This window comes from Corallococcus sp. EGB, assembly GCF_019968905.1.
In the GTDB taxonomy this organism is placed as follows: Bacteria; Myxococcota; Myxococcia; order Myxococcales; family Myxococcaceae; genus Corallococcus.
Genome location: NZ_CP079946.1, coordinates 852,940 through 909,057, shown reverse-complemented (window position 1 = coordinate 909,057; position 56,118 = coordinate 852,940). Strand labels below are relative to the sequence as shown.

The window sequence follows — 56,118 nt, the reverse complement described above, 5'->3', positions numbered from 1 at the left end:
CAGCAGCGCGAGCACGTGGCCCAACTGGCCCCGCGCCGCAACCAGAAGCGCTCCACGGGCGAGCTGTTCGTCACGTCCTCGAACAACAGCCTCATCACGTACCTGTGGCAGGACCCGGACACCACCGCCTGGCAGAACACGGACATGGTGTTGCCCACCCTGGCCAACGGGCAGGAGTTCGCCAGCTACACCACGGTGGTGCGCTTCACCAACGCGCAGGGCGCACCCCTGGTGGGCCAGCCCGTCCAGGTGAACGCCTCCGAGTGGTCCCGCGTGATGGTGAACGGCTACTGGACGGACCTGGACCCCAGCACCCGCGTGGAGGTGAAGACGGACGCCAGCGGCACGGTGACGCTCATCAACAAGGTGTCCGACGTGGGCACGCCCGTGTTCCGCTTCAGCGCGGCGTTCCTCGCCCAGGACGTGACGGCGGACCCCAGCGCGGAGCTGCGCGCGAACCTGGCCGCGAAGCTGAAGGGCCAGGACCTGTCCCAGTGGAAGAAGCCGGACGGAACGCCCGTGGTGCCCCCTGGCGCCGACCCTGACCTGGTGGCGCAGGTGCAGGCGTCGCTCCAGCAGCTGATGGACACCATGGACAGCCTGCCCGCGGACGGCTCGGCGGCGCCTCTGGAGCCGGCGACACCGACGATGGCGCCCACGGCGATGGCCAGGACCCAGACGTCCTTCAAGGTGCTGGGCACCGTGACGGACGCCATCGAGACGGCCGCGGGCGACGTGCTCCAGGCGCTCGAGAGCGCGGCGGGCGCCGTCTACGAATACATCATCCAGCCCATCGTCAGCGGCACGAAGACGCTGCTCCAGTTCTTCGTGAAGATTGGCGAGCAGGTGGTGACGTTCGTCGTGCGAACCATCAAGGAAGCCCTCCAGCTCATCAGCTGGCTGTTCCAGCAGCTGGCGGTGCTGATTGACGACATCATCGCGTTCCTGGGCTTCCTGTTCGCGTGGGACGACATCCTGGCCACCCAGCGCGCTTTGGAAGCGATGACCCAGGATGCGCTCCTGGCGCTCGCGAGCAAGCTGACGGGGTCGGAGGCCACCATCACCGCCTTCTTCGACGCGGTCATCGGCCAGTTCGACAGCCTCTGCGACTCCGCCCTGGGCCTCCAGGACGTGAGCACGCAGCAGGTGACGGCCCAGACGCAGGCCTCTGCGACACCCGAGCAGCAGTCCGCGCTCGACTGCCTCAACACCAGCCCGGGCGCGACCTTCTCCACCTACCAGATGTCCCACGGCGGCATCGGCCAGAGCACTTCGGACGCGCCGGACAACCCGGTGAGGGAGGCCATCAGCGACTTCGTCCAGACCGTGGAGGACATCCTGTCGGACGTCGCGACGAGCGTGAAGGAGCTGCTCCAGGGCGTCCAGACGCTCGCGCAGCAGGGCAACCTCAGCCTGCACGCCATCGTGAAGCTGATCGCCGGCGAGGCGGGCAAGGCGCTGCTGAGTGCCATGCGAGACCTGGTGCTGGGCCTCTGCGAAGTCGTGGAGGACCTGACCCAGGCCATCATCCAGGACGTGCTGCTGCGGCCATTCAACATCCCGGTCATCACGTGGCTCTACAAGAAGCTCACGGGTGAAGAGCAGCTGACCATGCTGAGCGCCCTCAGCCTGCTCACGGCCATCCCGCTGACGATTGTCTACAAGCTGCTCACGGGCGAGGCCCCCGTCTCCAGCCAGGTGGAGGCCCAGGGGAAGCAGAGCACGCTCCAGCCGGCACGGATGCCCTGGCGGGCGCAGCCGGCCCTGGAGCTGGCCGCGAAGACGACCGGCCTGGCCCCCAAGGCCTGCGCCTACACCATCCTGGGAGGTGGCGCGGCGGAGCTCGCCTCACTCCTCTATTCCCTCCTCCTAGAGGGCTCGGCGCTGCTCAGCATCGCGAAGATCGAAGGCCCGCTCGCGAAGGTCATCACCACCCTCCAGGCCGTCGCGACCGCGACGAGCGTCGCGGGCACCTTCCCCACCGACGACAGCCCCGCCCAGTGGACGGTGGACGTCATCCTCTGGTGCGTCACCGCCGTGGAGGCCATGACCTCCGGCTGCGTGGCCTACCTGGGCTGGCGGCCTCCGAGCGGAGAGGACACGAAGCTCGCCGCGAAGGTCCTGGAGGAGGTGGACGCGGGCCTGCTCGGGGTCATTGGCGTCGGTGGGCTCATCCTCTCCGTCGTGAGCTACGTGCTGGAGATGCTCGCCCTGGCGGGGGACGACCCGGTGTCCAACTCCCATGGTTTCGCCACGGACACGGAGAAGCTGGGGGCCAACATGCTGCGCTACTCGGGGACGGCGCTCGAGGGCCTGGGAGGCTTCACCCCCTCACCGGGCAAGGAGGAGATCCTCTTCACCGCCTTCATGTTCGAGTTCGGCGCAGTGGGCCTGGACGTCGTGCGGTGGGTGGAGGCCGTCGTCTACAACCGCGATGAGAACAACACCGACAGGAAGTGCTTCCATCCCCGCTGAGCCACACGCCCCCGCCCCCGGCACGCGTCCGGGGGACGGGAGGTGCTTCACGCGGATGGCTCAGCGCGCCTGGGCGGCGGTGGCCTGGGAGGTGGCCTCGTTCACGAGGGTGTAGCTGCCGGCGGAGCCCTTCACGTCGATGCCGGAGAAGTGGCGGTAGGGATAGGCGCCGTCGCCGATCTGCTCCACCAGCTCCAGGGTGTCACCGGTGAGCTGCTGGCCATCCACCACGTGTCTCACCCAGAGGTGAAACACCGCACGCGAGACCTCCGCCCCGCGAGCGGTGGCGGCCGTCCCCGCACCCTCCGAGCCAGCAACATGCGAAAACAAGTCTCCCGGATTCCGATGGAAGCCCTGCTGATGCGGCGAGCCGCTGTAGCCCCCGTGTCACACGCCTCCCGGGGCTTGTAGCGGGAGGCGTCACGGTGGGGCGTCCATCGAACGGGCTCGGATACACTCGCGCGCTCGGGGAGGTCCTTCGCGCCCCGTCCAGGAGCCGCCGCATGCACCCCGCCGCTTCCGACTCCGCGGTCCTTCCTCCCCGGCTTGCCGCGGGGCTGCCGTGGGTGGGCCTGGGGCTGGAGTACCGGAAGGATCCGCTGGGCTTCTTCCTGCGCTACGCGGACCAGGGCGCGGTGGTGCGGACCCGCTTCGTGGGGACGGACATCTACCTGCTCAACACGTCGGAGGGCATCGAGCACGTGTTGGTGAAGAACTTCCGCAACTACCCGAAGGACGCCTTCCAGAAGCGCGCCCTGGAGGCGGTGGTGGGCCGCGGCCTGTTCACCAGCCACGGTGACTTCTGGATGCGGCGGCGGCGGATGATGCAGCCTGCCTTCCACAAGAACCTGCTGGCCTCGCACGGGAGCGTGGCGGTGAGGGCCGCGAACACCTGGATGGCATCGCGACGGGAGGGAGAGCCCTTCGACGCCTATGCGGAGATGATGGCGTTGACCCTGGACGTGGTGGCGGAGACGCTCTTCGGCGCGAACCTCTCCGCGCGGGCGCGGGAGCTGGGACGGGCCATGGAGTCGGTGATGCTGCATGCCCAGTTCCTCTTCGACACCCCCATCCCGCTGCCCGCCTGGGTGCCCACGCCAGGACAGCGGCGGTTCCGCGCCGCCCTGCGCACCCTGCACGCCGTCGTGGACGACGTGGTGGAGCGCCGGAGGAGGCAGGGGAGCCCCGGCGAGGACCTGCTGGGCCTGCTGCTGGAGGCGCAGGCCGAGGACGGCGAGCACCTGACGGACGCGCAGCTGCGCGATGAATGTCTGACCTTGATGATCGCCGGGCACGAGACGACCGCCGTCGCGCTGACGCTCTGTCTGTGGTTGCTGGCGCGCCACCCGGAGGCGGAGGCCGCGCTGCGGCGGGAGCTGGCCACGGTGCTGGGAGGCCGCGAGCCCACGGTGGAGGACCTGCCGTCGCTGCCGTACTGCGAGCAGGTGGTGAAGGAGTCGCTGCGTTTGTATCCGCCCGCGTGGGGCATGAGCCGGGTGGCGGAGGCGGACGACCGCATGGACGGCATCCGCGTCCCCGCCGGGACGGTGGTCGCGTGGTCCCAGTGGGCGCTGCACCGGAACGCGCGCCACTTCCCGGAGCCGGAGGCCTTCCGTCCCGAGCGCTGGGCGGACGGGCTGGAGCGGCGCATCCCGCGCTTCGCTTACTGTCCCTTTGGAGGAGGGCCCCGGCTCTGCATCGGCGCGGGGTCGGCGATGATGGTGATCCGCCTGGTGCTGGCCTCGGTGCTCCAGCGCCTGCATTTCGACGCCGCGCCAGGACCGGCGCCGGAGGTCATCCCCGCCATCACCCTGCGTCCCAAGGGCGGCATCCGGCTCACGCCACGGAAGGCGTCCCTCCAGGAGTGAACACTGCATCCGCCCATGCTCCCAGGAGCGGAGGGTTCGCCGGCGCCGGACGCTTCCGGTTTCCCGGGAGGCGCCCCACCTTTGAGGTGAGGAGTCACACACCCCATGGACGCGGAAGGCACATCCGAGCTGGGAGCCGCGAAGGTTCCCCTCGTATCCACCGAACAGCAGCAGCGCACGCGGCGATCCCCCCGGAGGCTGAAACCCTCGCGGCTCCAGGCCGTGGACTTCCGCTCCGTGGAGGAGCGCATGGAGGCCGGCCGCGCCCTGCGCAAGCGCTGTCCCCGAAGCAGCCACGCCACGTGGAAGCCCTTCCGGGGACGCGACCCGCTCGCGCAGCTCCAGGAGTCCAACGCCACGCGGCTGCCGTGGCTGGTGCCCGTGCGCCATGAGCGCATGTCCGAGTCGCCGTTCGCCTTCCTGCGCGGCACGCCCTTCGCCATGGCGCGCGACCTGGCCCACACGCCCCACAGCGGCCTGCGCAGTCAGATTTGCGGCGACGCGCACCTGTCCAACTTCGGCCTGTTCGGCACGCCCGAGCGCAACCTCATCTTCGACCTCAACGACTTCGACGAGACGCTGCCCGGCCCCTTCGAATGGGACGTGAAGCGGCTGGCCGCGAGCTTCGTCGTGGCCGCGAAGCAGAACGGCCTGGGCGGGCGCTGCGGGAGGAAGGCCGCGCGCAAGGCCGTGGAGTCCTACCGGCTCACGATGCGCGAGTTGACGACCCGCGGCCTGCTGGAGGTCTGGTCGCTCCACGTGGACGCGCAGGAGCTGAAGAACTCCGAGTCCGTCGGCACCGCGAAGCTCGCCGCGGAGGCGGTGGAGAAGGCCAGGCGCCACACCAGCGCGCACGCGGTGGAGAAGCTCACCGTGGAGCGCAACGGCCAGCGGCACCTGGCCTACCAGCCGCCGCTGCTCTTCCCGCTCTCCGCGGTGAAGATGGACGTGTCACCGTCGGAGCTGGAGCGGCGCATCAAGCGGCTCACGGTGGGCTACCTCGCGTCGCTGGACGGCGCGGTGCGCGACCTGTGCCTGCGCTACCGGCGCAAGGAGTGGGGCTTCAAGGTCGTGGGCGTGGGCAGCGTGGGCCTGCAGGCCTACGTCGTGCTGTGCGAAGGCAACGGCGGGGAGGACCCGCTGGTGCTGCAGCTCAAGGAGGCGAAGGCCTCCGTGCTGGAGCCCTACCTGGGCCCCAGCGAGTTCCAGAGCGCGGGCGAGCGCGTCGTGGTGGGCCAGCGGCGCATGCAGGCCTTCTCCGACCTGTTCCTCGGGTGGACGGAAGTGGAGGGCATGGGCGCGTTCTACGTGCGCCAGCTGCGCGACATGAAGGGGGCGCTGGACGCGGAGAAGATGGATGGGCCGGTGTTCCTGGACTACGCGGACGCGTGCGGGGCCACGCTGGCCCGCGCCCATGCGCGCACGGGCGACGCCGCGCTCATCGCGGGATACCTGGGCAACAACAGCCACTTCGATGACGCCATCGCGGAGTTCGCCTGCGCGTACTCAGAGCAGGTGGACTCGGACTACGGGCAATTCATCGACGCGCAGGCGAAGGCGCTGGAGGCGCTGACGCACTGATTGGCACGGCGGACGTCAGCCCGCCATCCGCGCCCAGTCGTCCTCGCGGGTGAAGAGCCTCACGCCCAGGCGCTCGCACACGTCCGCGTGCGCCTGGGCGGCGGGCCCCCCCACCCAGAGGGGCAGGCCCCCGGGCAGCGCATCCTGGGTGCGCCTGAGGACGTCCTCGAACACCGCGGCGCCCCGGTTGGTCACCGCCGACAGGCCCACCACGTCTGGCCGTGACCGCGCCACCGTCTCGCCCAGCCCCTCCGCCGGCACGCGCTGCCCCAGCAGCGTCACGCGCAGGCCCGCGTACCGCAGCCGCAGCGCCGCGCCCAGCAGGCCGAGTTCGTGCTCCTCCTCCGGGAAGCACGCGAGCACCGCGTGCCTGCGTCCTCCCCGCGGCGAGCCGTGCAGCAGGCTCACCAGCCGCTCGCGCACCACCTGCGTCACCAGGTGCTCCTGCGCCACCGTGAGGGCCCCCGCGTGCCACCGCTCGCCCACCTCGCGCTGCACCGGCACCAGCACGTCCTCGAAGGCCCTCAAGGGCGGCAGCGAAGCCAGCACTTCATCCAGGACGCGCACGACGCGAGGCTGGTCATACGCCTCGGCCGCGGCCATCACCGCCGCGCGCCAGGCCTCCAGCTGCGACCCGGTCCGCGCCTCGGGGCTCTTGACGGTGGGCGGAGGCGCCACCTCCAGTTCGGCGCGCAGCTGGGGCAAGAGCTTCGCCGCCTCGCTGATGGACACGCCCTCGTCCGTGAGCGCCTTGAGCCGCTTGAGCAGGGCCACGTCGCGGTCGGTGTAGACGCGGTAGCCCGCGGGCGTGCGCTCCGGCGCGAGCACCCCGTAGCGGCGCTCCCAGGCCCGGATGAGCTCCACGCGGACCCCTGACAGCTCCGCGGCGATGTGGATGCGATAGGTGCGCTCAGCCATGGTGTGCGTGCTTCACGGTCGATTCTGCGCGTTTCGCGCCTGCTGCCAGACGGCGATGAGCTCCTCCGCGGACTCCGCGTACTGCGCGCCCAGGGTGAACAGCATCTTCAGGTGCTCCCGCGCCCCGGGCCCGCCTACCACCACTGGCGCGGGCGCGCACGCATGCATCGCGTCGGACAATACCGAGGCGAAGTCCTCCGCATCCCGGCGGCGGATGAACGACAGCGCCACCACGTCCGGCCGCACCTGCCGGCAGGCCCCCTGCAACGCCTCCGCGGGCGTGTCCGCGCCCAGCAACGTCACCCGCCAGCCCCGCGCCTTGAGGTGCACGCCCAGCGCGAGCAGCCCACCCTCGTGGTGGTCCCGCTCCGGACACGCCAGGAGCCCCCGGGGCCCCTCCTCCACGCGCTCCATCCCCGCCAGCAGCATGCGCAGCCGATGCCGCACCAACGCGGACGCCATGTGCTCGCGCGCCACGTCCAGGCGCGAGGCCATGTCCCGCAGCAATGGAACGAGGACGGTGTCGCAGCAGGTGATGGCGTCCAGGCCCACCTGGGCCTCGGACAGCGCCGCGTCCGCCCCCTCCGAGTCCAGCACCATCACCGCCGCCCAGAAGCGCTCCAGGTGCCGCGCCTCCGGCGGGACGGACGTCCGGGGCTCGTCGCGCATCTGGGCGACAGCCTCGCTCACCGAGAGGCCCTCTTCCACCAGCTTCGCCACGCGGCGGACGGCCTCCAGCTCGTCGCGTGAATAGACGCGGTAGTTGTTCTCGCTGCGCTCCGGGCGGGGAAAGCCATAGCGGCGCTCCCAGGCGCGCAGCGTGGCCTCGCGGATGCCGGTGAGCCGGGCGATGGTACGGATGCGCAGGCTCATGGGCCCAGGCCTCTCGCGCGGTCCCAGCGCTCCGCCACGCCGCGCGCCCCCGCGACCTTCCGCGTGAAGCCCTCCAGGCGGGTGGCTTCGGACACGCGCCGCACCACCGTCTCCAGCCCGCCCTGGAAGCGCGCCAGCGGTCCGGCCTCATGGACCGCGCCCACCTCCAGCAACACGTCCGGCCGCTCGTGCTCGAAGAAGGCATAGCGGATGGCGATGGGGACGCACTCCGCCTTCGCCGCGCGGGCCAGCAGCTCCACGCCGCGCTCCAGCTTGAGCGGCAGGACGCCGAAGGGCCGGTGTTCACCCTCTGGAAAGACACACACGGCCGCGTTCGGCTTGCGCAGCAACTCCTTCGCGTACCGCAGCGAGGACAGGGACGACATCGCGTCCTGCCTGCGGATGCTGAAGGCGCCCATCTTCGCGTGGAAGGGATAGCGGCGCAGGTTGTCCTCGTCCATGAGGCAGTAGCCGTCCCAGCCCGCCACCTGGCAGAGCTGGTGCAGCACGAAGCCGTCCCACCAGTTGGTGTGGTTCAGATAGACGATCCGCCCCACGCCGTCAGCGGGCAGCTCGCCGCGCACCCACAGGCCGCGGAACGTCGAGCGGACCTTCCACCCGATGTACCGGTCCACCGCCCACCCGAAGGGCCCACCCTTGGCCGCGCGAATCAAGACGCCCGGGCCTCCTTGCGCCGCAGGAGCGCCGTGAACAGCGCGAGCCCCAGCGACACCAGCACGCTCGTGATGAGGAAGAAGAGGATCTCCTCCAGCGGCACGGCGCCCACGTACACGCCGATGTGGCGGCCCTCGCCGAAGTTCCAGATGCCGGTGGAGATGGCCAGGTGGTCCGCGACGGACAGGTACACGCCGATGACGAACGCCGGGGGCAGCACCGCGCGCAGCACCTCGCCCGAGCGGCCCTTGTAGTGAATCACGAGCGCCACCAGTTGAATGGCAATCACCGGCAGCGTCCAGGCCAGCAGGTGGATGAGGTACGCCCAGCGCGTCTCCATCATGGCGACACCTCGGAAGGCTCCAGGGCCCGCTCCGCGCGGACGGGCTCCTGTTCCGGCGGCACGGCGCATGGCTTCTTCGCCAGCACGCGCTCCAGCCGGTCGCGAGCCCACAGGCCCACGAGCAGCGTCTGGAGGCCGAAGAAGAGGTACTCCTCCAGCGGCAGGTAGCCCAGCTTCACGCCCCAGATGCGCTCCGGGTCGAAGCCCCACAGGCCCCACTTCACGGCCATGTTGTCCCACGGAGACGTGGACGCGTAGACGATGATGAGCAGCAGGCCCATGGGGGCAAGGCCGCGCCATGACAGCGTGCGGCGGTAGCGCACGAGCAGGAGCAGGATGGGCAGGACGACGAAGAGTCCCAGGAAGCGCGCGTAGGTCATCCCGGCCCTCCACTCCACCGCGGTGTCACGCGCACCATGCGTCCCCCAGCCTCCAGCGCGTAGGTATGGCCGCGCCAGGTCACCCGTCCCTGCCGCGTCAGCGAGGCCGTGAAGGCCGCGAGCAGCAGCAGCTCCCCCTGCACCCAGTCCGTCAGCGCATGGGCCGTGTCCACGACGTCGGGCACGCGGCTGAGCGCGGCAAGGCGCAGCGACAGCAGCGTGCGCACGGCGACGAGCGCCCCCACCGCGAGCCATACGGCGGGCTCATGGAGCCACGCGGCCAGCAGCAGCAGCGGCACGGTGGGAGTGAAGAGCAGCGGCACGGTGGGGTACAGGCCGGGGCGGTGGCTCGCGAGCACCTGCATCCAGCGCGTGAAGCGCTCCAGTGGCACACGCCAGGGCAGCGCGTGTGTCACAGGCACCCATGCGGGCGCGGGGCTCAGCGCCACGTCCAGGCCGTGCGCGTGCAGCCGCTTCGCCAGCTCCAGGTCCTCGCCGATGTGGTCCGACAGTCCGACCAGCTCCTCCGCCGCACGCGGCGACAACCCGAGCGCCTTGCCGCACACGGCCTGAGCGCCCGCGCTCATCGCATGCAGCGCGCGGAAGCTGTGGTGCGTGTAGCGAAGCAGCCCGGCCATGGCGCGACCGGCCACGTCCACCGCCCCCACCGGCGTGGGAGCGGCGGTGCTCAAGGCGGCACCGGCCGCGAGCGGAGCAGCCAGCCCCTCCACCAGCGCGCCCGTCACCGCCACGTCCGCGTCCACCGCGAGCACCGCCCGTCCGCGCACATCCAGCGTGCCCAGCGCGTAGAGCAGGTGGCCCACCTTTCGGTTGGGGCACACCGGGTCGCTCGGAAGCCAGCGCACCCCCGCGGCCAGGCGCGGACGGTAGGGAGACAGCACCACCTGCTCCAGAGGTCCCGCATAGTCGATGGGGCGTGCGAGATTCTCCAGCTCCAGCGGCGTGGGCGCGTCCACGGGGCGCAGGAGCAGCACGGAGGGCAGCGGGCCTCCGGCCGTCACGGGCGCACGGCGATACAGCCGCGCCAGCGCCACCGCGCTGAAGCCCCCGGCCAGTGCGGTCCACCCGAGCGTCAAGAGGCCGAGCGCGCTCATGGCGCCCTTCCCATGCGCGTGCGGAAGTGCGCCATCCAGCGGATGAACGGGGAATGGAAGCGGCGGAAGTCCGCCACCTCGCCCATCGTGTCCAGCGTGTCCCGCCGGGACTCCAGGCGCGCGTAGAAGGGCGACGACTCCAACAGGCTCGGCGTGCCCACCACCTCGTCGCCCGTGTGCAGCATCGAAGGGACGCGCAGTCCCCAACCCGTCAGGGTCGTGGGACGCGCCTCGGGATTCGGGCCTCGCTCGCACACCACGCCCGAGGGCCCCGCCATCATGCGCACCGGCGCCACGCCGTCTGGCAGGTGGTAGTCCACCACCGTGTGGTTCGCATGGTGCGTGCGCGCCCAATGCCACCCCGTCAGCCGCGCGCCCAGCAGCTCCTGGCCGTGGTTCGTGTCGTGGTAGCCCAGCCCCTCCGCCGTCACGCCCGACGTGGACACCTCCAGCCGGGCCTCCGACCGGGGCGCCAGGGCCTGCCAGTAATGCGGCAGGCCCGGCATGAGCCGCACCTCCACGCCCCGCCCCGTCAGGGGCCACAGCGTCAGGCTCGCGCGCACCGGACGCCCCCACGGCGCCGTCCGGTCCTCCACCTCCATGCGCACCGAGCCATCCACCGCGTGCGTCAACGTGGAGCGGCCAATGCGCAGCCGCCCCGGGCCCTGCAATTCCACGCGCGGGTACTCGCTCAGCACCCACAACTTGCGCACACCCTGGTGGTAGAGCGCGAAGTTCACCGCGCTGTACGCCAGCGGATGCCCTCCGCGCCGCGCCGCCACCGAGTAGCGCGGCGAGAACAACGACCCGAGCATGAAGATGCACACCGCGCTGTACGGCCCGGCGCTCACGTCCGCGTAGAACCAGCGGTACGCCCCCGCCGCGTCCGGAAGCGCGGGCAACGCGCACGACTCCGCGGCCGCGGACAGGACGCTCTGGGCGAGGACGGACTTCATGAGACCTCCCGCAGGTGCGCGGACGCCATCTGGGCCGCGAACCGGCCCGACAGCATCACCAGCGGAACCCCGCCGCCTGGATGCGTCCCCCCGCCCGCGAAGAACAGCCCCGGCGTACCGCCCCGGATGCGCGGCCTGCGGAACGGCCCGAAGCGGCCATGCGGCAGGAAGCCATAGATGGAGCCACCCGGCGCCCCGCGCGCCGCCAGGTCCACCGGCGAGCGCTGCCCCACCACGCGCACGCGCCCCTTCAACGCCGGATGGTGCCGCAGGAGCTTCTCGAACATCTGCTCGCGCACGCGCCCCGCGCGGGACTCCCACTCGCGCCGGGCCTGCTCCGCCCGCCCCTCCTCCAACGGCATGGCCGGCGCGTTCACCATCACGAACAACCCCGTGCGCCCGAGCGGCGCCATGCTCGGATCCGTGGCGGACGGGTTGCAGACATACACCGTGGGGTCCGCCGCGAGCTGTCCCGCGAAGAGCTCATCGAACTCCTTCTGGTAGTCCCCGCCGAACATCACCGCGTGATGCGGGACCGGCGTGCGCCCCTCCACCTCCAGGAGCAGGACGAAGCCGGACAGCGACAGCGGCTCCGACTCCCGGCGCAGCGACGCCAGCGGATCCGCGTTCACCACCACGCTGTCGAACACCTCCGAGACGGGCTCCACGCGGTAGCCGCCCGGGACGCGCTCGAAGCGGGCGCGCGTGTCCAGGTGCACCGTCACGCCCAGCCGCCGCACCGCCTGCCCCAGCGCCTCCACCAACGCGCCGATACCGCCGCGCACATGGTGCACGCCATACGCATGCTCGATGTGCGGGATGAGCGCGAACGCCGCGCTGGACGCGTACGGAGACCCTCCCGCGTAGGTGGCGAAGCGCCCCACGTACTGCCGCAGGTGGTGCGTCTGGAAGTGCTTCGCCGCCAGCGCGTGCAGCGTGTCCAGCTTCATCCCCGCCAGCATCGCGCCGATGCCCCGGCGGGCCACGCGCGCCATGAAGCCGGCCATGCCCTCGAAGGGAGCCTCCAGGTAGGGCTCCCCCGCCGCGCGCCAGATGGCCGCGGCCTCCGCGTAGAAGGAGTGCACGCCCTTGCGCTCGATGGGGCGCAGCTCCGCGGCGCTGTCCGCCATGCGCTCCAGGTCCTTGTACGCCGTGAAGCCGCACCCGTCCGCGAAGTGGTAGGTGCACTGCGGCTCCAGCTCCGTGAACGGCGGCAGCAGGTCCAGCGCGCCCAGTTGTTCGAAGGTGTCACGCACCAGCGCCGGCAACGTGAGCAGCGTGGGCCCCGTGTCCAACGTGAGCCCCTCCACCGTCACCGCCTGCGCCTTGCCGCCCAGCGACGGGCCGCCCTCGAACAGCGTCACCGCGTGCCCTTCCCTCGCCAGCAGGCCCGCGGCCGTCAGCCCGCCAATGCCGCCGCCAATCACCGCCACGCGCGAGGCCTTCATCGCGGACCTCCCGTGCCCGTGGGCAACAGCGGCACCGGCGCGGAGGGCAACGCCAGGGGCGCCTCCGGCAGCGCGGCCCGGGGCCGCAGGAATACCTTCGCCGTCAGCTCCAGCTTGCGCCCCGTGGTCGTGTGCGCGCGGCCGCTGAACACGTCGCAGTCCCGTGCCTCGATGTCGCGCAGGATGTCGCCATAGATGGCGCCCATCAGCCGCACCATGCGCTGACTGCCAAAGCCGGTGAGGTAGCGCACGCCCGCCGCCGCCCGCGCGTAGTACGCCCGCGCGCGCTGGATTTGAAAGCGCATGAAGTCGCGCCACTTCGCGTCCACCCGCCCCGCGCGCAAGGCGTCCTCGGTGATGCCAAAGGCGCGCAACTCCTCCGAGGGCAGGTACACCCGGCCGCGCTCCAGGTCCTCGCGCACGTCGCGCAGGATGTTGGTGAGCTGCATCGCGCGGCCCAGGTCCGCCGCCGGCTCCACCGCGCGAGCGTCCTCACAGCCCAGCACCGGCGTGAGCATCAACCCGACCACGCCCGCGACGCGGTAGCAGTACAGGTCCAACTCCTCCCACGTGTCGTAGCGAAGCTTCGTCAGGTCCATCTCCATGCCGGAGATGAGGTCCTGGAAGGGCTGCTCGGGGATCCGGTAGTGGTGGATGGTGTGGCGCAGCGCCGCGAACTCGCTCGGGTCCCACGGCGACGGCGCGTCCACCGAGGGCTGGCGCGAAGACACCGGGCCCAGCTCCTTCGAGGCCAGCTCCGGCAGCGGCAGGTACACCTCCGCCACGCGCTCGCGCGCCCGGGCCAGGCGCGTCGCCAGGTCCAGGGCCGCTTCGCCCGGCAGCGCGCTCTCGCCCGCGTCCACCAGGTCGTCCAGCCGGCGGCAGAAGGCATACAGCGCGAAGGCCGCCTTCCGCCGCTGTCCGAAGAGGAGGTACGACGCGAAGAAGAAGCTCTTCGCATGGTGGCGCGTGACCGCCTTCGCGCGCCGGTATCCCTGCGCGATGAGCGCCGGAGAGGCCGTCATGCCGCCACCTCCACCGGGCGGGCGCCTTCACGCGGCGACAGCGCCACGCCCTGCTTGCGGGCCCACGCCGTCAGCCGCTCGGTGACGAGCCGCGCGGAGATGAGCACCGTGGGCAGGCCCGTGCCCGGCTGCGTGGAGGCCCCCACGAAGAAGAGGTTCTTCACGCGCGGATCCACGTTGGCCGGACGGAAGGGGCCAATCTGGAAGAAGTTCTGCGCCAGCCCGAACGCGCTGCCGCGCGCCAGGTTGTACGTGCCCGCCCAGTCATCCGGGGTGAAGACGCGCTCCACCTCGATGTCCGCCTCCAGGTCCGGGGAGCCCAGCTCCGCCAGACGCTGGAACACCTTCGCGCGCACCTTCGGGCCCTCCACCTTCCAGTCCAGCCCGGGGTGCTGATGCGGCACCGGCACCAGCACGTAGAGCGAGTCCTTCCCCTCCGGCGCCAGCGATGGATCCGTGCGCGTGGGCACGTTGATGTAGAAGCTGGGGTCCTCCGGCACGCGGAAGCGCTGGAAGATGTCGTCGAACGAGCCCGCATAGTCCCGGCCGAACATCACGTTGTGATGCAACAGGCCCGGCACCCGCTTCTTCATGCCCAGGTAGAGCATGTAGCCGCTGGACGTGTAACGGAGCTTCTCCCCCCGCTTGAACGGCGCGTCCTTCGGGTCCAGCAGCTTCTCGTAGGCGTAGGGCAGGTCCGCGTTGCACAGCACCGCGTCCGCGGAGACCCCTTCGCCGTCCGCGAGCCGCACGCCCGTGGTGCGCCCGCCCTCCGTGAGGATGCGCTCCACCGGGCGGCCGTAGTGCAGCGTCACGCCCTCCTCGCGCGCCAGCCGCTCCAGCGCGAGGGGAATGGCATACAGGCCCCCCTTCGGAAACCAGATGCCCACGCCCAGCTCGGTGAAGGGCAACAGGCCATACACCGCGGGCGACTCGAAGGGAGACACGCCCAGGTACATGGTCTGGAACGTCATCGCCGCGCGCAGCCGGTCGTCCCGGAAGAAGCGGCTGACGTCCGCGTACATGCGGCGGTGCGCGCGCGCCTTGAAGATCTTCGCCAGCACCCCGGGGGAGAAGTAGTCGCTCACGCCCTCGAAGTTGCGGCCCACGAAGTGGTCCAGGCTGATGCGGTACTGCTCGCGGCCCTGCGCCATGAAGGCCAGGTAGCGCTGGAAGCAGCCCGGCTCCACTCGCTCCAGCTCACGCCCCATGGCGCACAGCTCGGATGTGAAGGTGATGTCCGAGCCGTCCCGGAAGTGCACCCGGTAGTTCGGGTCGCACCGCAGCAGCGTGAGGTAGTCCTCGATGCGGCGGCCCAGCGCGCGGAAGGTCTCCTCGAACACCTCCGGCATGAGCACGATGGTGGGGCCCACGTCCCAGGTGAAGCCATCCACCTGGAGCTGGTTGCACCGGCCACCGGGCCCGTGCGTCTTCTCGAAGACCTGGACGTCAAAGCCCTGCCGCGCGAGCCTCGCCGCGGCGGCCAGTCCTCCCACCCCCGCGCCCACCACCACCACCCGTCTGCCCTGTGCGCTCATGACGGTGTCCTCAGGCCGCGCGATGCGACAGCCGGGCGATGAGGGCGTCCAGCAGGTCCCTCAAGCCATGGGGGTTGGGCAATGCCTGCAGGCAGCGCCGGGCCGAGCGAGAAGCCCGCTCCACCGCGCGCTCACACGCCGCACGGCCGCCGAAGTCCGCCACCAGCTCCCGCGCTCGGGCGAGCGCCGCGTCGTCCTTGCACTCCACCGGCAGCGCCCACAGCCGCTCCAATTCCTCCCGGCCAGCGGGCGAGGCGCGCACGTAAGCGGCCACCACGGGGAAGGTGCGCTTGGCCTGCATGAAGTCGCCGTCGGACGCCTTGCCCGCCACGGCCGTGTCGCCGAACAGGCCGATGAGGTCATCGCGCAGCTGGTACGCGAGCCCCACCGCGCGCCCCACCCGCTCCAGTCCCTGCTGGAGCTCCACGTCCGCGCCGCCCAGCATGGCGCCGCACACCAGCGGGGCGCTGAAGCCGTAGCGCGCCGTCTTGAGGTGCGCCACGCGCAGCGTCTGGAAGAGCGACACCTCCGCCAACGGCACGCGCGCCAGGTCCAGGTCCAGGTACTGCCCGGCGGCCGTGTGCCTGCACACGCCCAGGTAGTAGCGCGCCACGCGCGAGGCGCCCGGCAGCCCCGACTCCAGCATCGCCTCCAGCGAGCGAGCGAAGAGGTGGTCGCCCATCACCACCGCCAGGTCCTCGCCCGGACGCCCCGGAGCGAGCATCCGGTGCAGCACCGGCCCGCCCCGGCGCAGCTCCGCCTGATCCGCCACGTCGTCGTGGATGAGCAGGAACGTATGCAGCAGCTCCAGCCCCGCGGCGAAGCGCCACAGCCCTGGCGGCACCACGGTGCTCCCACGCGCCAGCCCGTGCCCCGCCAGCACCAGCGCCGGCCTCAGCCGCTTCGCCGGCCGCAGCGCATAGGCCCGCGCCTGCCCCACCGCCTGTGTCCAACGTGCGTCCAGGGCCTGCTCGTCCGGCAGCTCGAACAACTGGACCAGCGCTGCCTCCACCTGCGCCTGCACGAGCTGCAGCCAGGCGTGTTCAGGGTACGCGGCTCCGGCGGAGCTCTGCTGCACGTTGGGAAGCAGGGTGGCCATGAAGCGGATCTCCGAAGTCGGGAGCACGGCAGCAGCCTTTTCACCTAGAGGTAGCGTTTGCGTCCAGAGTTTGTCAAGACTATGTCCAATGTTTACCGGAAACCTTGGACACGGAGACTCCCGATGAAGGCATGGCTCACAGGTGCGTTGACGGTGACCCTGGCGGCGGGGAGCGCGCATGGCGGCGCCCCGGATCCGGAGCCGGTGGACGCGACGTTAAGCACCTCCAGCGGAGAGCGGATCCAACTGGCGCGCTGGCGTGGGAAACCCGTCATCCTCTTCTACGAGGACAAGGACTCCACGACACTCAACGCCGCGTTGAAGGCGGAGTTGTTCGCTCGGGGACGCGAGCGGGGACTCTTGAAGAGTGCGTTCGTCGTCGCCGTGGCCAATCTGGAGAAATACGACTTCTTTCCCGCGCGGGAGATCGCCCTGTCGTACGTGCGTGACGAAGAGAAGAAGGCTGGCGTGCCCATCCTGGTGGACCTGAAGGGCACCCTGGGCCAGCCGCCATTGAAGCTGCCCACGAAGACGTCCACGGTGATGCTGCTGGACGCGGACGGCTCGCCCCTCTACCGCTACTCCGGCCGCATGAAGCCGGAGGAGCAGGAGCGCTTCTTCACCGTGCTCGGGGAGCTGGTGGGCCAGGACCTGACCCCGGCGCCCACCGGGGAGGCCCAACCGTGAGGGTGACGTGCACGGGCGCCACCGGCTTCCTCGGTCCAGGCCTTGTTCAAGGTTTGTTGGAGGCCGGCCACACCGTGCACGTGCTCAGCCGGAACGTGGAACACGCGCTCGGCCGCCTGCCTTCTGGGGTGACGGGGTCCTTCTTCGACGGGAGCACGCCGCTGTCGCCGGACGCGCTCGCGGGGGCGGAGGGCGTGGTGCACCTGGCGGGCGCGCCGGTGGATCAACGTTGGACGCACGAGGCGAAGCAGCACATCCACCGCAGCCGCGTGGAGGGCACGCACGTGCTGGTGGAGGCCATGAAGCAGGCCGGCACCGTGCGGAACTTCGTCTGCGCGTCGGCGGTGGGCTACTACGGCGGCCACCGGGCGGCGCGGACGCTGACGGAGGAGGACCCGCCCGGCGACGACTTCCTTTCCCACGTGTGTCAGGACTGGGAGGCGCAGGCCCTGCGCGCGGAGGAGGCGGGCATCCGCACGGTGCGCCTGCGCATCGGCGTGGTGCTGCACCCGGCGGGCGGCGTGCTGCACCGGATGCTGCCGGTGTTCCGCATGGGCGCGGGCGCGAAGGTGGGCAGCGGCCAGCAGTACGTCAGCTGGGTGCACCGCGAGGACCTCTTCCAGTTGATGCGCTTCGTGCTGGAGCACCCCACCCTGTCCGGCCCGGTGAACGCCACGTCGCCGGAGCCCGTCACCAACGCGGCCTTCGCGCACACGCTGGGCGCGGTGCTGGAGCGGCCCGCGGCGCTGACGGTGCCGGGGCTGGTGCTCAAGGCCCGCTTCGGGGAGATGGCGCGCGTGGCGCTGGAGGGCCAGCGGGTGATGCCCCGCCGCGCGCTGGAGGTGGGCTTCCAGTTCCGCTACCCCGACCTGGCCGGAGCGCTGCGCGACCTGCTGTCCCCACCCTGAGGTGCACGCCCCATGGATGACCCCCGGACGCTGGAAGCCCGCGCGCGCCAGGAGCGCACGCCGCTCATCGACGGAGACACCGCCACCTTCGTGTGGAAGGGCCCCCGCCCCGTCTTCCTCCAGGGGGACTTCCAGGACTGGCGCGGCGCGCCCCTGCCGCTGGAGCGCGTGGGCAAGGGACTGTGGACGCGCTCGCTGGCGCTGCCCGAGGACGCCTATGTGGAGTACGCGCTCCAGGACGCGAAGGGCCGCCGCCTGCGCGACGCGTTCAACCCGCGCCGCTCCGACAACGGCTTCGGCGACTTCAACCACTGCTTCTGGATGCCGAAGGGCGAGGCCACGGCGCTGGGCAGGCGCGTGCGCGGCGTGCCGAAGGGCCGCGTGACGCGCCACCAGGTGGAGACGCACGAGTGGGCCATGGGCAGCAAGCGCGCGGTGGCCCTCTACGCGCCGCCCGTGCGCGGCCCCGTGCCGCTCATGGTGGTGCTGGACGGCGACGACTACTTGAAGCGGGTCCAGCTGCCCACGATGGTGGACAACCTGATCGCCGCGGGCCGCATGCGCCCGGTGGCCATGGCCTTCGTGTCCAACGGCGGCCCGGCCCGCACCCTCGAATACACGTGCAGCGAGGCCACCGTGGGCTTCCTCGAGCAGCACGTGCTGTCGCTGGCCCGCGAGCACCTGTCGCTGGTGGATGAGCGGCGCACGCCCGGCGCGCACGCGGTGCTGGGCTCGTCGCTGGGCGGCCTGATGGCGCTCTTCGTGGCCCAGCGCCTGCCGGGCGTCTTCGGCCGCGTGCTGTCCCAGTCCGGCGCCTTCTCCATCGACGGCAATGACCTGGTCGTCTTCGACCTGGCCCGGCGCACCGGCCAGCCGCCCCTGCATGTCTGGATGGACTGCGGCCGCTTCGAGGGACTCCAGGACGGCAACCAGCGCCTCCGGCCCATCCTCGACGCCGCCGGGCACCGCGTGAGCTACCGGCCCTACAGCGGAGGCCATAATTACCCCGCCTGGCAGACCAGCCTGCCCGCCGGTCTGGAAGAAATCTTCTCGCCCGCCGGCTGACGCGACGCGGCGAAGGGCTGGATTTCCGCCTGGAACGAAAGCCCCCGGGAATCAAGGGGTTGGCGCGGACGGAAGGCGGCCAAGGCTGGATGATCCCGGATTGGGAGGGGCTCCTGACGCGGCAGGCGGGCGGACGGGCGGGGCTTGTGGACCCGGGGGTTACGCAACCTGGGGGAAGGACAGACCGATAACGGATGTAGGTGCGCAACCCGGCGCGAGTACCGCGACGGGCCTTCCCCCGCGCCTGGAGTCCCCTCATGTCTCGCGTCGATGGTGGCAACCGCCCGTCTCTTCCCTCGAAGCGCTCGGAGTTCGAGCGGTCCGAGCGGAGCGACGTCACGCGCGACAGCAAGCAGGGAGCCGCCCAGGGCCGGACGCCCGCCAACGCCAACGTGCGCTCGTTCCAGGGCCGCAGCGACTTCGAGCCCGCGCGCGCCGCTCCGTCCCGCCCCACGCCCACGCAGACGCAGGCCGTGAAGGCGCCGCCCTCGCCCGCGGACGCGGAGTCCATCGCCCAGGCGGACATGGAGCTGGGGCTGTTGGAGGAGTTCCCGGACGCGGACGCGCAGAGCGGCATTGCCTCCGCGATGCTGCACGCGCACTCGGACGCGCCCGTGTCCCAGAACCGCATCGTGGAGCGGCTGAAGCAGGACGGCCGCCTGGAGACGCTCTTTGGCGAGGTCTTCCGCGAGAACAACCCGTACGTCGAGCAGCCGCACAAGAACGCCATCGTGAAGGCGCTCGACACGGCGCTCTCCCGCGGCACGGTGACCGGCGACGAACTGCGCGCCTTCTCCCGCGGCACCTATGCCCAGGAGTGGCAGCAGATTGGCGCCGCGCTGGGCACCCGCCAGAAGTAGCCGGCCACCCGCCTCCCGGGTCGAGGCCCCCGACGCTTCACGCTTCTTCACGCGCATGCCGGTTGCGCCGTGGCGCGCGCGCGCGAGGATGGGCCTCCCATGGTGGAAAGCCCGTTGCGCATCATCCTCTTCATCCTCCTCGTCAGCGTCGCGTCGGTCTACGTCCACATCTACCTGTACCGGCGACTCTTCCGGGACACGTCCACGAACCCCACCTGGCGCACCGCCGGCAAGGTGCTGCTGACGGCGCTGTGCCTGCCGCTCCTGCTGTCCTGGGTGGTGACGCGCGTGGTGCCCTCCGCGTTCATCGTCGCCGTGGCCGCGTGGACGTGGATGGGCGTCGCCGTCTACCTGCTCCTGTCCCTGGCGCTGCTGGGCGCGGTGCGCTGGCTGGTGGCGCGCACGCGGGGCCACCGGGGTGTCGCCGCGCCGCTCGCCACGCCCGCGCCGGACCCTGCCCCACCGCCGTCGCTGACGGAGCTGTCCGTCACCGTGCCGCCCCAGGCTCCCGCGGCGCCGCCGGTGGATGAAGCGCGCCGGCTGTTCCTCGCGCGGGCCACCGCCGGGAGCGCGGTGCTCGCGGCGGGTGGCCTCACCGGCTACGGCATGTGGAGCGCGTTCCATCCGCCCGTGGTCAACGAAGTCGCGGTGCGGCTGCCCGGCCTGCCCAAGACGCTGGAGGGCTTCTCCATCGTCCACATGAGCGACATCCACGTGGGCCCCATCATCGAGCGGCGCTTCATGGACGAGTTGGTGCGGCGGGCCAACGCGCTCAAGCCGGACCTCGTCGTCATCACCGGCGACCTGGTGGACGGCACGGTGAAGGACCTGCGCCACTCCGTCGCGGCGCTCCAGAACCTCCAGGCGCGCACGGGCACCCACTTCATCACCGGCAATCACGAGTACTACTGGAACGCGAGCAGCTGGGCGGACGCGCTCACCGGCCTGGGCCTCACCGTGTTACGCAATCGTCACGTCACCCTTGGCGACGCGGGCGGCGCGTTCGACCTGGTGGGCGTGGACGACTGGTCCATGCGCAACGGCCCCCAGGGCTACAACCTGGACGCCGCCATTGAAGGCCGCGACCGCGACCGCGCCGCCGTGCTGCTCGCGCACCAACCATCCAATTGGGATGTCGCCGCGAAGGCGGGCATGGGGCTGCAGCTGTCCGGGCACACCCACGGCGGGCAGTTCTTCCCCTTCACGCTCGCGGTCTCCGCCATCTGGAAGCACGACGCCGGCCTCTTCCAGGACGGCGACAGCCACCTCTACGTCAGCCGGGGCACCGGCTTCTGGGGCCCGCCCCTGCGCGTCGCCGCCCCCTCTGAAATCGTTAAGGTGACGCTCCTGGCGGCGTGAGGTGTAGATTTACCTGGAAATGAGCAAGGAACCTGCGAAGCGCGAAATCAAACAGGAGCGGGCCGCGCGAACGCGGATCGAAATCCTGGAGGCCGCCATCACGTTGTTCGCCCGGCGGGGGTACTTGTCGACGACGATGTCGGACCTGGCGAAGGCCATCCGGATGACACCGGGCGCGCTTTACTGGCACTTCCCCACCAAGGAAGACCTGCTGCTGGCGGCCATCGAGGAGCTGCACCAGCGCTACCTGGCGGAGTTCGCGCCGCTGCTCGCCGAGCGCCGCATCCTGTCCGGCCGGGAGCAGCTGGTGTTCGTGGTGTCGCGCACGTCGCAGTTCCTGCGCTACCACCGCGAATACGGCATCTTCTTCGGGATGCTGTCCGCCGAGTCCGCGGAGTCCAACGACCGCGTGGCGGAGGCGCTGCGGGAGAAGATCTCCCTCTACGTGGCGGTGCTGGCGGGGATGATCCGCTACGGCCAGAAGCGCAATGAGTTCCGCCCGGAGGTGGACCCCGTGCACATGGCCCACACGATGTTTGGCGGCTACCTGGGCATCCTCCTGCACCACAACCTGTACCGGGGCACGGTGAACTACGACCCGCTGATGGCGTCGTTGGATCAAATCCTCTCCGGCGGGCTCCACGTGCGAGGCCCCCTGGGCTGAGGCGCTGCACCCACCGGGCCGGTTGGCCTGGAAAGACAGACGCCCGGTCCCCCACGCGAGGGACCGGGCGTTTTCATTTCAGGGAGGCTTTCCATCCCCGCTCCCCCAGGTGAGGGGAGCGGGGCGGGAGGCCGGGACTACGGCATCTCGATGGGGCTCGACGAGTTCTGCGGCTGGCGCTCGGTGCGGGGCACGAAGTCCGACGCGTTGTTGTCGGAGTCGTAGCCGTTGCCCGCGAATTCATCCTCGCCGCCCACCGCCATGGTGGCGGAGGTGGAGGTCGCCCGGGCCTTGCGCTCCAGGCTGCCGCCGGACGCCGGGTGCGCCGGAGCGGCGTGGCCCGCGCCACCTTCAGGGGCCGCCGCCGTGCCGTAGCCCAGCATGTCGATGGTGTTCACGTCGTAGTCCGCGTCACCGATGGCGGACGTGCCCAGGCGGACGTGGCCGCCAGCCGTCGGGCTGGCGGAGGTGTTAAACCCATAGGTCGCGTCCTCCTTCACGGTGGCGCTCTGGGAGTAGGCAGTGCCGACCAGCAGGTAGTAGCCGTGCGCCTTGATGCGCGCGCCCGCAGGCAGGGTGAACGACTGCCCGTACTTCGAGGTCGCGCCCGCCGCGCGGTACTGGAGCTTCCAGCCGGTCATGTCGACGTCCACGTCCGTGGGGTTGTAGAGCTCCACGAACTCGTCCGACGCGTTGGCGGTGGTGCCGCCGCAGAACTCACTGATGACGACGTGGCCCTGCGCCGCGGCCACGGTGACGGCCGCCTGCTGCGTCACGCCCTGGTAGGACGCGGTGAGCTGGCCGGAGCCCGGGGTCTGCGTAGCGGTGAAGACGACCGTGGCAGACGTCTGGCCTTCCGGCACCGTCACCGTCGAGGCCGACAGCGAGCCCTGCGCCGAGGGCGTGAACGCCACGTCCACGACCGCGCCGCCCACGGGGGCCTTGCGGTCCAGGTTGACGGTGAACGTCTGCGTCTTGCCCACCGTCACGGACGCCGCGCCCGGCGTGACGCTCGCGAGCTTCGCGGGCGGAGGCAGCACGGTCAGCGACGCCGAGCGCGTGAGGCCGTTGAGCGAGGCGGACACCGAGCCCGCCCCCTCCCCGTCCGCGGCGGCGGTGAACGTCACCGTCGCCGTCGTCTGGCCCGCGCCCACCGTCACCGACGTGGCGGACAGCGCGCCAAAGGGCGTGGCCGGCGAGGTCAGCGCCAGCAGCACCTGCACGTCCTGCGCCGGAGCGGACTCCAGCGACACCGTGAACACCTGCGACTGTCCCGCGTTCACCGTGGCGGTGGACGGGGTGAGCGAGGAGAGCCGCGGCACGTCCGTGATGACGTTCACCGTGGCGCTCATGCCCCCCAGCGTCACCGTGCCGGAGCCGGTGCTGGCCCCGCCCACGGTCACGTCGAAGGTGGCCGTCAGCGCGTCCGCCGTCACGGCCTGGGCGCTGACGGCGCCGAAGCCCGCGGGCGTCACGCTCACGTCCAGCGTCGTGCCCGCCGCCACCGGCCGGTCGAACGTCACGGTGAAGCGCGCGGTGCCGCCCGGCGCCACCTGCTGCGTCGCCGGGGTGAGGTCCGTGGCGGTGGCCGCCTCGTTGGCGCCCAGCACGCGCAGCGTGGCCGTCCGGGAGGACGTGCCCAGCGTCGCGGTGAGGGTCACCGCCGCGGCCGGCGCGTTCGCCGCCAGCGCCACCGTGGCGCTGGTCTGGCCGGCGGGAATCACCACCTGCCCGCCCGCCGCGGCCAGGGACGCCGCGTTGGAGGAGCCGATGGTCACGGTGACGTCCACCGGGTAGGTGTTCGCCATCGTCACGGTGAGGGGCTGGGGAATGGCCTGGGTGCCGCCCACGCGCGCGAAGCCGCCGGACGTGAAGGCCGTCAGCGCCGGCAGGGGCGGCAGGGGGATGGCCATGTCCGCCGCGCTCCGGGGCATCAGCTTGTGGTCGCTGAAGGTGAACGTGAGCACGCCGCGCAGCGCGGTGTACTCCGTGCCCAGCACCTGCGTGGGGTAGTTGAAGGCCTGGTCACCCACCATCAGGCCCGAGGACGCCGGGTTGCCGGCCTTGTTCTCGTCCACGATGAACTCGCGCTTGGTGTTCTCCAGGCGGGTGTTGAAGACGTTGCGCACCTCCACCAGCGCGCCCTCCAGCGCCTTCGCCTGCGGGCCGTTGGTGCGGATGGCCTCCGTGCGCACCACCACCGGAGCCGGCAGCGGGTTGGCCACGCTGTTCTTCGTCACCTTGGCGTCCGTCACCTCCAGGAGCCCGAAGTAGTCCTTCAGCAAGCCCTCCACGCGGATGTTGTCACCCACCGCGACCGCGGACTTGGCGCTGTAGATGAAGAGGCCGGAGTTCTCCGCCCCCTTGCCCGCCGGGTAGTGCGCCACCTGCACCCAGTAGCCGTTGTCCACCTTCGCATCCAGCGCGGTCACGACCACGTCGTCCACCGCCACCTTGGTGCCCACCAGCGACTGGTTGCCGAAGCGGGGCGTCGTCTTCACGTCGTAGACGGTGGTGACGCACGCGGTGCCGGCGGCGTTGGCCACCGGGCACGGGTCGCACGCGTCGCCCACGCCGTCACCGTCGGAGTCCTTCTGGTCCGGGTTGGCGACCAGCGGGCAGTTGTCAGCCGGGGTCAGCACGCCGTCGTAGTCGAAGTCCGTCGGGTCCGCGACCGAGCACGCGTTCGCGTCGTTCGGGCAGCCGTCGCACACGTCGCCCTTGCCGTCGCCGTCCGTGTCCTTCTGGTCCGCGTTGGCCACGAAGGGGCAGTTGTCCTTCCAGGTGGGCACGCCGTCGTGGTCGTCGTCGTCGCCGCGGAAGGCCTGGCACGCGGTGGTGCCCGCCTCCAGGGGGCACGGGTCGCACGCGTCACCCACGCCGTCGCCGTCCGTGTCCAGCTGCCGCCCGTTGTCCATGGGGCGCACCGGGTTGAAGATGGTGGGGCAGTTGTCGACGGAGTCCGCGATGCCGTCCGCGTCCGCGTCCGCCGCGCTCGCCACGCCCGTGTAGACGGTGGAGCCGTTGACGGCGGCCACCGGGAAGCTGGTGTTCACCGCGCTGCGCGAAGGCTCGCAGGTGGGCTCGTTGTCCGGGGTGCCGCACGCGAACAGCGGGTAGAGGCCCTGGGTGTCCGTGGAGTTCTTGAACTCCGTCAGCGTCTTGCCAATCTCCGACTTCACGCACGCGGCCTTCTGGGTGCCGCACACGGCCAGGGCGTCGCAGGTGTCCGTGCCCTTGAGGCCGTCCACCAGCGCCTGGTCACCGTAGAGCGGCTTGCCGCCGCGCATCGTCAGCACCACGTCCGCCGGCTCCGCGGCGATGACCGCGCGGAACGGCGAGGCCGCGTTCGCGCCCAGGCGGAAGATGGCCAGGTCCGCCACCTTGCCCGGGGCGATGCGGCCCACGCGCGCGTAGACGTCCACCAGGTCCGCGGCGTTGCCCGTCACCATGCGCCACAGGTCCTCGTCCGTGAAGGTCTTCGCGTAGCGCGTGGTGTTGAGGTGATCCGCGCAGCGCAGCTCGCGCAGCAGGTTCATGGAGCCGGAGCGGATCCAGTCCGTGCCCAGGGCGATGGACGCGCCCATCCGCTTGTACGCCGTCACCATCGCGGTGTCGCCGTACAGCGAGATGTTGGAGCGCGGCGACCAGATGAGGCCCGTGCCGTGCGCCACCATCTCCGAGATGTCCTGGGCGGTGAGGCCCACGCCGTGGATGATGGCCGTGCGCGGGAACAGCACGTTGCCGGCGCCCGCGGACAGGCAGCGGAACTCGTTGCGCGCCGTGGCCGCGATGCCCTCCGCGATGTGCGGCATATACGCGGACGTGCGGCTGGTGAGCGTCGCCGAGGACGGGAACGAGCTGTACGAGCAGGTGTCCGTCAGCGTGGTGCCGCTGCTGTCGCCCAGCGGGAAGGTGTCCGAGTCCGCGAACGGCACGGCCAGCCCCTCCTGCTGCGCGGTGGCGGACACGTCCAGGTTGCGCAGGAACCCCGCCTGCCCGCCCGCGCCCGCGATGGAGGTGGTGCCCGCCATCACCTGGCGCAGCTCCGACCAGCGGATCGCGTCCGCCTTGGAGTTGGACGGGTTGCTCAGCCGGGTGTGCCTGTTGTTGCCCGTGCGCCAGTCGTGGCGGTGCTCGTAGCGCTCCACGCTGGTGCTCGCCAGCGGCGAGCCCGGGTACGTGATGTGGTCATGCGGGTTGATGAGGCCCGGCGAGATGACGCCCGTGGGGCACGTCACCACCGTGGCGTTCGCGGCGCCGGCCGCCTGCGAGCAGTCGCACGCGGCGCAGGTGATGACGCCCTGGGCGTCCACCAGCACCTGGCCGCCCGCCAGCGTCTCGCCGTCCTTGAGCACGATGCCGATGAAGAGCTTGCCCGCCGTGCCCGTCTTCGTCACCGCGCAGGTGGCGCCGTCCGGCAGCGGCGCGGGAGCCTTGTCCCAGCACTGCGCCGCCTGGGTGGGCGTGAGCGTGCAGTCCGCCTCGCACCCGTCGCCGCCAGTGGTGTTGCCGTCGTCGCACTCCTCGGCGCCTTCCTTCTTGCCGTCGCCACACTTCGCAACGGGGAGGGTGCAGTCCGCTTCGCACCCGTCGCCGCCAATGGTGTTGCCGTCGTCGCACTCCTCGGCGCCTTCCTTCTTGCCGTCGCCACACTTCGCAACGGGGAGGGGGAGGGTGCAGTCCGCTTCGCACCCGTCGCCGCCGATGGTGTTGCCGTCATCGCACTGCTCGGCGCCTTCCTTTTTTCCGTCGCCGCAGACCACCTGGTGGGGGACTTCTGGTTCATCCGAACTACAGGCACTGCCCAACAAAAGGACCGCGCCCAGAGTGGCCAGCAATAAACGGGAGCTGCGCATGAAGCCTCCTGCCCGAAGGCAGTGCTTGAAAAAGGAATCGGTGCGACGGGGATGCCGTTCGTGCCTCGCATGCGGCGTGAGGCAGGACTGCAACATTTCAGCGATACCTGACCCCTGAAGTCCACTTCATGGAGCCCCCAAGGTCTACCCAGCGGCGGGAGGTATGGTAGGAGCGCACCCAACGTGTGGGGGGGCAGGCAGATGACGCGGCCTGCCACGTTCTAAAGTAGGGGGGACATGATTACCCGGAATCCATCGAGCACCGTGTCGCGCTTCCTGGATGCTCACCTGCGCCGGGACGCGCAGGCGCGTGAGCTGTCCGTGGCGCGCTTCATGAGCATCCTGTCCGCCATCTGCGTGGTGGTGGCCGCGGCGCTGGGACCCGCGATGGGCTGGGACCTGACGTTCGCGCTGATGGGGCTGGCCACGGTGCTGTCGGGCTACTACGGCTGCATGTGGTGGGTGCTGCGCTCCGGCGCGTTCCACCCGGCCATCCCATGGCTGAACGTCTTCATCGAGGTGAGCATCCCGGCGGTGGTGCTCACGTTCGACCTGCGCTACCAGGGTCCGGTCTACGCGCTCACCGCGCCCACGCTGGTCATCTGGGGCACGCTGGTGACGCTGGCGGGCCTGCGCAGCAACCCGCGCCTGGGGCTGGCCGCGGGCGCGCTGGTGGCGGCGGAGTACCTGGCGCTCTACTTCGGCTTCGTTCGGCCGCTGTTGCCGGAGAAGCCGCTCGTCACCCTGGCGCCGCTGTTCATCTGCGTGCGCGCGTTCTTCTTCGTGGCCACGGGCGCGCTGACGGCGACGCTGGCGCGGCACTTCCTGGAGCGCACGCGGAGCGCGCTCGCGGCGCTGCGTGAGCAGGAGGTCATGGGCAAGTACGTGCTGCACGAGCGGCTGGGCGCCGGCGGCATGGCGGAGGTGTACCGGGCCACGTACTCGCCGGAGGGCGGCTTCGAGAAGCAGGTGGCCTTGAAGCGCATCCTGCCGTCGTACGCGGACGACGCGGCCTTCGTGACGATGTTCCGGCGCGAGGCGGAGCTGTGCTCGTCGCTCTACCACCCCAACATCGTCCAGGTGTTCGACCTGGGCCGCCACGGCGGCACCTACTTCCTGGCCATGGAGTACGTGGACGGACTGCCCCTGAGCGCCCTGCTCAACCCGCGGAACCGCCGGCCGCTGCCCGTGGCCGCCGCGACGTTCCTGGCCGCGGAGCTGGCGTCCGCGCTGGACTACCTGCACCGGCGCACCAGCGCGGACGGCGTGCCGTTGCGGCTGGTGCACCGCGACCTGAACCCACCCAACATCCTGGTGTCGCGCATTGGCGAGGTGAAGCTGTCGGACTTCGGCATCGCGCGCGACGCGGTCCGCGCGAACCTCACGGTGGCCGGCAGCGTGCGCGGCAAGCTGGGCTACATGGCGCCGGAGCAGGCCATGGGCAGGGACATCGACGGCAGGGCGGACCTCTTCGCCCTGGGGCTCACGCTGCACGAGGCCCTCACCGGCCGGCGCGCGCTGAGCGGCCACTCGGAGGAGATGCTCCTGCGCGCGGCGGTGGATCAGGAGGTCGTCCCGCCCTCGCAGCTCAACCCCGCGGTGCCGCTGGCGTTGGACCTCATCGTCATGCAGCTGCTCCAGAAGGACCCGGCGAAGCGCACGCCCCATGGCGCGGCGCTGCGGCAACAGCTGCTGGCGCTGGAGGGCCCCGCGGCCCCCTTCCCGCACGGCCAGGCGGAGCTGGGGCGGGTGGCGCGCGAGGCGAAGGCGCTGGCGGAGCAGCTGACGCAGGAGACCGTGGAGACGGGGGCCGTGGGCGGGCCGCCCCTGGCGCGCCCGGCCTGACACCGGGGGCGACGCTGCGCGGAGCCCGGGAGCGCGTTAGAACGCGGCGCGTTTCCTCACCGGGAGCTCTTGCACCTTGGACATCGCCGTCATCACCTACGCTGGCCTGCCGCAGATGAACCCGCTGGACGCGCCGCTGGTGCCCGCGCTCCAAGCGCTGGGCCTGGACGCACAACCGGTCATCTGGGACGACCCCACGGTGGACTGGAGCCGCGTGCGCGCGGCGGTGGTGCGCAACGCCTGGGACAGCCACCTGCGCCGCGAGGAGTTCGTCGCCTGGGCGGACCGCGTGGCCGGCGTCACGCGGCTGTTCAACCCGGCGGACGTGCTCCGGTGGAACACGCACAAGGGCTACCTGAAGACGCTGGAGGCGCGCGGCCTGCCGCTGACGCCCACCGTCTGGGTGCCGCCCGGCGGAACGCTGGACGTGGCGGCCACGGCGCGCGAGCGCGGCTGGGACGCGGTGGTGCTCAAGCCCGCGGTGGCCGCGGGCGGGCTCAAGGTCTTCATCTTCCGGCGCGAGCAGTGGGACGACGCGAGCGCACGGGTGGCACTCCTGGCGAAGGAGGGCGACGTGATGGTGCAGCCCTACCTGCGCGCCTTCGAGACGGAGGGCGAGCGCTCCTACATCTTCTTCAACGGCGTCTTCAGCCACGCGGTGCGCCGCCCGCCCACGCTGTCCACCGCGCCGCGGGGCTTCACGGAGCCGCACGGCTTCACGCCGGAGGATCCGGTGGAGCGCCAGCTGGCACACGAGGTGATGGAGGCGTCCGGAGGCGCGCGGCTGCTGTACGCGCGCGTGGACGTGGCCACGGACAACGCGGGGCGCACCCGGCTGCAGGAGGTGGAGGTGACGGAGCCGTGCCTCTTCCTGCCCATGGCCTCCGGCGCGGCGGAGCGGATGGCCAAGGCCGTGGTGGCGCGGTTGTAGGATGGGCGCGCGGTCCATTCGCCCAATCGTGGACACCTGGGTAGCCGTCAGGGCGACACGGAAGCGGCGGATGGGGTTATGACTGAGGCATGCGAGCCCTGTTGCTCTCGCTGCTCATCCGGCAGCACATGGCACTCCAGGAGAAGTTCAACGCCAAGTACCCGCACGCGTGGCTGGTGTGGGAGGCGGGCGCGTGGAACGTCCCCGAGGAGCAGAACGTGGCGGCCACGCGGCTGCCCATGATGGACCTGCGCGACTGCCTGCCCGCGGGCGACGCGCTGTGCTTCGAGCTGATGGGGGTGGCGGAGCGCGGCCCCCTGAAGCTGGGGCGCGCGTCGCACAACACCTTCGTGGTGAATGACGCCACGGTGTCGCGCGACCAGCTGGCGCTGCACCCGACACCGGACGGCGGCTGGAAGGTGGAGCGGCTGGCGCAGTCCCGGCCGGTGACGGTGAACGGCGAGGCGCTGGAGGCCGAACAGCCGCGCCTGCTGACGACAGGCGACGAGCTGAAGGTAGGCGACGTGCGCCTCACCTTCCACGACGCCCCGTCGTTCCACGCCCGCATCGGCCGCATCGCCGCGCAGGTGCTGGCCCAGGCTTCCGCGCCACCGCCGCAGCGCTGACAGCCCGGGCCCCCCGGCGGCGGGAGAAGCCGCCTACCGCCCCACGGTGCCGAGCGTCGTGCCCCGCGGGTTCGGCGCCGTGGCGAGCCACACCGCGCCCCCCGCGAGCACCGCCACCGCGCCCGCGCCCGCCCAGACGTACCAGCGGCGCGTCCACGGCTTGGAGGCTGAAGCCTCCGCCTTCACGGACGCGTCCGGCACCTGCATGGCCAGGGCGTCGGAGGCCCCGTTCTTCTCCGGCGCGGGGGCCGCCGGGGTCGCGGCGAGCCTCGCCTCGTTGGCGCGCGCCTCCGCCAGCGCGGCCTGCTCCCGCGCCTTCTGCAGCTCGCGGTCCCGGGTGAAGCGCTCGCGCTCCCGGCGCTGCTCCTCCTGCACGCGCGCCTTCGTGTCCATCTCCGCGGTGAGCTCGCGCACCGTGTCCGCGTTGGCCGGCTCCCCCTCCGACAGCGCCAGGTAGCGCCGGTAGAAGAAGGCCGCGCGCGACGGGTTGTTCAGCTGCCGGTGGCACTGCGCGATGTTGAAGAGGAACGCGGGCAGCGGCTTGAGGCGGTACGCCTCGCTGAAGGCCTTGAGCGCCCGGTCGAACTCGCCCAGGTCGTACGCCAGGTTGCCCTCGGAGAACTTCTCCCGCGCCTGCGTCTCCGAGGCGCTGACCGTCGCGTCCGCCGCCACCCCCGGGAACGGCGTCCCCAGGGCGAGCGCGAGCACCAGGCCCAGGGCCTTGCGCTCACTGCGACGCGAATGGGTCGATGACCGCATCCCGACTTCCTCCCTTGCGCCCCGGCGTGCGTGCGGGGGCGCGGCGGGGGCCCGCGCTCGCCTTCACGAGCGGCACGGTCAGCTCCGCGGCGGCGGCATCCTGCGCGAGCTCCACCTTGCGCTCCAGCGGAACGTAGCCGGCCAGCTCCACCCGCAGTTGCGGCGGCACCGCCTTGCGGCTCAGCGCCTTCGTCAGCGGCGTGGTGCCCAGCTCCTCGCCGGTGTCCATGCGCACCACCTTCGCGCCCGGCGGCGACGACTGCACCGTGAGCGTCACCGCGTCCGCCGAGCCCTCGACCACCGGAGCGTCCGCGAGCGGCGCCCCCGCGGTGACCACGGCGGCCGGCGCCTCCGCCGTCCGCGACGCGCGCATCGAGCGCAGCCCCGTCCACGTGGTGATGCCCGACACCAGCGCGAGCGCCACCACCCCCGCGGACACCTGGAGCCGCCGATCGCGCAGGAGGCCCGGCACCTTCATGCGCAGGGTGGGCCGCTCCGCCTCCTCCACCCCCAGCGCCTCCGCGCGCGCGGGCGCGACCGGCGCGGTGGGCAGCAGGAGGAGCGCCGTGGTGACCTCCGCCAGCTGCTGGGGCCGTGCTTCCGGCTCCTTCGCCAGACAGCGCATCACCAGGTCCGCCAGCTCCGGCGGCACCCGCTCGCCCGAGGGCAGGTGCGTGGGCAGGGGCGGCGGCGGCTGGGTGATGATCTGCACCACCAGCTGCCCGAAGGCCGGCGCCTGGAAGGGCGGGTGGCCGGAGAGCATCTCGTAGAGGATGTTGCCCACCGCGTAGATGTCCGCGCGCGCATCCACCGGCAGCCCCGCGGCCTGCTCCGGCGCCATGTACGCCGGCGTGCCGATGATGGTCCCGTCCAGCGTGCCGGTGAGGCTCACGCCCGTCTGCGTGGTGATGAGCTTCGCCACGCCGAAGTCCAACACCTTCACGAAGTCCTGCTGCCCGGAGCGCTGCGTGATGAAGAGGTTGTCCGGCTTGATGTCCCGGTGCACCACGCCCACCTGGTGGGCCGCGCCCAGCGCCGCGCACACCTGCACGCCCATGCGCTGCACGCGCTCCAGCGTCAGGCCCTCCTCCTTCAGGAGCGCCGCCAGGCTCTGCCCGCGCAAGAGCTCCATCACGCAGTAGACGTGCCCGTCGGGCGACTCGTCCACGAAGTCGAAGACCTCCACGATGTGCTCGTGGTTGATCTGATTGACGGTGCGCGCCTCCTGGAAGAAGCGCTGCACGAACGAGCTGTCCCGCGCGTGCTCCGGCTTGAGCACCTTGAGCGCCACCTGGCGCCCCAGCCGCACGTGCCGCGCCTGGAAGACCCGGCCCATGGACCCTTCGCCCAGCAGCTTCTCCAGCTGGTAGTTGCCCAGCACCGTCCCTTCCTGGGCCTCCTGTCCGGCCGGCGACATCACGACCGGAGCCCCGCCCCCGTCGGTCACGGCGTCACCCGATTCGGACAGGACTGTGAGCGCAAGCAGGTCGTCAGTGCCCATGGCGCGATCAAGTTTCCACGGCCGGGCCACCCTGCAACCCAGGGGAGGGCATCTGTCGCGCGTGAGGCAGAAAAACTTTCGCCACGTGACGATTCACCTGCCGTATGCCGCGTGGACAGGGGGCATGTGCGGCGACCGCGCACCTGAATCCGACGGACATTGAAATACGTCTCCATACAACCCACTCCCGTCCAAATCCCCCGCGCGCGATGGTCGCCGCTTGGATGCGGCGGGTCAACGTGGGCGGAGGTCGCAAGGCCCCGGGGGCACGCGGAGTGTTCCCCGCCGGGAGGGGAGCGGCGGCCGGGCCGCCTGGCCTCCGCGCGACGGGGAGTCGGCTCGCTGGGGGAAGCTTGCCGGGACCCGTGGGGGTCCGCATCCCTCAAGAGACAAGGAGGCGTGAAGATGGCGGACAAGAGGCTCTGGATCCTGGTGGCCAACGCGAGTCGGGCCCGGCTCTTCGCCACGGATGCGAAGGCGGAGAAGTGGGACCTCATCGAGCAGTTCCAACATGACGAGAGCCGAGCCAGGGCCGCCGACCTGCTCAACCAGGCGGACAACCCCAACGCGGGCACGCTGCACGGCCCGGTGCCGGAGAACGAGCCGGACGGCCGTCGCCAGCTGGAGCACGAGCGCTTCGCCCGCGAGCTGTCCGCGCGCCTGGACAAGGGGGTGGACACGCACGCGTTCGACCAGGTGGTCATCGCGGCGCCGCCGGGGTTCCTGGGGCTGCTCCGGGGGCTGCTCAGCACGCGCGTGAAGCAGCGGGTGCGGCTGGACCTGGACGCGGACTACTCCAACCTGCCCGCGCGGGAGCTGCCTGAACGGGTGCCCGTGCTGTAGGCGGCCAGTCGGCCAGGGGGTTCGGGGCCCGGGTTCTGGTATAGGGATCCGGGTCCTCTTCTTCGCGCCGGCGTGCCATGCCTTCTTCAATCCTGCCGTCCCTGACGCTGCGTGGGCGGCTGTTGCTGTACATGACCCTCGTCTCGTGCGTGCCGCTCCTGGCGCTCACCGGCCTGCAGGACCGGCTGATGCGCCAGCAGACGGAGGCGCAGATCGACGCCGCGCTGCGCATGGAGGCCGAGGGGTTCAAGGACCTGCTGGAGTCCACCCTGGCGGAGCGCGAGGCGAGCGCGCACAGCTGGGCGGAGGACCCGCTCCTGCGCCAGGCGCTGCGCACGAAGAACCCCACAGAGAGCGACGCCATGCTGTCGCTCTTGCAGCGGCGCTACCTCACCCTCAACGGCATCGTGCTCTTCAGCGACGACGGCGTGGCGGTCTCCGCCAGCACGCCCGCGCTGCGCGAGGCGTACGCCGGGGGCGCGGAGGCCGTGCGCCAGTCGCCGTGGTTCAAGAAGGCGCAGGCCGGCACCACCACCGCGGAGGGCGTGGAGGTGGAGGACCCCATCTACAGCGTGCACGTGCTGCCCCTGGCGGTGCCGGTGCTGGACGAGCGCGGCCAGCGGCTGGGCGTGCTGCTCGCCGCGTTCGACTGGGGCCAGGTGGGAGAGCTGGTGAAGCCCGCGCTCGCCCGCGCCCAGCGCCGCGGCCACTCGAGCTTCTCCCTGGAGCTGCGGGGCGCGGACGGCCGGACGCTGTTCGACACGCGACCGGGCGGGCACGACGACGCGGGCCGCGTGGAGGCGGTCGCGGTGAACGGCTCGGAGGTGCGCGACGTGGGAGACGGGTGGAGGTTCATCGCCCAGGTGGACCTCGATGAGGCCTACGCGCCGCTCAACCGGATGCGCCAGCTGGTGCTGGGCCTGGCCGCCCTCTTCGTGGCGGCGGTGGGGCTGGGCTCGTGGGTGCTGGCGCGCGGCATCACCCAGCCGCTGCGCGCGCTCAGTGAGGTGGTCCGCCGCGTCGTGAAGGAGGGCGACCTTACGCAGGTGATGGAGGTGAAGGCAGGACGGGACGAGGTGGGCGAGCTCACCCAGGCCTTCGGGCAGATGATGAAGAACCTGCGCGAGACGGCCACCAGCCTCCAGGAGGGCACGCACGTCCTCAGCGAGACCGTGGCGGAGTTGAACCTCGCCTCCGAGGTCCAGGAGCGCAACGTGGCCCGCCAGGCCGCCGCGCTCCAGGAGACGCAGGTGACGGCGCAGGAGATCAAGCAGACGTCGCTGCTGGCCGCGGAGAAGGCGGAGACGGTGCTGGGCGTGGCGGCGCGCGCGGAGGAGGTGGGCCGCGCGGGAGAGATCGCCATCCGCGACAGCCTGGGCGGCTTCCAGGGGCTGCACGAGCAGTCCGGGGAGATGGCCATGCGCATCGTGCAGCTCAACGAGCGCACGCAGCAGATTGGCGGCATCACCCAGACGGTGAAGGACCTGGCGGACCAGTCCAACATGCTCGCGCTCAACGCCGCCATCGAAGCGGTGCGCTCCGGCGAGCACGGCAAGGGCTTCAGCGTGGTGGCGCGGGAGATCCGCAACCTGGCGGATCAGTCCATCCAGGCCACGGAGAAGGTGCGCGACATCCTGGGAGACCTGGGCCACGCCATCATCTCCACGGCGAAGATGACGGAGCAGAGCCACTCCAGCGTCGCGGAGGGCCTGGAGCAGGTGCGCACGAGCGGCGACCACCTGAAGGAGCTGGCCACCATCGTCCAGGACAACGCCGCGGCGGCGCGGCAGATCGCCGGGGCGGTGAACCAGCAGAACGCGGGCATCGCGCAGATCTTCAGCGCGGTGACGGACCTGTCCTCCATGATGACGGAGACGCAGGCCAGCCTGAAGTCCACCACCGGCGCGGCGAAGCGGCTGCAGGACGTCGCCAGCCAGATGGAAGGCGTCGCGCGCGCCTACCGCATCTAGAACCGGGAGCCTCCTCGTGTCCGCCGTCCCCGCCGTGAAGGCCGTGCTGCTGGACCTGGGCAACGTGCTGGTGTTCCACGACAACGCGCTGCTCTTCGCCAGGCTGGCGGCGCGGGCGGGGATGGAGCCGCGAGAGGCCGCGCGCAGGCTCACCGGCGCGGGGTGGACGGCGGCGAACCGGGGCCTCCTGGACGCGGAGGGCATCCGGAGGGACGTGTGCGGCGCGCTGGGCGTGGACCTGCCCATGGAGGAGTTCGCGCCCCTGTGGAGCAGCCACTTCACGGTGCACGACGCGGTGCTGCCGCGCGTGGAGGGGCTCGCGGGGCGGGTGAAGCGGGTGCTGGTGTCCAACACCAACGCGCTGCACGTGGCGTGGCTCAAGCCCCGCCTGCCGCTGCTTCAGCGCTTCGACGCGCTGGTGATGAGCTGCGAGGTGGGGCACGTGAAGCCGGAGCCGGCCATCTACCGGCTGGCGCTCCAGGAGGCCGGCTGCGAGCCGCAGGAGGCCGCCTTCTTCGACGACCTGCCGGAGTTCGTGGACGCGGCCCGCGCGCTGGGGCTGCGCGGGTACGTCTTCACGGACGCGCCCACGTTCGACGCGCAGCTGAAGTCGCTGGGGCTGTGAGCTACCGGTAGCGCGCGAGCTCGGGCTCGCCGCGGGCGGCCTCGGTCCACTTGAGCATCGCGGGCAGGCCCAGCACCGCGTCGCGGTACGCGATGTTCTGCGGGCGGAACGGGACGCCGTAGGTGACGAAGCGGGTGACGACGGGCGCGAAGAACGCGTCCGCGATGGTGAAGGCGCCGAAGAGGAAGGGCCCGCCCTTGCCGTAGCGCTCGCGGCAGCCCTCCCACAGCGCCTGGATGCGCGCGATGTCCGCGTGCACGCCCGGCGCGTCCACCCCCGGCACCGTCTTGCGCGCGGTGATGTTCATGGGGAGGTTCGTGCGCAGCGCCTGGAAGCCCGAGTGCATCTCCGACGTCACCGAGCGCGCCATCGCGCGCGCCGCGCGGTCCGTGGGCCACAGCTTCGCTTCCGGGAAGGCCTCCGCCAGGTACTCGCAGATGGACAGCGAGTCCCACACCAGCGTGTCACCGTGCTTGAGCACCGGCACCCGCCCGCTGGGCGAGTGCAGGGCGATGAGTGCCGCCGTCTCCGGCGTGTCCAGCGGCACCAGCACCTCCTGGAACGGCTGGCCGGTGTGGGCCAGGGCCAGGTAGGGACGCAGCGACCACGAGGAGTAGTTCTTGGAACCAACGACCAGGGTGAGCTCGGACATGGCGCGGCACCTTATCGCCGCGCGGCCGACTCCCCACGCTCAACCGTTCGCGGGCGCGCGCTTACGGCCCAGCAGTGAACGCACGCGAGACAGGAGCGCGCGCTCATCGCGGCCCTCCGCCGGAGAGTCGATGCGGAACACCGCCACCGGCAGCCGGATGTTCTTCAACTCGTTGCGGCCCAGCTTCACCGGGGGCGCCTTCAGCCGGCCCTCCAGCTGCGCGGCCACCGTCTCGCTGACGTAGACGGTGCCCGGGCGCGCCAGGGACTCGATGCGGGCCGCCAGGTTGACGCCCTCGCCGAACACGTCGCCGTCACGGTGCACCACCATGCCCAGGTGCGCGCCCGCTCGGACGGACATGCGCTGCTCGGAAGGCACGGCGCGGTTGCGCGCGTCCACGGCGGCGCGCCACTCCAGCGCGAACGCCACCGCGGGCGGGCCGGACTCGAACTCCAGCAGGAAGCCGCCCTCCTCCATGCGCTTCACCTCGCGGCCGCCGTGGCGCGCGAGCAGCCCGCGCACCAGCTGGCCGTGCTCCTCGTGCAGCGCTTGTTGTAGCGACTCATCCCGCCAGCGTTGACCTGCGGGGGCCTCCATGTCCGTGAACATGATGGCCGACATCTTCCGGGGCTCCGGAGCCTCCACCACCATCGTGCATCCTCCCTCCCCCCGGCGTGAGACGAGCAAGATGCTACCGCACGACGGGCACCGGCTCCCAACCACCCCGGGAAGGCGCCCGGACGGATGCGTTCCGGGGAACACAACCGTGCGAAGACAGAGATGGATTCAACCCCGCGTCATCAACGTAGCGCCTTGCTGACGCGACGCACCAATCACCCGGGAGGTTCTGTCTCACGGTTGTTTTGCACCCGACGTGCTGCGGTGGGGGACGTCCAGTGCGCGTCAGGTGATGGGTGCGCGCCACGTCCGCGGCGGCCACGGAGGGCCCGCGGGCGATGATCCACTCAGACGAGAAGGTCCGGCAGATGGCGCGCTCGCTGCTGCCGGCGAAGAACCGGGAGCACGCTCGCTGGAATCGCGCCCGCGTGCACCGCGCGGCTCGCAGCGAGGCCCGGCGCGAGTTGGCGGCGTGGATGCGGAACAGCGCTTGGGAGGAAGACGTTCCGCCCTGCGCTCCGTGGGAGGACATCGAGATCCGCCAGGCCATGAACTTGCGGCGCTGGGGCGACAAGGTGAACCCCTTCATTCGCTGGGCCACCGCCCGCACGCGGAACCTGCCTCATGAAGCCCGAGCGGGCCACGTGCGCGGCATCCTGCCCAGGGGGGTCATCGGTGAGCATGCGTGGTTCCATCTGAAGGACACGCCCGCGTTCGAGGACCCCGTCGAAGCCTCGCGGCGTCAGCATCGCAGGCGGTGCGCACAGCGACGCGAGCGGCAGCGCCGCAAGGGAGCGCTGCTGGATCGAGGTGAGCAGGTGCAGCTCCTGCGCGCGCTCCTCCAGGAACACGACGGGCACCGCCTCTTCAACCGCTTCCTTCGCGAACGCTACGCATGGACGCGGACGTTGAACGACCAGGCCCCCGCGAATCGCAAGCTCCAGGTGCTGCCGCCGCACCGTCCGCTGCTCGGCGTGCACGACCTGAATCCCTTCCTGGACTCGCTCCAGCCCGATGCCCGGGGCGGCTACTTCCACACCTGGGGCACGCTGACGCCCACGCTGCACTGGGTGCGGCTGTTCCTCCAGCGCTTCAAGGCACACCGGAGCCACATCCCCTCCGTGCGCGCCGAGCTGGAAGCGAAAGGGCTGCTGGAGCCCGTCATTCCGGCGCAGCCCCGAAAGGGGCTCGGACGGTGATCCACTCGGACGAGAAGGTGTTGCGCGCGGCGTGCACGACGTCTACCCCTTCCTGGACTCGCTCAAGCTCGACGGCCGGGGCGCGTACTGCTTCTCAACAAAGACCCAGGACGTGCCGGCCCGCTGGGTGCGGCTCTTCCTGGAGCGGTTCAAGGCGCACGCAGGAGACATCCCGGCCGTGCGGGCAGCCATGGAGGCGGAAGGACTGATGTCCTCCCGCCCCCTCGGGCGTGCCTGCCTCAGCGAGCCGGAGCCGCGGACGCCGCCTGCGCGCCCTTCAGCTCGTTGACCACGCGGGTGGCGCCGTAGACGTGCTCCAGCGCGGCCAGGATGCCGTCGCCGTGCACCGCCACCGCGCGGTTCGTCTCCGGCACGTAGAGGTAGCGGCCTCCCAGCGACGGCAGGTTGCCATCGAAGATGAGCCCCACCACCTGTCCGTCCCGGTTCACCACCGGCGAGCCGGAGTTGCCGCCGATGATGTCGTTGGTCGTCGCCATGTCCAGCGGCGTCGCGTCCGCCACCTTGCCCTTCGCCTTCACCCACGGCGCCGGCAGCTTGAAGGGCTCCTTGCCCGTGTCGCGCCCGTACGCGCCACCGAACGTGGTCAGCGCGGGCACCGCCTTGCCGTTGTCGTCCCAGCCCTTCACCTGCCCGTAGTTGAGCCGCAGCGTGAAGGTCGCGTCCGGCGCGCCCGCCGTGCCATTCACCAGCAGGTACGCCTTCGCCAGCCGCTCGCCGTTGCGCTTGAGCACCGCCTCCACCGTGTCCTCGTAGCGCTTGCGCGACGCGCGCGTCTCCGCGTCCACCTTGCGCGCCAGGACGATCATCGGATCCTTCGACGCGTCCACCGCCGCCTTGCCGCCCTCCAGCAGCGCCTTGCGCACCTTCACGTCGCCCAGCTTCGAGCCGCGCACCAGCGCCTTCGCCAGGTCCGCCGGGGCGTCCTTCTCCAGCACCCGCTGCACGAACGGATCATCCGCGCCCAGCGTCTCGCGCAGCTTGTTGAAGCCGAACGTCAGCGTCAGCGCCTCCAGCTCCGCCGGGATGGGCGCCTCGCGCAACAGCCGCTGCTTCAGCGCCGGCAGCTGGCCGTCGGTGTACTCGCGCAGGCGCTCGCCGTTGGGCTTGGGCAGCTCATCCGCCGCGCGCACCAGCGCCTGCGCGTAGGAGAACAGGTCGGAGCGGAACGCATCCCCCGCGCCCTTCATGCGGTAGTCGTTCATCATCCGGCGCCACGCATCCAGCGCCTGCGCCGTCTCCTCCCACATGCCCTGCGTCAGCGCCTTCGCCTCGGGATTGGCGTCGATGCGCTTGCGCAACTCCGCCTCCTCCTGCCGCTTGCGCGCGAGCACCGCGGGATCCGCCAGCGTCTCCTGCCGCCCCTTCAGCGCCTTCAGGCCGTTCTCCACGCCGCGCAGGCTGGAGCGCGCCACGCGGTAGCGCTCCGGCGAGGAGCTGGTGAACTCACGCAGCGCGCCCCGCATCTCCGCCAGTTGCAGCAGCGTCTGGGGCAGCGCCACGTCGCGCTGGAACTCCAGCTCCGCCACCGTGCTCTTGCGCTCCGTGCCGCCCGGGTGGCCGGAGACGAAGACGAGGTCCCCCTCCTTGGCGCCCTCCTTCGCCCACGGCAGGTAGTCCGGGCTCTTCGCCGGCGCGTCGCCGTCCCACACGCGCACGAAGGACACGTCGTAGCCGTAGCGCGGGAAGTTGAAGTTGTCCGCGTCCCCGCCGAACGCCGCCATGGAGAACTCCGGCGCGAAGACGAGCCGCACGTCCTGGAAGCGGCGGTACTTGTAGAGCTGGTACTTGCCGCCGTTGTAGAGCGTCACCACGTCGCACCGCACGTCCGCGCCGGTGGTGCACGCGGCCTCCACCGCGGCCATCTCCTTCTTGAGCGCGGTGTTGAAGGCCGCGCCGGACAGGCCCTTCGTCGCCGCGTTCATCCGCTCGGTGACGTCCGTCATCTCCACCAGCTGGTTGGCTTCAATCTTGGGACAGCGGCGCTCCTCCTTCGCCGTCTTCGCCTGGAAGCCCTTCGCCAGGAGGTCATCCTTCGCGGTCGTCAGCTCCTCGATGCAGCTGCGCACGCAGTGGTGGTTCGTCATCACCAGACCGTCCGGCGACACGAAGCTCGCGGAGCAGCCGCCCGCGAGCCGCACCGAGCCCAGGCGCACCTTGTCCAGCCACGCCTGGGTCGGCTCGAAGCCGTAGGCCTTCTTCACCTGGGCGGCGGGGAAAGCGTCGTAGGTCCACATGCCCTCTTCCGCCGCGGCGGGGAGGGACGACAGCAGGCCAAGCGCGAGCAGTCTGCGGTACACGGGGAGTCTTCCTTCGTGGCTAGGGGGAACGGACCGCCGGGATTGTCAACGCGGCCGGGGGCGCGTCAACCCTGGGAGACGCCGGGTATTCCAAGCCCATCCCGGGAGCGTGGGGTATGCTGATGGGCCCATGTCCGTGAAGCACCACGTCTACCTCGTCCCGGGATTCTTCGGATTCACCAACCTGGGCGAGCTCCTCTACTTCGGCCACGCGTACGAGTTCCTCAAGCAGGACCTCGCCCGCCGGGGAGTCGACGCGGAGGTGGTGACGATCGTCTCCCACCCCACGGCCTCCATCCGTCAGCGCACCGCGGACCTGCTCAAGGCCGTGAGCGAGACGGCCTCCGGGGACGACGGCCCCATCCACCTGGTGGGCCACTCCACCGGCGGTCTGGATGCGCGCCTGTTCGTCTCCCCCGGCGCGCAGGTGTCGGACGCGCTGGAGCTGGAGCCCTTCGCGCGCCGCGTGCGCTCCGTGGTGACGGTGTCCGCGCCCCACGCGGGCACGCCGCTGGCCACGTTCTTCCTGGGGCTCTTCGGCCAGCAGCTGTTGAAGCTCCTGTCGCTGTTCACCATGTATGTGCTGCGCTTTGGCCGGCTGCCCCTGAGCGTGGTGTTCCGCTTCGGCCACCTGATGGCGCGGGCGGATGATCAGCTGGGCTGGAAGGCCACGCTGCTGGATCAGCTCTTCGACCAGCTCCTGGGGGACTTCTCCACCGAACGGCGCGACGCGGTGGCCAAGTTCCTGTGGGAGGTGGGGCGCGACACGTCGCTCATCCCCCAGCTCACGCCGGAGGGCATCGACCTGTTCAACGGCGGCACGCACGACCGGCCCGGCGTGCGCTACGGCTCCGTGGTGACGCAGGCCCGGCCGCCGTCCCTGCGCACGCGGCTGGCGGCGGGCCTGGATCCATACGCGCAGCTCACGCACACCATCTACGCGTTCGTGTACAGCCAGACGCAGCGGATGCCGCTCACGCAGCTGCCCCTGCACACGCCCGCGCAGACCGCGGCGCTGGTGCAGGCCTACGGTGCCATGCCCGGCCCCACCGCGTGCGACGGCATCGTGCCCACGCGCTCGCAGGTGTATGGCCGCGTGCTCACCGCGGTGCGCGCGGACCACCTGGATGCCATTGGCCACTTCGACCAGCCGGCGCACCAGCCCCCGCACGTGGACTGGCTCATCTCCGGCTCCGGCTTCCGCCGCCCCCAGTTCGAGGCGATGTGGAAGACCATCGCCGACTTCCTCCTGGAGGAGGAGCCGGCGCGGTAGCTACCCGCGCTTGAACACGGCCAGGAAGCGCGACTCGGCGACACACTGGCCGTCGGTGCCGAAGAGCCGCACGGGAATCCACGCCTCCGCCTTGTCGCCCGTCGCGCGCAGCTCCGACGCGAGCTTCGCGAGCAGCTCTTCGGAGGGCTCGCACACCGCGCTCACCGCTGACTTCGCCTTCGCGTGGAAGGCGACCTCCATGCGGTTGACCAGCATCTTGTACTGGCCCGGCGGGAAGCGGCGGAAGAGCATCACGCCCATCGTCAGTTCCATCACCGTCACCTGGGCGCCCAGGTACACGCTGCCCACGTGGTTCTTCGTCTTGCGGTCCAGCGGCACCGTCGCCTTCACGCGCGCGTCCGTCACCTCGTCCACGCGGTAGCCCATGGCCCCCGCCAGCGGGACGATGTTCTTCACCGCGAGCGTCGTCAGCGCGTTCGCCGCGCCCGGCGACACCCGCCGCAACTTCTCCACCAGCTCCAACGCGAACATCCGGTCCTCCACCCTTCCCGTCTGACGGTCCGCGCGCATCCTAGCCACCCGCCGCTTCCGGCATAGAGTCCGCCACACCATGGGTGAAAGCGTGGACGTGGTCGTCATCGGCGCGGGCGTCGCGGGGCTCACCGCGGCCCGGGACATCGCTCGCACCGGCGCCACCGTCGCCGTGCTGGAGGCGCGAGACCGCGTGGGCGGCCGCACCCTCACCCGTGACGTGGGCGGCGGGCTCGTGGACCTGGGCGGCCAGTGGGTGGGCCCCAGGCAGCGGCACGTGCTCAAGCTCGCGGACACCCTGGGCCTCCAGCGCTTCCCCCAGCACCACCAGGGCACCAAGGTGCTGGAGGTGCGCGGCGAGCGCCGCACGTACCAGGGCAAGGTCCCGTCCCTGCCCCTCCTGTCACTGCTGGACCTGCAGCGCATCGTCTGGAAGCTGGAGGGCCTGGCGAAGCGCGTGCCTCGTGAGCAGCCCGCCGCCGCGCCCAGGGCCTCCGAGTGGGACGCCCTCACCGTGGAGGACTGGAAGCAGCGCCACGTTCCCACCTGGGGCGCCCGCGCCGCGCTGGACATCGCCACGCGCGCGGTGTTCGCGGCGGAGCCCTCGGAGCTGTCCTTCCTGCACTTCCTCTCCTACGTGCACTCCAACGGCGGCCTCATGCCGCTCACCGAAATTGAGGGCGGCGCCCAGGCGGAGCGCTTCGTGGACGGCGCGCAATCCCTCTCACGGCGTCTGGCGGAAGCCCTGCCCGCGGGTCGCGTCGTCCTCTCCGCGCCCGTGAAGGCCCTGCTCCAGGACGCCCGCGGCGTCACCGCCACCACGGAGGACGGCCGGGCCTTCCGCGCGCGCTACGCGGTGGTGGCCACGCCGCCCGCGCTCGCGGAGCGCATCGACCTTGGCGCGGATCTGCCGCCGGGCCGCCGCCGCGCGCACGCGGACATCCCCATGGGCAGCGTCATCAAGGTCGTGGCCACCTATGCCACGCCCTTCTGGCGTGAAGCGGGCCTGTCCGGCGAGGCCGTCAGCGACGTGGGCCCGGTGCGCCTGTGCTTCGACGACTGCGGCCCGAACGGACACCACCCCGCGCTCGTGGGCTTCTTCCTGGGCGACACCGCCCGCGCGTGGACCGGCCGTCCCGCCGAGGACCTCCACCGCGCCGCGCTGGCGGACTTCGCTCGCTTCTTCGGCCCCCAGGCCCTCACGCCCGTGGCCGTCGCGGCGCTGGATTGGAAGCAGGAGCCATTCAGCACCGGCTGCTACGTGGGCCTGCCCCGCCCCGGCACCCTCACCGCCATTGGCGATGCGCTGCGGGCCCCGTTCGGCCGCGTGCACTGGGCCGGCACGGAGACGGCCATCGAGGGCTGCGGCTACCTGGACGGCGCGGTGGAGTCCGGCGAGCGGGCCGCCACGGAGATCGCCGCCCGGCTGACCGCCCCCGGCGCGGCCTGAAGCCGCCCGGCCGGCCACCCCCCGAGCCAGCCGTGCAGCCAGACGGCGCGCGCCTCATTGTGGCCAAGGACCCACTCCATCCCCACCCTGAGGGGAGCGCCGAGACGTCATGCCGACGGTCTGCCGCGCGCAAACCACCAGCGAGGGACCATGTACACGACCAGCCACGTGAACCTTCCCCAGGACGCGCGCGAAGAGCTCATCGACATGCTCAACACGCTGCTCGCCAACGCCATCGACCTGCACTGGCAGGTGAAGCAGGCGCACTGGAACATCCGGGGCACGCACTTCATCAGCCGCCACCTGCTCTTCGACGACGTGGCCAAGCACGTGCGCAAGCACGCGGACACCTACGCCGAGCGCGCGGGCGCGCTGGGCGGCTACGCCCAGGGCACCATCCGCCTGGCCAGCAACAACAGCCAGCTGCCGGAATACGACCTGCAGGCCGTGGACGGCGACGCCCACGTCCGCGCGCTCGTGGAGCGCGTGGCCCGCTACGCCGCCAGCCTGCGCGACGGCATCCAGCGCTCCGGAGACCAGAACGACCCCATCACCGCGGACCTCCTCACCCAGACGCTGGGCGAGACCGAGGAGGACCTCTGGTTCCTGGAGAGCCACCTCAACGGCGACGCGCGCCCGGGCATCACGCCCACCCGCGGCGGCAACCGCCGGGGCCGCCCCGCCGAGGACGTCAGTCAGGTCTCCACCTGATGTGAACCCCCTGATGTGAACCACCCGCCTCCCCGGCAGGTTCTCCTGCGCGGGGAAGGTGGGGAGCGTATAGAACGCGTCCCTGGATTCCAGGAGGACGCGTCCCATGGCGGCAGAGCTTCCCGAAGACCGTCTCGATGGCAAGGTGTGCCTCATCACCGGAGCGACCGGCGGCATCGGTCAGGAGACGGCGAAGGGGCTGGCGCGCCGGGGGGCCACGCTGGTGCTCTCCGGCAGGGACGAGGCCCGCACGGCGGCCACGGTCGCCGCGGTTCGCGAGGCCGCTCCCGGCGCCCGGGTGGAGTCGCTGCTCGCGGACCTGTCCTCGCTCCAGTCCGTGCGGGACCTGGCCCGGGCCTTCCGCGACCGTCATTCACGGCTGGATGTGCTCCTCAACAACGCGGGCCTCATCATCGACCGGCGCCAGGTGACGGTGGACGGCTACGAGGCCACGTTCGCCACGAACCACCTGTCCCACTTCCTCCTCACGCACCTGCTGCGCGACGTGCTGGTGGCGAGCGGACCGGCGCGCATCATCAACGTGTCCTCGGAAGGGCACCGCCTGGCGTACGCGGACTTCCTGGAGGATCCTCAGACGGAGAAGCGCCGCTACGACGGCATCCGCGTCTACGGCAACGCCAAGCTCAGCAACATCCTGTTCACGCGGGGGCTGACGAAGCGGCTCGCGGGCACGCAGGTCACCGCGAACGCGCTGCACCCCGGCGCGGTGCGCACGGGCTTCGGACACAACAGCCAGGGCTTCTTCAAGCACCTCATCAAGCTGGCCGGCCCCTTCCTGCTCTCCCCCGAAAAGGGCGCGAGGACCTCCATCTACCTGGCGTCGTCGCCGGAGGTGGCGGGCGTGAGCGGCGAGTACTTCATCAAATGCCGCAAGGCGAAGCCGTCGTCCGCCGCCCGGAACGACGCGCTCGCGGAGCGGCTCTGGCAGGTGAGCGAACAGCTCACGGGAGTGAAGGCATGATCGACCTGTACACGTTCAAGACCCCCAACGGCCGCAAGATCTCCATCGCACTGGAGGAGCTGGGCATCCCGTACAAGACGCACCCGGTGGACATCACCCAGGGCGAACAGTTCAAGCCCGAGTTCCTGGCCATCAATCCCAACAACAAGATTCCGGCCATCGTGGACCACGACGCGCCGGGAGGCCGGCCCCTGGCCCTCTTCGAGTCCGGCGCCATCCTGCTGTACCTGGCGGAGAAGACGGGCTCGCTGATGCCCACGGAGCCGCGCGGCAAGGCGGAGGTGACGCAGTGGCTGATGTTCCAGATGGGCGGCGTGGGCCCCATGCTGGGCCAGCTCAACCACTTCGGGCGCTTCGCCACCACGAAGATTCCGTATGCCATTGACCGCTTCCAGACGGAGGCGAAGCGCATCCTGGGCGTGGTGGACCGGCAGCTGGCGTCGCGCGACTACCTGGCCACCACGTACTCCATCGCGGACATCGCCACGTACCCGTGGCTGAAGACCTCGCGGGACTTCTTCCCGGAGCTCTTCAGCGACAGGCCCAACATCCTCCAATACCTGCACCGCGTGGGCAGCCGGCCCGCCGTGCAGCGCGGCATGCAGATCCCCTGACGGTTAGTGCCCTCACCCATGGCCTCGCTCGAACAGCTCGTCTTCGACAACACCTACGCCCGCCTGCCCCCTGGGTTCGCCGCCCGGGTGGCCCCCGCGCCCTTTCCGGACGCGCACGTGGTGAGCGTGAACCCGGCGGCCCTGAAGCTGCTGGGGCTGGACGCGGCGGAGGCGCAGCGCCCGGAGTTCGCGCGCGTGTTCGGCGGGGCCACGCCGCTGCCCGGCATGGAGCCTCTGGCCATGGTGTACTCGGGGCACCAGTTCGGCGTGTACGTGCCGCGCCTGGGAGACGGCCGCGCGCTGCTCCTGGGCGAGGTGCGCGCCCCGGACGGCGGCAGGTGGGACCTGCACCTGAAGGGCGGAGGGCCCACGCCCTTCTCGCGAGGCGGTGACGGGCGCGCGGTGCTGCGCTCCACCATCCGCGAGTACCTGGCCGGCGAGGCCCTGCACGCGCTGGGCATCCCCACCACCCGGGCCCTGTGCATCCTGGGCAGCCGCACGCCGGTGTACCGCGAGGAGGTGGAGACCGGCGCCATGCTGGTGCGCATGGCCCCATCGCACGTGCGCTTCGGCACCTTCGAGTTCTTCCACCACACGGAGCAACCGGGGCACGTGGCCACCCTCGCGGACCACGTCATCGCCGCGCACTTCCCGCACCTCGTGGGCCAGGAGGGCCGCCACGCGCGCTTCTTCGCGGAGGTGGTGGAGCGCACCGCGGAGCTCGTCGCGCGCTGGCAGGCGGTGGGCTTCGCGCACGGCGTGATGAACACGGACAACATGTCCATCCTGGGGCTCACGCTGGACTACGGCCCCTATGGGTTCCTGGACGACTTCGACCCGGGCTTCGTCTGCAACCACTCCGACCACCAGGGCCGCTACGCGTTCGACCAGCAGCCGCGCGTCGCGCTGTGGAACCTGGCCTGCCTGGGTGAGGCGCTGCTCACGCTCATCACCGAGGACGAGGCGCGCGCCACGCTGACCCTCTTCCAGCCCACGTTCACGCGGCACTTCCTCGCGCGCATGCGCGAGAAGCTGGGCCTGAAGGTGGCCCGCGACGAGGACCGCGCGCTGCTGGAGGAGCTGTTCACGCTGATGGCCGGCTCGCACGTGGACTACACGCGCTTCTTCCGCGCGCTGAACCGCTTCGACTCCCGTCCTGGCGCGCGCAACGACGCCCTGCGCGACCACTTCCTGCCTCCGGAGGGCTTCGACGGATGGGCGGAGCGCTACCGGGCGCGGCTGGCGTCCGAAGGCAGCGAGGACGCGGAGCGCCACGCGCGCCTGGACCGCGTCAACCCGAAGTACGTCCTGCGCAATTGGGTGGCTCAGCAGGCCATCTCCCGGGCCCAGGAGGGGGACTCCGCGGAGGTGGACCGCGTGCTCGCCCTGGTGTCCGCGCCGTTCGACGAACACCCCGGCCAGGAGGCCTATGCGGCCTCGCCTCCGACGTGGGGACGGCACCTCGTGGTGAGCTGTAGCTCGTGACGCACGGGCACAGCGGAGCACTGAGCAGGCGGGCAGGCGGACGCGGGCGGGAATCCCCTGCGCGCGGTGCCTAGCTTGGAAGGCATGATCGAACCTCCCGCTCCGCCGCGCATCGTGTTCCGTGCCCTGGGTCCCGGCCTCGTCGGCGCCACCGCGCTCACCCTCGTTCACGAGAGCGCCCGGCGCGTGTTGAAGCACCCGCCGCGCATGGACGTGCTGGGCATGCGCTCGCTGGAGAAGGGCATCCGCTTCTTCGGCGGCGAGCCAGCGAAGGGGCGCCAGCTGCATCGCCAGACATTGGCGGGGGACCTGCTGTCCAACGGCCTCTATTTCTCGCTCGTGGCGCTGGGACGCCCCAGGCGCCCCTACCTGCGCGGCGCGATGCTGGGTCTGCTCGCGGGCCTGGGCGCGGTGGTGCTGCCACCGAAGCTGGGCCTGGGCCGCAAGCCGTCCCGGGCCCGCCCCTCCACGTCGCTGCTCACCGTGGCCTGGTACACGCTGGGGGGCCTGGCCGCGGCGCGCGCCACACGGAAGCTGGTGGCGCGCCGCCAGCCGGAACCGCCCCTGCATCAGCGCCTCTCCAGGGAATAGGGGCTGGAATGCGTTGCAGGTGGTGGACTACAACTCCTCGCAATGCATCACGTCGAGTTGCCCGTGGGGGAGCTGAACGAGTTCGACCTGCCCCCCGTCTGCATCGTCACCGGTGAGCAGGGGGAGGGCGTGGTCTTCAAGCCGGTGAAGTTCGTCTGGCATCCACGCTGGATCGGCCTCCTCATCTTCTGCAACGCGCTCATCGCCCTCATCGTCGCCCTCGCGATGACGAAGCGGGTGAAGGGCGCCCTTCCCTTCACGGAAGAGGCCTGGAGCCTTTGGAAGCGCGGACAGGTCATCATGGGCGTCTCGGCCGTGACGACCATCGCACTGCTCCTCACGTCGCTCAGCCTGCTGGCGTCCCGTCATCCCAGCCCGCTGGGCTTCCTCGCGCTGGTGTCGGCCGTGGCGCTCCCCGTGTTGGCCTGGTTCTTCTTCCTGCGCGGCAGGGGTCCCCAGGTGCGGCGCATCGACAAGGGCACCATCGCGCTCGCCATCCCCAATAGGGACGCCGCGCGGGCCCTCATGGGCCATTTCCAGGCAGGGCTGCGCGCCCCGGTCTGGAATGGCGAGGAGGGCCTGGACGAGAACGGCGTTCCGACTCGCGCCGTCTGCGCGCGGCACGAGGACATCGTCGCGAACCAGGTGTGCCCCCGTTGCGGCGCGTTCATGTGCCCCCGGTGTGAGAACCGCGTCCGCCGGGAGGCGATGCCGATGTGCCCCGGCTGCTGGGAGCTGCGGGCCCGCGTCCTCGCGAAGCCCCCGGACTCCCTCGTCACGGCGCCGAACGTGGGCCTGGTGCTGGGACTCGTGTCGCTCCTTTCCTTGCTCATTCCCTTCCTGATCATCATCCAGCCCGTGTCCCTGGTGCTCAACACCATGAACCTGGTGAAGGCCCGGCGAGAAGGCGGGTCTCGGGAGAACCAGCGCAAGGCCATCGTCGGCCTCGTCGCCACGGGGCTGGGGGCGCTCCTGCTCGGCATGATGTTCTTCCTGCGCTCCGGGCCCTGACGCTCGGGCGCCGCTCCAGGGTTGGCGAGTGAATCCCCTGACACGGGGACACTTGCCGGACGAACGAGGGCGACCCCAGCCTGAAGGGTGATGGCCACCGACTTCACCCACCTGCCGCTGCGCGGCGACCAGAATGCGTTGCACGTCGTCGTCGAGTCGCCCCGCGGCTCGACGGTGAAGCTCAAATACGACACGAAGCTCCAGGCCTTCACGCTGTCCCGGCCGCTGACGCGAGGCTTCCGCTACCCGTTCGACTGGGGCTTCATCCCCAGCACGAAGGGCCCGGACGGCGACCCGCTGGACGCGCTGGTGTACTGGGACGTGCCCACCTGGCCGGGCGTGGTGCTGCCCTGCCGGCCGCTGGGCGTGCTCCTGGTGGACCAGAAGCCGCGGGGCGCGACGAACGGCGAGCGCGAGCGCAATGACCGCCTGCTGCTCGTCCCGGTGCACGCCACCCGCTCCGACCACCTCCGTTCCTATCAGGACCTGTCCCAGCGCGAGCGCGAGGAGCTGGAGCACTTCTTCCTCGCGGTGGTGCACTTCGCGGACAAGGACGCGCGCATCCTCGGCTGGGATGGGCCGGATGCCGCGGAGCGCATGGTCCAGCAGTACGCCCTCGAGGAGGACTGACGCCCCATGCCGCAACCCACTCCCATCCGGGGCCTGGGCCCCGACACCGCGCTGGGCGACGCCGCGCGCCGCATCCTCGCCGGGCGGCTCGCCGACGTGCGCCACCCGGAGAGCCAGCTGGACGGTGAGTTGGACGGGGACGGCGTGCACGACATGCGCGTGGCCACCCGCCGCCTGCGCGCCGCGCTCCAGGTGTTCCAGGCCACCGGCAAGCTCACCCGGCTGGAGGCGGACGTGAAGCGCCTCCAGGACGCGCTGGGCGCCGTGCGGGACTTGCACGTCCAGGACCAGTGGCTGGACACGGCCGCGAAGGGAAAGAAGGACGCGGGCAAGGCGCTGCAAGGCCTGCGCGAAAGCCACCTGTCCGGCCTGAAGACCAAGGAGAAGAAGCTGCGCGCGGAGCTGGAGCGCTGGACGGACCGCACCGTGCCGCGCCTCCTGAAGAAGCTGGACACGCTGGAGGACCCCCACCGCTTCTCCAGCAAGCGCGTGCGAAGCCACCTGCGCTGGCGCCTGCGCCGCGTGGAGAAGCGCCTGGAGCGCTACGCGGACGCGCCCGACGCGGCGTCCGCGCACGCCCTGCGCAAGGACCTGAAGAAGCTGCGTTACGAGCTGGAGATCTTCCAGCCCGCCTTCCGCCGCACCGTGAGCGCGCTGCTGGAGGTCCTGGTGCCGTTGCAGGACGGCCTGGGGGAATTGCACGACGCGGACGTGCGGCTGGAGCTGTTCGAGCGCGCCGCCGCGGAAGCCCCGCCCGGCCAGCGCAAGGCCGCGCGCAAGCTGCTGCCCCAGGCCCGCGACGAGCGCGCGGAGCGGTCCGCGGAAATCGCTCGCGAGGTGCAGCGCTGGCACGCGGAGGCCATTCCCAAGCGCCTGCGCAAGGCGTTGACCTGACGCACGCGCGGACAGAGCAGCCGCTCCAGTGAAGCGTGCTGGACCGCCCCGGCTCCGCTCCATCCAGGGAGTCTGTCCTTGCCTTTGAAGCCCTTCCGACCGGCGCTGCGGGCGGACACCTGCCCTCCGGGTCACCATGCGCGGGGGCCGGGGCGTGCACACATCCCTGCTGGATGTGATCCGCCCTGTGCCCGGGTCGGAGGGCTGGCAACCCTCCCTTCGGGGCACCCGGAAGAAGTGTCGAAACCCCGCGCTGTAAAAAGTGCCGGGTTCCGCCCTAAGCATTGTTGCTGTTTCGCGCAACACCCCGGAATCATTGAGGTCGCATGCCGGCTGGCATTGGCCCGTGCGTTGCTAAAGGTCTCCCCGTCGCAGCAACCGGCGGACACACAACCCGCCCTCTTCCCCGAGAGAGACCCCCATGCAGGCTTCCAACTCCTTCTCCACCGCTGACTCGCTCTCCACCTACCTCTCGGAGATCAACCAGTACCCGCTGCTGAACCCGCAGGAGGAGCAGACGCTGTCGCGCGCCTTCCGCGCGGGTGACCTGTCCGCGGGCCACCGCCTGGTGACGAGCAACCTGCGCTTCGTGGTGAAGGTCGCCTACGAGTACCGCTCCTACGGCCTGAAGATGTCCGACCTCATCCAGGAGGCGAACATCGGCCTGATGAAGGCGGTGCAGAAGTTCGACCCGGAGAAGGGCATCCGCCTCATCTCCTACGCGGTGTGGTGGATCCGCGCGTACATCCAGAACTACGTGCTGCGCAACTGGAGCCTGGTGAAGCTGGGCACGACGCAGGCGCAGCGCCGGCTGTTCTTCAGCCTGGCCCGTACGCGCCGCGAGCTGGAGAAGCTGGGCGCCGGCGAGGGCACCATCGTCAACGCGGATGAAATCGCCAAGAAGCTGAACGTGAAGCCCACGGAAGTGCGCGAGATGGAGCAGCGCATGGGCGGCCGCGACCTGTCCCTGGACGCGCCGGTGGGCGAGGACGGCGACGCCACGCACCTGGACTTCGTGGAGTCCGAGTCTGCCTCGCACGCGGACGAGGTCGCGGACCGGCAGCAGGCGGGCCTCACCCGCAACCTGGTGCAGCGCGCGCTGATGCGCCTGGATCCGCGCGAGCGCTTCATCATCGAGCAGCGCGTGATGAGCGACACGGAGATGACCCTGAGCGAGCTGGGTGAGCACTTCGGCTTCTCCCGCGAGCGCGCCCGTCAGCTGGAGATCCGCGCCAAGGACAAGCTGAAGGCGGAGCTGGCCAACCTGATGGCCGAGGCCGGCCTGGACCAGGCCGAGCTGGCCGCGTAACGCGCGGAAGGCCTCCTTCAAGGCTGCGACACGGCACGGCCCCGTCCCCTCGCGTTGGGAAGCGCGAAGGCACGGGGCCGTGGCATGTCCGGCGTTGGGCTCAGCGCGGCACGCCGGGCGAGGACTCGCCGCTCTCCGCCGGCGCCGGCGTGGCCGGCTGCGCGCGGGACGTGGCGTCGATGCGCAGGGCCTGCGGCTCGCCGGTGCTTTCGTCCGTGCGGTAGGAGGCGCGGACCTGCGCGCCCTCCTGGATGTCCGAGGCGCTCGCGGCCCGGCCGTCCACCTGCACCTGCGTGCGGGGCCCCACCTTCAGGCGCAGCTCGGGTTCGCCGCGCTGGCTCACCAGCACCTCCTGGGCGCTCGCGCTGAGCACGTCACCGGAGATCTGCTGTTCCCGGGCGGGCGCCGCCTGGGAGTCCTGGGCGATGGCCGCCTGCTGCGTGGCGGCGTTCGCGTTCGCGTTCGCGGCCTGCTGCTGTGAGGTGTTCTGGTTCGCGATGCGCTCGTTGGCGGCGGCGGTCTCGTTGGAGGCCTGCTGCTGGGTGGCGAGGTTCTGCTGCGACTGGCGCTGGGCCGCCAGGGCACTGGCCTGGGCCTGCTGGGCCACGGACTGGGCCTGCTGGGTGCGCGCCTGCGCCTGCTGCTGGCTGGCCTGGGCCTCCTGGGCTTCCTTCTGGGCCTTGGCCTGGGCCTCCTGGAGCTCCTGCTGCTTGTGCTGCACGTCCTCCTGGGCGCGGGCGGCCTCGCGCTGCTCGCGGGAGGCCGTCTTCTGCGCGTCGCGCGCGTCGTCGAAGGCCTTCTCTGATTGGGCCTGGGCCTGCGCCACCTGCTGTTCGGGCGAGTTGTCCGTGGAGGTCTGACGAGAGCGGTCTCCCTCCTGGCAGGCGGTGGTACTCACTACGAGTGCGGCGACTCCGGCGCCGAGCCATGCTGCGCGCGATTTCATGAGGTTCTCCTGTCAAAGGGATGACAGGGCAAAGATGGCTGCGGCCCGCGGAGCGCCAAGCCAGTGGATCGCGAGCGCTCGTCCGTCCGCCCGCCCCGCGGCGGTCACTTTGGGGCTACCGCGTGCGAGGGAATGGCGATAAGGGGCGCCCCCCCATGCGCGCCTGCGGACTCGACTTCGGAACCAGCAATACCGCCCTGGCCCTGCCGGACGGCACCGTGCTGCCGCTGCAGCCCCACACCCCGGAGCCCCGGCTGTTCCGCTCCGTGCTCTTCTTCGCGGAGGAGGAGCGTGAGGTCTTCACGGGCGCGGACGCCATCCAGCGCTACCTGGAGGACAACAACGGGCGGTTCATCCAGTCCGTGAAGTCCTTCCTGCACAGCTCGTCCTTCCGGGCCACGCAGGTGAAGGGGCGCACGTACACCATCGAGGACCTGGTGGCCATCCTGCTGCGCCGCGTGCGCGAGGCGGCCGGAGCCCACCTGGGCGAAGCGCCGGACGCGGTGGTGCTGGGCCGGCCGGCGGTCTTCACGCCAGACCCGGAGGCGGACGCGCTGGCGGAGAAGCGGCTGCGCAAGGCGGCGGAGATCGCCGGCTTCACACACGTGCAGTTCCTCATCGAGCCCATCGCGGCGGCGCTCGCGTACGAGGCGCGCCTTCAGAAGGACGAGCTGGTGCTGGTGGCGGACTTCGGCGCCGGCACGACGGACCTGACGTTGATGCGGCTGGGGCCGTCGCGGCGGGGGAACCTGGACCGCAAGCCGGACGTGGTGGGGTCCACGGGTGTGCGCATCGGTGGTGACCGGTTCGACGCGGAGATCATGCGGCACAAGCTGCTGCCGAAGTTCGGGGCGGGGTCCACGTACAAGGTGAAGGGCTTCAGCCACAAGCGGCTGCCCATTCCGCAGCACGTGCTGGCGAAGCTGCTCAACTGGCACGAGATGTCCTTCATCCGGGAGAAGTCCACGCAGGAGCTGCTGGAGGTGATGCTCGACACGAGCGACCACCCGGCGGAGATCCAGGCGCTCTACGACCTGGTGATGGACAACCTGGGCTACCGGCTGTTCCGGTCCATTGAAGCGGCGAAGGTGAAGCTGTCGAGCGAGGACGTGGCGACCATCGACTTCGAGGACGCGCGCATCCACCTGCACGAGCCGATGACGCGGGCGGAGTTCGAGGCGGCGAGCCGGACGTTGTTGGATGAGCTGTCGCAGTGCACGGAAGGGCTGTTGGCGAAGCACCCGGAGGCCCGGGACATTGACGCGGTCTTCCTGACGGGCGGTTCGTCGCAGATTCCGGCGGTGCGGGAGCTGTACGTGAAGCGCTTCGGGGAGGAGCGCGTGCGCACGGCGGACGCGTTCACCTCCGTGGCGGAGGGCCTGGGACGCGCGTCCGCGTGGCTGACGGGGTGAAAGCCGGTCAGGGGCTCCCGCCGTCCGACGGAAGCCCCTCCAGGACTCCAGCATCGGCTTCCGGAGGCGGCGGAAGGGCCTCCGGTTCCGCGCCCACACTTCGCCGCAGGATTCGACCCTCGAGGCTGACTGCGTAGCGCGCGCCAGTGTCCACACCGATGAAGGCGTTGCCACAGGCGTCCGGGGCCTCGTGGATCAGGATGAAGAAGACGTCATCCTGCCGGATGACCCGATAGCGATACGCCTCCGCGTGGATCCGCGCCATCTTCGCCAGCGCGGCGAGGTCCTGCTTCGAAAGGTTGGTGGGTGTCGCGAGATGGTTGTGGACAGGGTCTGCCCACTGGCTCAACGCATATCGGTCATCCGGGACGTAATACAATCAGGCGCAAGACTCCTTCGACATGCGCCAACGCACGTCGAAAGGAGCGCATCCCACGCGGTGTCGAACTGCGGCGTCCCCGGCATCGGGCCATCCAACCGGGCAGACATGCGCGTGGAGTCGTAGCGCACGACACCTGGCGGTGGCGGAGAAGCGCACCCGCTCATGCACAGGGCGCCCCACAGAGCCCCCATGAGCACCCGAGACCTCAAGGCCCCACGTCCACCGTGCGCGTCGTCCAGTCCGTGCCTCCGCGTCCGTCGCGGGCCACCACCCAGAGGGTGATGCGCTCCGGCGTCTTGGCCGTCGTGTACGTCGTCGTCGGGTCGCCGGGCTTGCCATCCACCGGCTCCAGCGAGCGGAACGCCCCCACCTCCCCCTCCCCCGTCGCGAACCAGCTGAAGAAGATCTGCTCCGTCTGCGTCCCGTCCGCCGTGACGTAGGTCTCCTCGCTGCCCGCCCCCAGCACCGGCGTGAAGGTCACCTCCGTGTCCAGCGGCAGCGGCCCGGACAGCGGCGCGTCGTTCCACAGCACGTCCTGCATCACCGGGTTCTGGTTGGGCGTGTCCGTCGAGCGCAACGTGATGCGCCGCACGCCCCGCTCCACGCCCTCCGGCGTCCCGCTGCCGTCCGTCGCCTCGTACCCCACGAACAGCGGCAGCCCGGTCTGCAACACCTGCTGCACCTTCGGGTCGTTGAAGTCGAACGTCCCCCCGCTCCCACCGCCCGTGCTGCCCGTGGCCGCCTGGAACGACGCGATGAGCAGCGCCTGCACCGCCGGGTCGCTCAATGACAGCACGCCGTTCTGCAGCGGCACCCCGCCGTCCCCCGGACACGCCACGTCCCCGTAGGGGTTCACGTCCGGCCGGCACAGCGCGTACGACACCGTCACCGGACGCGCGTCCGGCGTCACCGCCAGCGCGGTGAACGTCACCGGCGGAGGCAGCGTGGAGGCGTTCGGCTCCAGCGCCAGCTCCGGCGGCTCCGCCTTGATGCCGAGCACCCGCACGCGGCGAATCTCACTGGGCGCCTCGAAGTCGGGGCCACCACACGCGCTCAGCCCCAGCAACGCAATGACAGACAGCAGGACGGGAGTGCGCATGGCGTCAGAACGCTCCCTTCAGGCCGAGCACGGGCAGGATGGGCAGGCCCTTGAAGAACTCGCGCTGAGAGTAGTTGTAGTTGTAGGCCACGCCCTCGACCGACCGGTTGTTGTACGCGTTCGTCAGGTCCAGGTAGAGGTCCAGGTTCCAGGTGTTGAAGATGAAGTTCTTGTCCACGCGGATGTCCAGCTGGTTGAACGACGGCAGCCGCTGGGAATTGACCAGCCCGTAGTACGGGATGAACACGTCCGTC

General features: G+C 71.0%; 51 protein-coding genes (2 of these 51 cut by a window edge). 28 read left to right on the top strand and 23 right to left on the bottom strand.

Translation table 11 applies throughout. The annotated features are described in order from the left end of the window. A protein-coding gene (locus tag KYK13_RS03845; RefSeq protein WP_223642052.1) for a hypothetical protein crosses the window boundary here: on the top strand, window positions 1-2,475 show its 3' portion. 1,047 nt of this gene lie to the left of the window's left edge; 2,475 of the gene's 3,522 nt are visible here — the last part of the coding sequence; its start codon lies off the left edge, out of view; the stop codon is at window positions 2,473-2,475. A gap of 60 nt (window positions 2,476-2,535) precedes the next feature. Here KYK13_RS03845 and KYK13_RS03840 read toward each other — a convergent pair whose 3' ends face one another. Continuing rightward, on the bottom strand, window positions 2,536-2,730 hold the full coding sequence (locus KYK13_RS03840; RefSeq protein ID WP_223642051.1) for a hypothetical protein: 195 nt from the start codon (window positions 2,728-2,730) through the stop codon (window positions 2,536-2,538). Between the two features lie 248 nt (window positions 2,731-2,978). On the opposite strand from KYK13_RS03840, the gene KYK13_RS03835 reads away from it, so the two are divergent. Together KYK13_RS03835 and KYK13_RS03830 are read left to right on the top strand one after the other, a co-directional pair. After that, window positions 2,979-4,343 carry a cytochrome P450 gene (locus KYK13_RS03835; RefSeq protein WP_223642049.1) on the top strand — a complete coding sequence of 455 codons (1,365 nt, stop codon included), beginning with the start codon at window positions 2,979-2,981 and terminating at the stop codon, window positions 4,341-4,343. A gap of 105 nt (window positions 4,344-4,448) precedes the next feature. Beyond that, a complete protein-coding gene (locus tag KYK13_RS03830) occupies window positions 4,449-5,924 on the top strand; it encodes a DUF2252 domain-containing protein (RefSeq protein WP_223642047.1) in 1,476 nt (491 codons plus the stop codon). Window positions 5,925-5,939: 15 nt separating this feature from the next. On the opposite strand, the gene KYK13_RS03825 is transcribed toward KYK13_RS03830, so the two are convergent. The 11 genes from KYK13_RS03825 to KYK13_RS03775 are packed head-to-tail and all read right to left on the bottom strand — an operon-like array spanning window position 5,940 to window position 16,294. Further along, complete coding sequence (locus KYK13_RS03825) at window positions 5,940-6,842, bottom strand: MerR family transcriptional regulator (RefSeq protein WP_223642045.1); 903 nt, start codon at window positions 6,840-6,842, stop codon at window positions 5,940-5,942. A 12-nt stretch (window positions 6,843-6,854) separates the two neighbouring features. Next, a complete protein-coding gene (locus KYK13_RS03820) occupies window positions 6,855-7,715 on the bottom strand; it encodes a MerR family transcriptional regulator (RefSeq protein ID WP_223642043.1) in 861 nt (286 codons plus the stop codon). Next, a complete protein-coding gene (locus KYK13_RS03815) occupies window positions 7,712-8,389 on the bottom strand; it encodes a lysophospholipid acyltransferase family protein (RefSeq protein WP_223642041.1) in 678 nt (225 codons plus the stop codon). The genes KYK13_RS03820 and KYK13_RS03815 overlap by 4 nt, the downstream gene beginning before the upstream one ends. After that, a complete protein-coding gene (locus tag KYK13_RS03810; protein ID WP_223642040.1) occupies window positions 8,386-8,733 on the bottom strand; it encodes a lycopene cyclase domain-containing protein in 348 nt (115 codons plus the stop codon). The genes KYK13_RS03815 and KYK13_RS03810 overlap by 4 nt, the downstream gene beginning before the upstream one ends. Then, window positions 8,730-9,113 (bottom strand): lycopene cyclase domain-containing protein, encoded by a 384-nt coding sequence (locus KYK13_RS03805; protein ID WP_223642039.1) that lies wholly within the window; start codon window positions 9,111-9,113, stop codon window positions 8,730-8,732. The genes KYK13_RS03810 and KYK13_RS03805 overlap by 4 nt, the downstream gene beginning before the upstream one ends. Then, window positions 9,110-10,228: a glycosyltransferase gene (locus KYK13_RS03800; RefSeq protein ID WP_223642038.1), complete on the bottom strand. Its 1,119-nt coding sequence runs from the start codon at window positions 10,226-10,228 to the stop codon at window positions 9,110-9,112. Before KYK13_RS03800 ends, KYK13_RS03805 begins: the two co-directional genes overlap by 4 nt. Further along, window positions 10,225-11,184 (bottom strand): carotenoid 1,2-hydratase, encoded by a 960-nt coding sequence (locus KYK13_RS03795; RefSeq protein WP_223642037.1) that lies wholly within the window; start codon window positions 11,182-11,184, stop codon window positions 10,225-10,227. The genes KYK13_RS03800 and KYK13_RS03795 overlap by 4 nt, the downstream gene beginning before the upstream one ends. Continuing rightward, a complete protein-coding gene (locus tag KYK13_RS03790) occupies window positions 11,181-12,632 on the bottom strand; it encodes an NAD(P)/FAD-dependent oxidoreductase (RefSeq protein WP_223642036.1) in 1,452 nt (483 codons plus the stop codon). The genes KYK13_RS03795 and KYK13_RS03790 overlap by 4 nt, the downstream gene beginning before the upstream one ends. Next, entirely contained in the window at window positions 12,629-13,657 is a 1,029-nt protein-coding gene (locus KYK13_RS03785) for a phytoene/squalene synthase family protein (protein ID WP_223642035.1), read from the bottom strand. Before KYK13_RS03785 ends, KYK13_RS03790 begins: the two co-directional genes overlap by 4 nt. After that, window positions 13,654-15,195 (bottom strand): NAD(P)/FAD-dependent oxidoreductase, encoded by a 1,542-nt coding sequence (locus tag KYK13_RS03780; protein ID WP_223642033.1) that lies wholly within the window; start codon window positions 15,193-15,195, stop codon window positions 13,654-13,656. Before KYK13_RS03780 ends, KYK13_RS03785 begins: the two co-directional genes overlap by 4 nt. A 10-nt stretch (window positions 15,196-15,205) precedes the next feature. Further along, on the bottom strand, window positions 15,206-16,294 hold the full coding sequence (locus KYK13_RS03775) for a polyprenyl synthetase family protein (RefSeq protein WP_223642032.1): 1,089 nt from the start codon (window positions 16,292-16,294) through the stop codon (window positions 15,206-15,208). Window positions 16,295-16,417: 123 nt separating this feature from the next. Here KYK13_RS03775 and KYK13_RS03770 point away from each other — a divergent pair, with 123 nt between their 5' ends. The 6 genes from KYK13_RS03770 (at window position 16,418) to KYK13_RS03745 (ending at window position 21,837) form a co-directional block, all read left to right on the top strand. Continuing rightward, the gene (locus KYK13_RS03770) at window positions 16,418-16,981 is read left to right on the top strand and encodes a hypothetical protein (RefSeq protein WP_223642030.1); all 564 of its coding nucleotides are present in this window, start codon (window positions 16,418-16,420) and stop codon (window positions 16,979-16,981) included. Continuing rightward, entirely contained in the window at window positions 16,978-17,889 is a 912-nt protein-coding gene (locus KYK13_RS03765) for a TIGR01777 family oxidoreductase (RefSeq protein ID WP_223642028.1), read from the top strand. Before KYK13_RS03770 ends, KYK13_RS03765 begins: the two co-directional genes overlap by 4 nt. A gap of 12 nt (window positions 17,890-17,901) precedes the next feature. After that, window positions 17,902-18,954 (top strand): alpha/beta hydrolase-fold protein, encoded by a 1,053-nt coding sequence (locus tag KYK13_RS03760; protein WP_223642026.1) that lies wholly within the window; start codon window positions 17,902-17,904, stop codon window positions 18,952-18,954. Window positions 18,955-19,211: 257 nt separating this feature from the next. Then, entirely contained in the window at window positions 19,212-19,814 is a 603-nt protein-coding gene (locus KYK13_RS03755; RefSeq protein WP_223642024.1) for a hypothetical protein, read from the top strand. 99 nt (window positions 19,815-19,913) lie between these two features. After that, window positions 19,914-21,173 carry a metallophosphoesterase gene (locus tag KYK13_RS03750; RefSeq protein ID WP_223642022.1) on the top strand — a complete coding sequence of 420 codons (1,260 nt, stop codon included), beginning with the start codon at window positions 19,914-19,916 and terminating at the stop codon, window positions 21,171-21,173. A 19-nt stretch (window positions 21,174-21,192) separates the two neighbouring features. Beyond that, window positions 21,193-21,837 (top strand): TetR/AcrR family transcriptional regulator, encoded by a 645-nt coding sequence (locus KYK13_RS03745; protein WP_223642020.1) that lies wholly within the window; start codon window positions 21,193-21,195, stop codon window positions 21,835-21,837. A 137-nt stretch (window positions 21,838-21,974) separates the two neighbouring features. On the opposite strand, the gene KYK13_RS03740 is transcribed toward KYK13_RS03745, so the two are convergent. Beyond that, entirely contained in the window at window positions 21,975-26,696 is a 4,722-nt protein-coding gene (locus tag KYK13_RS03740; RefSeq protein WP_223642019.1) for a lamin tail domain-containing protein, read from the bottom strand. Window positions 26,697-26,933: 237 nt separating this feature from the next. Between KYK13_RS03740 and KYK13_RS03735 the strand changes: the two genes are divergently transcribed. The 3 genes from KYK13_RS03735 (at window position 26,934) to KYK13_RS03725 (ending at window position 30,098) form a co-directional block, all read left to right on the top strand. Continuing rightward, on the top strand, window positions 26,934-28,541 hold the full coding sequence (locus KYK13_RS03735; protein WP_223642018.1) for a serine/threonine-protein kinase: 1,608 nt from the start codon (window positions 26,934-26,936) through the stop codon (window positions 28,539-28,541). Window positions 28,542-28,617: 76 nt separating this feature from the next. After that, window positions 28,618-29,472: a RimK family alpha-L-glutamate ligase gene (locus tag KYK13_RS03730; RefSeq protein WP_223642016.1), complete on the top strand. Its 855-nt coding sequence runs from the start codon at window positions 28,618-28,620 to the stop codon at window positions 29,470-29,472. Window positions 29,473-29,561: 89 nt separating this feature from the next. Continuing rightward, on the top strand, window positions 29,562-30,098 hold the full coding sequence (locus KYK13_RS03725) for an FHA domain-containing protein (RefSeq protein ID WP_223642015.1): 537 nt from the start codon (window positions 29,562-29,564) through the stop codon (window positions 30,096-30,098). Between the two features lie 33 nt (window positions 30,099-30,131). Here the strand turns inward: KYK13_RS03725 and KYK13_RS03720 are convergent, their stop codons facing one another. After that, on the bottom strand, window positions 30,132-30,857 hold the full coding sequence (locus tag KYK13_RS03720; RefSeq protein WP_223642014.1) for a tetratricopeptide repeat protein: 726 nt from the start codon (window positions 30,855-30,857) through the stop codon (window positions 30,132-30,134). Continuing rightward, a complete protein-coding gene (locus KYK13_RS03715; RefSeq protein WP_223642013.1) occupies window positions 30,826-32,358 on the bottom strand; it encodes a serine/threonine-protein kinase in 1,533 nt (510 codons plus the stop codon). Before KYK13_RS03715 ends, KYK13_RS03720 begins: the two co-directional genes overlap by 32 nt. Window positions 32,359-32,763: 405 nt before the next feature. Between KYK13_RS03715 and KYK13_RS03710 the strand changes: the two genes are divergently transcribed. From KYK13_RS03710 to KYK13_RS03700, 3 genes are all read left to right on the top strand, one after another. Next, window positions 32,764-33,201, top strand: a complete 438-nt coding sequence (locus KYK13_RS03710; protein ID WP_223642012.1) for a host attachment protein — start codon at window positions 32,764-32,766, stop codon at window positions 33,199-33,201. 77 nt (window positions 33,202-33,278) lie between these two features. After that, window positions 33,279-35,171: a methyl-accepting chemotaxis protein gene (locus tag KYK13_RS03705; protein WP_223642011.1), complete on the top strand. Its 1,893-nt coding sequence runs from the start codon at window positions 33,279-33,281 to the stop codon at window positions 35,169-35,171. A 16-nt stretch (window positions 35,172-35,187) separates the two neighbouring features. After that, window positions 35,188-35,796: an HAD family phosphatase gene (locus KYK13_RS03700; RefSeq protein ID WP_223642010.1), complete on the top strand. Its 609-nt coding sequence runs from the start codon at window positions 35,188-35,190 to the stop codon at window positions 35,794-35,796. 1 nt (window position 35,797) lies between these two features. On the opposite strand, the gene KYK13_RS03695 is transcribed toward KYK13_RS03700, so the two are convergent. Both KYK13_RS03695 and KYK13_RS03690 read right to left on the bottom strand, forming a co-directional pair. Then, on the bottom strand, window positions 35,798-36,448 hold the full coding sequence (locus KYK13_RS03695; RefSeq protein ID WP_223642008.1) for a glutathione S-transferase family protein: 651 nt from the start codon (window positions 36,446-36,448) through the stop codon (window positions 35,798-35,800). 39 nt (window positions 36,449-36,487) lie between these two features. After that, a complete protein-coding gene (locus KYK13_RS03690; protein WP_223642006.1) occupies window positions 36,488-37,099 on the bottom strand; it encodes an adenylate/guanylate cyclase domain-containing protein in 612 nt (203 codons plus the stop codon). Window positions 37,100-37,404: 305 nt separating this feature from the next. Between KYK13_RS03690 and KYK13_RS03685 the strand changes: the two genes are divergently transcribed. Beyond that, window positions 37,405-38,265 (top strand): hypothetical protein, encoded by an 861-nt coding sequence (locus tag KYK13_RS03685; RefSeq protein WP_223642004.1) that lies wholly within the window; start codon window positions 37,405-37,407, stop codon window positions 38,263-38,265. 239 nt (window positions 38,266-38,504) lie between these two features. Here the strand turns inward: KYK13_RS03685 and KYK13_RS03680 are convergent, their stop codons facing one another. Continuing rightward, a complete protein-coding gene (locus tag KYK13_RS03680) occupies window positions 38,505-40,583 on the bottom strand; it encodes a S46 family peptidase (RefSeq protein WP_223642002.1) in 2,079 nt (692 codons plus the stop codon). 130 nt (window positions 40,584-40,713) lie between these two features. On the opposite strand from KYK13_RS03680, the gene KYK13_RS03675 reads away from it, so the two are divergent. Continuing rightward, on the top strand, window positions 40,714-41,856 hold the full coding sequence (locus tag KYK13_RS03675) for a triacylglycerol lipase (protein ID WP_223642000.1): 1,143 nt from the start codon (window positions 40,714-40,716) through the stop codon (window positions 41,854-41,856). On the opposite strand, the gene KYK13_RS03670 is transcribed toward KYK13_RS03675, so the two are convergent. Further along, window positions 41,857-42,387: a DUF4442 domain-containing protein gene (locus KYK13_RS03670; RefSeq protein WP_223641998.1), complete on the bottom strand. Its 531-nt coding sequence runs from the start codon at window positions 42,385-42,387 to the stop codon at window positions 41,857-41,859. Window positions 42,388-42,427: 40 nt separating this feature from the next. On the opposite strand from KYK13_RS03670, the gene KYK13_RS03665 reads away from it, so the two are divergent. The 10 genes from KYK13_RS03665 (at window position 42,428) to KYK13_RS03620 (ending at window position 52,025) form a co-directional block, all read left to right on the top strand. Next, window positions 42,428-43,798, top strand: a complete 1,371-nt coding sequence (locus tag KYK13_RS03665) for an FAD-dependent oxidoreductase (RefSeq protein WP_223641996.1) — start codon at window positions 42,428-42,430, stop codon at window positions 43,796-43,798. A gap of 150 nt (window positions 43,799-43,948) precedes the next feature. Continuing rightward, window positions 43,949-44,509 carry a DNA starvation/stationary phase protection protein Dps gene (dps, locus tag KYK13_RS03660; protein WP_223641993.1) on the top strand — a complete coding sequence of 187 codons (561 nt, stop codon included), beginning with the start codon at window positions 43,949-43,951 and terminating at the stop codon, window positions 44,507-44,509. Window positions 44,510-44,615: 106 nt separating this feature from the next. Beyond that, entirely contained in the window at window positions 44,616-45,491 is an 876-nt protein-coding gene (locus KYK13_RS03655; RefSeq protein ID WP_223641991.1) for an SDR family oxidoreductase, read from the top strand. Then, entirely contained in the window at window positions 45,488-46,105 is a 618-nt protein-coding gene (locus KYK13_RS03650) for a glutathione S-transferase family protein (protein ID WP_223641990.1), read from the top strand. The genes KYK13_RS03655 and KYK13_RS03650 overlap by 4 nt, the downstream gene beginning before the upstream one ends. A gap of 18 nt (window positions 46,106-46,123) precedes the next feature. Continuing rightward, window positions 46,124-47,590: a YdiU family protein gene (locus tag KYK13_RS03645; protein WP_223641989.1), complete on the top strand. Its 1,467-nt coding sequence runs from the start codon at window positions 46,124-46,126 to the stop codon at window positions 47,588-47,590. A gap of 84 nt (window positions 47,591-47,674) precedes the next feature. Further along, on the top strand, window positions 47,675-48,181 hold the full coding sequence (locus KYK13_RS03640; RefSeq protein ID WP_223641988.1) for a hypothetical protein: 507 nt from the start codon (window positions 47,675-47,677) through the stop codon (window positions 48,179-48,181). Between the two features lie 42 nt (window positions 48,182-48,223). After that, the gene (locus tag KYK13_RS03635; protein ID WP_223641987.1) at window positions 48,224-49,192 is read left to right on the top strand and encodes a hypothetical protein; all 969 of its coding nucleotides are present in this window, start codon (window positions 48,224-48,226) and stop codon (window positions 49,190-49,192) included. 90 nt (window positions 49,193-49,282) lie between these two features. Beyond that, window positions 49,283-49,822, top strand: a complete 540-nt coding sequence (locus tag KYK13_RS03630) for an inorganic diphosphatase (protein ID WP_223641986.1) — start codon at window positions 49,283-49,285, stop codon at window positions 49,820-49,822. A 6-nt stretch (window positions 49,823-49,828) separates the two neighbouring features. After that, window positions 49,829-50,716: a CHAD domain-containing protein gene (locus KYK13_RS03625; protein ID WP_223641985.1), complete on the top strand. Its 888-nt coding sequence runs from the start codon at window positions 49,829-49,831 to the stop codon at window positions 50,714-50,716. Between the two features lie 421 nt (window positions 50,717-51,137). Further along, the gene (locus tag KYK13_RS03620) at window positions 51,138-52,025 is read left to right on the top strand and encodes an RNA polymerase factor sigma-32 (RefSeq protein WP_223641983.1); all 888 of its coding nucleotides are present in this window, start codon (window positions 51,138-51,140) and stop codon (window positions 52,023-52,025) included. Between the two features lie 100 nt (window positions 52,026-52,125). Here the strand turns inward: KYK13_RS03620 and KYK13_RS03615 are convergent, their stop codons facing one another. Beyond that, on the bottom strand, window positions 52,126-52,923 hold the full coding sequence (locus KYK13_RS03615; protein ID WP_223641981.1) for a hypothetical protein: 798 nt from the start codon (window positions 52,921-52,923) through the stop codon (window positions 52,126-52,128). Window positions 52,924-53,126: 203 nt separating this feature from the next. On the opposite strand from KYK13_RS03615, the gene KYK13_RS03610 reads away from it, so the two are divergent. Beyond that, the gene (locus KYK13_RS03610; protein ID WP_223641979.1) at window positions 53,127-54,383 is read left to right on the top strand and encodes an Hsp70 family protein; all 1,257 of its coding nucleotides are present in this window, start codon (window positions 53,127-53,129) and stop codon (window positions 54,381-54,383) included. A gap of 7 nt (window positions 54,384-54,390) precedes the next feature. Here KYK13_RS03610 and KYK13_RS03605 read toward each other — a convergent pair whose 3' ends face one another. The 3 genes from KYK13_RS03605 to KYK13_RS03595 form a co-directional block, all read right to left on the bottom strand. Beyond that, window positions 54,391-54,732, bottom strand: coding sequence for a hypothetical protein (locus KYK13_RS03605; RefSeq protein ID WP_223641977.1), 342 nt, complete (start codon window positions 54,730-54,732; stop codon window positions 54,391-54,393). A gap of 238 nt (window positions 54,733-54,970) precedes the next feature. Continuing rightward, the gene (locus tag KYK13_RS03600) at window positions 54,971-55,864 is read right to left on the bottom strand and encodes a hypothetical protein (protein ID WP_223641975.1); all 894 of its coding nucleotides are present in this window, start codon (window positions 55,862-55,864) and stop codon (window positions 54,971-54,973) included. Between the two features lie 4 nt (window positions 55,865-55,868). Further along, on the bottom strand, window positions 55,869-56,118 hold the 3' end of the coding sequence (locus KYK13_RS03595; protein WP_223641973.1) for a TonB-dependent receptor domain-containing protein. 2,369 nt of this gene lie beyond the right edge of the window; 250 of the gene's 2,619 nt are visible here — the last part of the coding sequence; its start codon lies off the right edge, out of view; the stop codon is at window positions 55,869-55,871.

Coding starts and splice junctions, on each gene's coding strand:
- KYK13_RS03835 (WP_223642049.1), top strand. CDS start 2,979: ATGCACCCCGCCGCTTCCGACTCCGCGGTCCTTCCTCCCCGGCTTGCC.
- KYK13_RS03830 (WP_223642047.1), top strand. CDS start 4,449: ATGGACGCGGAAGGCACATCCGAGCTGGGAGCCGCGAAGGTTCCCCTC.
- KYK13_RS03825 (WP_223642045.1), bottom strand. CDS start 6,842: ATGGCTGAGCGCACCTATCGCATCCACATCGCCGCGGAGCTGTCAGGG.
- KYK13_RS03820 (WP_223642043.1), bottom strand. CDS start 7,715: ATGAGCCTGCGCATCCGTACCATCGCCCGGCTCACCGGCATCCGCGAG.
- KYK13_RS03810 (WP_223642040.1), bottom strand. CDS start 8,733: ATGATGGAGACGCGCTGGGCGTACCTCATCCACCTGCTGGCCTGGACG.
- KYK13_RS03805 (WP_223642039.1), bottom strand. CDS start 9,113: ATGACCTACGCGCGCTTCCTGGGACTCTTCGTCGTCCTGCCCATCCTG.
- KYK13_RS03800 (WP_223642038.1), bottom strand. CDS start 10,228: ATGAGCGCGCTCGGCCTCTTGACGCTCGGGTGGACCGCACTGGCCGGG.
- KYK13_RS03795 (WP_223642037.1), bottom strand. CDS start 11,184: ATGAAGTCCGTCCTCGCCCAGAGCGTCCTGTCCGCGGCCGCGGAGTCG.
- KYK13_RS03790 (WP_223642036.1), bottom strand. CDS start 12,632: ATGAAGGCCTCGCGCGTGGCGGTGATTGGCGGCGGCATTGGCGGGCTG.
- KYK13_RS03785 (WP_223642035.1), bottom strand. CDS start 13,657: ATGACGGCCTCTCCGGCGCTCATCGCGCAGGGATACCGGCGCGCGAAG.
- KYK13_RS03780 (WP_223642033.1), bottom strand. CDS start 15,195: ATGAGCGCACAGGGCAGACGGGTGGTGGTGGTGGGCGCGGGGGTGGGA.
- KYK13_RS03775 (WP_223642032.1), bottom strand. CDS start 16,294: ATGGCCACCCTGCTTCCCAACGTGCAGCAGAGCTCCGCCGGAGCCGCG.
- KYK13_RS03770 (WP_223642030.1), top strand. CDS start 16,418: ATGAAGGCATGGCTCACAGGTGCGTTGACGGTGACCCTGGCGGCGGGG.
- KYK13_RS03760 (WP_223642026.1), top strand. CDS start 17,902: ATGGATGACCCCCGGACGCTGGAAGCCCGCGCGCGCCAGGAGCGCACG.
- KYK13_RS03755 (WP_223642024.1), top strand. CDS start 19,212: ATGTCTCGCGTCGATGGTGGCAACCGCCCGTCTCTTCCCTCGAAGCGC.
- KYK13_RS03750 (WP_223642022.1), top strand. CDS start 19,914: ATGGTGGAAAGCCCGTTGCGCATCATCCTCTTCATCCTCCTCGTCAGC.
- KYK13_RS03745 (WP_223642020.1), top strand. CDS start 21,193: ATGAGCAAGGAACCTGCGAAGCGCGAAATCAAACAGGAGCGGGCCGCG.
- KYK13_RS03740 (WP_223642019.1), bottom strand. CDS start 26,696: ATGCGCAGCTCCCGTTTATTGCTGGCCACTCTGGGCGCGGTCCTTTTG.
- KYK13_RS03735 (WP_223642018.1), top strand. CDS start 26,934: ATGATTACCCGGAATCCATCGAGCACCGTGTCGCGCTTCCTGGATGCT.
- KYK13_RS03725 (WP_223642015.1), top strand. CDS start 29,562: ATGCGAGCCCTGTTGCTCTCGCTGCTCATCCGGCAGCACATGGCACTC.
- KYK13_RS03720 (WP_223642014.1), bottom strand. CDS start 30,857: ATGCGGTCATCGACCCATTCGCGTCGCAGTGAGCGCAAGGCCCTGGGC.
- KYK13_RS03715 (WP_223642013.1), bottom strand. CDS start 32,358: ATGGGCACTGACGACCTGCTTGCGCTCACAGTCCTGTCCGAATCGGGT.
- KYK13_RS03710 (WP_223642012.1), top strand. CDS start 32,764: ATGGCGGACAAGAGGCTCTGGATCCTGGTGGCCAACGCGAGTCGGGCC.
- KYK13_RS03705 (WP_223642011.1), top strand. CDS start 33,279: ATGCCTTCTTCAATCCTGCCGTCCCTGACGCTGCGTGGGCGGCTGTTG.
- KYK13_RS03695 (WP_223642008.1), bottom strand. CDS start 36,448: ATGTCCGAGCTCACCCTGGTCGTTGGTTCCAAGAACTACTCCTCGTGG.
- KYK13_RS03690 (WP_223642006.1), bottom strand. CDS start 37,099: ATGGTGGTGGAGGCTCCGGAGCCCCGGAAGATGTCGGCCATCATGTTC.
- KYK13_RS03685 (WP_223642004.1), top strand. CDS start 37,405: ATGATCCACTCAGACGAGAAGGTCCGGCAGATGGCGCGCTCGCTGCTG.
- KYK13_RS03675 (WP_223642000.1), top strand. CDS start 40,714: ATGTCCGTGAAGCACCACGTCTACCTCGTCCCGGGATTCTTCGGATTC.
- KYK13_RS03670 (WP_223641998.1), bottom strand. CDS start 42,387: ATGCGCGCGGACCGTCAGACGGGAAGGGTGGAGGACCGGATGTTCGCG.
- KYK13_RS03665 (WP_223641996.1), top strand. CDS start 42,428: ATGGGTGAAAGCGTGGACGTGGTCGTCATCGGCGCGGGCGTCGCGGGG.
- dps (WP_223641993.1), top strand. CDS start 43,949: ATGTACACGACCAGCCACGTGAACCTTCCCCAGGACGCGCGCGAAGAG.
- KYK13_RS03655 (WP_223641991.1), top strand. CDS start 44,616: ATGGCGGCAGAGCTTCCCGAAGACCGTCTCGATGGCAAGGTGTGCCTC.
- KYK13_RS03650 (WP_223641990.1), top strand. CDS start 45,488: ATGATCGACCTGTACACGTTCAAGACCCCCAACGGCCGCAAGATCTCC.
- KYK13_RS03645 (WP_223641989.1), top strand. CDS start 46,124: ATGGCCTCGCTCGAACAGCTCGTCTTCGACAACACCTACGCCCGCCTG.
- KYK13_RS03640 (WP_223641988.1), top strand. CDS start 47,675: ATGATCGAACCTCCCGCTCCGCCGCGCATCGTGTTCCGTGCCCTGGGT.
- KYK13_RS03635 (WP_223641987.1), top strand. CDS start 48,224: ATGCATCACGTCGAGTTGCCCGTGGGGGAGCTGAACGAGTTCGACCTG.
- KYK13_RS03630 (WP_223641986.1), top strand. CDS start 49,283: ATGGCCACCGACTTCACCCACCTGCCGCTGCGCGGCGACCAGAATGCG.
- KYK13_RS03625 (WP_223641985.1), top strand. CDS start 49,829: ATGCCGCAACCCACTCCCATCCGGGGCCTGGGCCCCGACACCGCGCTG.
- KYK13_RS03620 (WP_223641983.1), top strand. CDS start 51,138: ATGCAGGCTTCCAACTCCTTCTCCACCGCTGACTCGCTCTCCACCTAC.
- KYK13_RS03610 (WP_223641979.1), top strand. CDS start 53,127: ATGCGCGCCTGCGGACTCGACTTCGGAACCAGCAATACCGCCCTGGCC.
- KYK13_RS03600 (WP_223641975.1), bottom strand. CDS start 55,864: ATGCGCACTCCCGTCCTGCTGTCTGTCATTGCGTTGCTGGGGCTGAGC.